Origin of the sequence: Bacillus sp. RC240 (genome assembly GCF_044907945.1) — a bacterium.
Lineage (GTDB): Bacteria > Bacillota > Bacilli > Bacillales > Bacillaceae_G > Bacillus_A > Bacillus_A mycoides.
Window position 1 is genome coordinate 1,094,983 of sequence record NZ_JBIYCT010000001.1, and the last position, 57,671, is coordinate 1,152,653.

Below are 57,671 nucleotides of genomic sequence, written 5' to 3' on the forward strand. Positions count from 1 at the left end.
TTCTTCACGAGTTTCACCATGTGCGATTACTTTCGCAATCATTGGATCATAGAAAGGTGTAATCGTTACTTGATTCTCCAAAAAGTGATCAATACGTATATTTGTCGGTAACGTTAAATTTGTAATTTTCCCAGGTGATGGGAAGAATGTTTTCGGATCTTCTGCATAAATACGAGCCTCAATGGCATGACCACTACGTTTTACATCATCCTGTGTAAATGATAGCTTCTCACCATATGCGATAAGTAATTGTTGTTCAACTAAGTCTAACCCAGTAATTTCTTCTGTAACTGGATGTTCTACTTGTAATCTCGTATTCATTTCTAAGAAATAAAAGTTCTTTTGATCATCTACAAGAAACTCTACTGTACCTGCATTTGTATAACCAAGTGCTTTAGCAGCCTGTACAGCAACTTCTCCCATAGCCTTTCGTGTACCCTCATCTAAAAATGGTGAAGGTGCTTCTTCAATTACTTTTTGATTTCGGCGCTGCACTGAACATTCGCGTTCCCATAAATACACTGTATTACCATGTGTATCTGCTAAAAGCTGAATTTCAATATGATGTGCATCTGCTATATAGCGCTCTAAATACATTTCTCCGTTACCAAAGAAATTTTGCGCTCTTGTTTTATTACTTTCAAATGCTTTGGTGAGCGTTTGCTCAGTTTCCATCAACTGCATACCAATGCCTCCGCCGCCCGCGGATGCCTTAAGCATTAATGGATAACCAATTTGTTTCGCAATTTCAATTGCTTCTTCAGCAGTTTCAATATTTGTAGTAATTCCTGGAACTACTGGCACATCTGCTGCTTGCATCGCTATACGTGACTCAATTTTACTTCCCATCTTAGTAATGATTTCTTCTGAAGGACCGATAAATACGATTCCTTCTTCTTTACAGCGAATCGGAAAAGATGGATTCTCTGATAATAATCCGTACCCCGGATGGATTGCTTCAGCATTTGTCTTCTTAGCTATTTCAATAATTTTTTCAAGGTTTAAATAGCTTTCTTGGACACGTGGACCGCCTACTAAGTAAGCTTCATTTGCCAATTTTACATGAAGGGCATTTTCATCAGCCTCAGAATAAATAGCAACGGTACGAATGCCAAGTTTTTGACAAGTTTTCATAATGCGAACTGCGATTTCCCCGCGATTAGCAATTAATATTTTTTGAAACATAGTGACTCCTCCTTTTTATCTACATCCTAAATGTCTTGCAATTACGAGACGTTGAATTTCAGAAGTTCCTTCACCAATTTCTAAAAGTTTTGCATCACGAATATATCGTTCAACTTCATATTCGCGCATATAGCCATATCCACCATGAATTTGTACTGCATGATTTGCTATACGACTTGCAGCTTCAGATGCAAACAACTTTGCCATAGCCGCTTCTTTACCGAAAGGTTTATCGTTATCTTTTAACCAAGCTGCTTTATGTACTAAATTACGCGCTAATTCTACTTCAGTCGCCATATCAGCCAATTTAAATTGAATCGCTTGGAAATTAGAAATCGGTTTTCCAAATTGTTGACGTTCCTTCGCATATTGCAATGCACGTTCAAATGCAGATTGTGCAATACCTACTGCTAATGCTGCAATTGAAATACGTCCTCCATCAAGTGTATATAAGAATTGTTTAAATCCTTTATTTACATCACCAAGAATATTTTCTTTCGGTACACGTACACCATCAAGTACGATTTCACAAGTATTAGAAGCACGAACACCCATCTTATCGTAAGGGCTTGAAATCGTTAATCCTTCACTAGTAGTCGGTACGATAAATGCAGAAATACGTTTTTTACCATTGTCTTCAAAACCGTTGATAGCGGTTACAATAATTGTATTTGCATACTCTGCGTTTGTAATCCAGCACTTTTCACCACTAATAACATATTCATCGCCATCTAAAATTGCTTTCGTTTGTGTGCCCCCTGCATCAGATCCAGCATTTGGCTCCGTTAATCCGAAAGCACCTAACGTTTTACCTGACGCCATTGGAACTAAAAATTTCTGTTTTTGTTCTTCTGTACCGAAATAATAAATTGGAGAAGCACCTAATGAAATTGTTGCAGCATAGCTTAAACCTGTTCCACCACAAGCACGACCAATTTCTTCAACAGCTAACGCGTACGATAACGTATCTCCACCTGAACCTCCATACTCTTCTGGGAATGGGATACCTAATAATCCTAGTTCGCCCATTTTTTGAAATGTTTCATATGGAAATTCCGCAGTTTTGTCATAATATACAGCTTTCGGTGCGATTTCCTTTTCAGCAAAATCACGTACCATTTCTTTAATCATTTGTTTTTCGCGAGTTAGAGTAAATTCCATTCCGCTACACACCCCTTATCGAATATTGAGTTTCGACAGCGTGCGAGTTTCTACTACAAACATTACTTCTTAAAAGACATGAATATTAGTTAGACAATTGCTATAATTCTGTCATAACTTAATTTTAAAACAGATTCTGTACCAATGCACAAAAAAATTCCTACATTGTTCTACAACAACATAGGAGGTTTTGTGTCGAATTATGTAATTTATTGTTTAATAATCTCTACCTTTTCCCGAATCAGAAATTTCTACTAACCCTTCAGGGTATGGCTCAAAATATGTTTGTCTTAATAAATACTTTTCATCAAATCGAATGGCCCATGATTTTAAAATTGTAAGCAAACTACTAAGTGGTATTTTCTTTTCTGCATATTTTTGTATCAGTTCTAGAAAATGATCTTTTTCTTGTTTTTTTAGCTTTGTTTTAAAATATCCGAAAATGTGCTCACATACATTTACATTCGATGTATAGCGAGGCGCGCGAATAAATAATTCATATAAAATCTTCTCATAGTTATCAAATACGACTTCAATTGTTTCATTTTTTTGATTTGCAATAATACGCCCTAATTCTTTTTGTTTCAGCTGATTATATGCCATAAATAAATACTTATAATCTGATTGAAACGCTATGAGTTCTTTTATGTTTTTAGTATGTTTAATCATTTTGTAATGCGCGATTGTAAACAATCTTGTAAAGAAATGCTCTCTAATAATATAATTCGACAATCTACCTTCTTCTTCAATTGGAAGATGCGAAAATTTTTTTATTACTGCTCCGCCAAATAATCCAGTTCCTTTTCCTTTTACTGGCCCTTTTTCAAAACCAGAATAGATTTTCACATCACGAGTTCCGCAACTTGGCGAACGATTCTTCAAAATAAAACCGTCAACTTCAGGTAATGTTTGTAAAAACGCATTTGAAAATTCATTCATTTTTTCAGTTACATCTTCTCGTATTGACGGTTGTACAAGCATATTCGCACCATTTTTTTCTACAATACGTATCGTTTCACGAGGAGTCCCTAAACCAATTTCTACTTCAGGACATACAGGTATAAATGTAACAAATGGCTGCAAGTTTCGAATTGTTAAATCTGGAACCATCTCTCCATTATAACGACAGGCATCAAATTCTAAACATTTACTTACAACAATTATCGGTTTAGCAAATTGTCGCATCACATTACCTCCGTGGCGTTAGTCCATACAATATAAATTGAATCGTATTTTCAATTTCCACTTCATCGTCCCATTTCTCTTCCGGCAATAATAAAAACCTCGTTAAGAGCAACCCTAATACAGCTGATAAAGTAAGACGTAATACGGAAGATGGCGGAAGTTCAATAATTTCCCCTTCTTCTTGAAACTTTACAATCAGCTTTTTAAAATGTACAAGCAGTTCTGTTTCTATTAATTGTTGTATTTCACTTTTTAGTTCCGGCTGAAATGGTACTTCTTGAATTAATATTTTTATCATTGGAAAGTGCTTTTTAGCAAATTCAAATCTATTTTGAATTATTACTCTTAAAAGCACTTCATACGATTCATACTCTGTTTTAAATATTTCTTTTGCAAAGGCTTGTACGAAAAATGGCGCAGTAAACTTTGTTAAGGTCGGCATCACGACTGCAAACAATAAATCTTTTTTCGTTTTATAGTAGCGGAAGATTGTTCCTTCCGCTACACCAGCTCGCTTTGCAATTTCACTCGTTGAAGTTGAGGCGTACCCTTTTTCTCCAAACATATCAACAGCTGCCTCTAATATACGCATTTGACGTTCATTACGTTTATCAGTATTCGTTGCGGCAACTAATTCTTCCAGCCAATCCTTCTTCATTTATTGTGCTCCTTTTTATCATCATTATATTTTGCGATGTTTCTTTAATGCAAATACATTTCCTACTGCAAATAATAGTGAAAAAAGTAGTAATACAGTAAGATCTAATGCAATCTCTGTAAACCCTTGATTCCGAATCATTACTTGTCTCATAGCGTCAGCACCATATGTGAGTGGAAATAATTTACCTAACATTTGTAACCATGTATTCATGGATTCCATTGGAAACAACCCAGAAAAGAAGACTTGTGGCACGATAACAAGCGGTATAAATTGAATCATTTGAAATTCATTATTTGCGTATGCCGATAAAAATGTGCCTAATGTTAGTGCAGTTAAAGAAAGCATACATGTTATAAGTAGCGTTAGCCATATTGAGCCAGCTACATATAAATCTAAAATATAAACTGAAAAACTTACAATTATAATAGATTGTATAAATGCAAAGATTCCAAAACCAATAATATATCCTAAAACTATTTCCCATCTTCTCACTGGTGTGGACAATAACCTCTCTAATGTACCACTTAAACGTTCTCTTACAAAAGATACTCCGGACAATATAAATACAAAGAAAAATGTAAAGAAACCAATTAATACGGGACCAAGCCCATCGAACATCGTAATGTCTTTAGAGCCATGTAAATAATCCACTTCAGGCTTCATCATTGATACATCATTCTTCTCTGTACTCTTTTGCAATACTTGAAGTACTGCACGGTTTTTTGATGAATCACTGCCTTCTAATAGAAGATTCATTTTTCCATTTTCTAAATGAATTACTGCATCTACCTTTTGCTTTTCTAATTCCGAAATTGCTTTGTCTTTACTATATTCATAAATTGATGCTTCTTGATTTTTCATTGCTTTTACTATAGGAGCAGGTACATCGACTACAGCAATATGCGGTATATAGTCTTTTTGTGTAAATACTAGCGATAATAACCAAAGTAATAACATTGGTGCCCCAAACATCATTGCTAAAGAACGCTTATCTCGAAAAAATTGACGAATGATACGGATGACTACACCATTAACTCTCATGATTCAATCACTCCTTCTAACATAAAGACATCTTCAATTCGTCCAGAAGATGTTTGTTTTTTCAATTCCTCCGGTGTGCCAATCGCAACTAAATTCCCTTCTCTAATTAGCCCTAGACGTTCGCAAAACTCAGCTTCATCCATAATGTGCGTTGTTACAATAATAGTTGTTCCTTTCTTTTTAAGGTCATAAAACTTCTCCCAAATCGATTTTCGAAGTAGAGGATCTATCCCAACTGTTGGCTCATCTAAAATTAATATTTCTGGTTCATGAAGGAGTGCTATCGCCAATGATAAACGTTTTTTCATTCCACCTGAAAAATGCTGTACTTGCTTTTTCATATGCTCTGATAATTGCACAAGTTCAAAAACTTCTACGATTCTCTCTTTCTTACGCTTACCTTTTAACCCATACATCGTTGCAATAAAATCTGCATTTTCATATGCCGATAGTTCTTCGTATAATGCATCAGCCTGAGCCATATAACCAATTCTTTTCATTTCATTTAGATTAGGCATGTTTGTATTAAAAACAATTACATCCCCTGTAGTTGACTCATTAATACCTGCAATCATTTTAATGAGTGTTGTTTTCCCTGATCCGGAAGGTCCAACCAAGCCAAAAATTTCTGCTTTTTCTACTTGCAGCGAAAGGTTATGCAAAACTTCTTTTTTCCCAAAATTTTTTGATACATCTCGTAAAATAATTGAAGGTTGCTGCACTAAAAATCCCCCTTTTCTTTAAAATGAGTGAGTACTCACTTTTATTTTACTCTCGAATTATTATATGTCAAACTTTTCAAACATATATTTTTTCTGTTATTTACTAAATCAATGAAACAGAGTCGACATTAGAATATCTTTTCTTAAAGTCGACTCTGTTTCATTGTAAATTATTCGATTTTTGTTATGTTTTTAAATTTAAATACCTTCTAATTCTAGCAACATCTAAAGAATATTCGATAACTATTTGCTGTATTGGTAATATAACCGTTTCCGGATATAAATGTGCATATTGTAACGTTTCTGCATACTTTTCCAACCGTTTTTCTAAATACTTTACAATTTGCTCAGGATGACTTACTAATAAAGACGTACTATAATAATGAATTTGCTCCTCAATCGCCGTATATTCTTCAATTTCAAATTCTTTATGCATTTGTACACCCCTTTATATTTTTAATATTGCTTAATAATAACTATTTTAACTCGACTAATTTTTAAGTTTTTTGATTATTTACACTATAACAAACTCAATAGGTCAAATTTTGTTACTTTATGTAACGTTGAAAAATTTTAACAAAATTGTAATGGAAACTTGTACTCAAGAAAAACTACCTTTAAATTATTCTCCTGAACAAAAAAGCCATACAGATTAATTTAACTGCACGACTACAATCTCAGGTCTATTAAAAACTCTTTGCGGAATGATACTATTGCCTAATCCTCTACTAACTATCATAGACGTATTTTGTTGTTCATATAAACCCGCTGTATATTTGGGCAGTATTCCTTGATTAGGAGCAACTAATCCCCCGATAAAAGGTAACCGAACTTGTCCCCCATGTGCATGACCCGATAACACTAAATCTACTTTCTCCTCAGCATACTCTTCTAGAAATTCAGGCCTATGGGATAATAATACATTATACCTATCTGGCTGCGTTTCAATTTTTGCTTTTACAATTGCATCTTTTACAATACTTCCTTCATCAATATCTCCAGTATTAAATTCCGGATCATCAATTCCTAACAAGTTTATTTCGTGTCCTCCCTTTTGTATTATTACATGTTCATTTCTTAAAACAGTGACATGCTGTTTCTTTAAATTTTTTTCTAAACTGTTATATTTTCCTGACCATTTTTCATGATTTCCTGTCACAAAATATACCGGATATTCCTTCACAAGTTCTCGTATTACTTGCATACTCATTTCTGCATCGTACGATTTACTGTCTATTAAATCACCCGTAATAGCAATAATATCTGGATTTATGCTTTTTACTTTTTGAATTAAAACGTCTTGATTATCACCAAATTTTTTATTATGTAAATCTGAAATTTGTAGTATTTTATATCCTTTAAAAGAAGAGGGAATTTTACTAGAGGTTATTTTAACCTCAGTTATACTTATTAAATTGTTTTGTAAATATAAAAAGATACTAATGCCTACTAATATACCAATAATTAATATGATTCTTTTAGTCTTCTTGTTCATACTTCCTCCTAAAATCTTAATCAGTACTACAGTTCACAATAAATATTACGTGCCCTTCGCATTCAGAATAACTGAAATTTTTTAATTGATTTGTAGAATTTGTTATAGTTTTATACGCCACTTATAAAATTTTTCAATCGCATGTGTGTATGATGTCATGCTCATTTTTCAGTAATTTTATAGCGGATCACTGGAATCTCTTCATAATATTAACATTTATCTTACTTAGTTTGATAACTATATCATGATAATTCCTATAGTTTTTTATAAAAATATTGTGTACTTTTCTCGAAGTATATACGACATTTGATTACAAATATATTATTACCACTACGATTTTAATTTGTTTAAAACGTACAAAGAGAGAATTGAAACACTAAATTGCCTTATGAAAAGGTATTACTGTATTATTTGTTAGAAAATTGAAAAAACATGTGTAGATAGCTATCATTGTAAGTGCATATATAATTAACTTTAATTTTCTGACATATTTTCACATAATTCTTAAACTAGTTTTTTGCGTGCATTATGAAACAAAATATTGCCCGTGTCAGTCTTTAAAAGATTATATATCATAACTTAAAAGGAGGAAGAAAACTATGAAGAAGAAAAGAAAAGTCATTATGACGACTGCGCTTGCAGCTACATTGGCTACAGGTGCACTACCAAGTACATCGGTGTTTGCTGCTGAAAAAGAGGCTCCTATCCAACAAGAAGAGACACAGATGAGTATTCAACCATTTGCACAAAATAATTTGGAAACAGCAGTTGACGCTGCCTTAAATGGTCCAGAAGTCAAAAAAATAAAAGTATTTGAGCATGAATTTAATGTAAAACCAATTGAAGTAGTAAATTTAGGTGGCGGTAAAACATATGTTAAGGGACAAATTTCTCATCATTTAAGTTTTCGTCCAGATGATCAATTTTATTATGAGTTTACAGTGCAAGATGGAAAGGTAATAGATAAGCCTGTATTTAATATTGATAGAGGTGGTTGGACACCATTTGCTGCTCCACTTTTATCAATTCTTGCTGCGTATAATGGGATTCCAGTTAATCCAAATGATTTAAATGCACTTGGTCAACAGATTGGAAAAGTGATAGATGGAAGCTGGGAACATGCAGCCCAATCTATCGCAACTGTAGTTAGTTTAAGTTTTAATGAGTAGAATTTCTTAATTTTTGTTAGCCTAACAGAGTCCCATTTTTCATAAGTAACCTTGTTATAAAAAATTCTGAAACAGCTATAAATAGATTTTTACCACTCAGTCACATTATCTTGATTTGTTAACCACCTTATCATTCATTATATGTCACAAAATAGAAGTCTTTTTTAAGACTTCTGTTTTGTTTGTATACAGTACAGCGGAAAGTTTGTTTTTTACCTATCTATGCTTCAATTCTTTAAGAATCCGTTTGACTATTAGATACAATTTATTACAACAAACTATTAAAATCTCAAATAACTTCCTACCCTATTTTGATTTTTTCAAACACAAAAATTCATTACTTTAAGAATGAAAACAATAGATGTAGTAAAAAATCATCTTGTTTTATTATATCTATTGTTTAAAAGTCAGGAGAGATAAAATGAACAAAATAAAAATGAGGAATTTTTTTAAAATTAGTATCCTTACTTGTTTCACACTAGCAAGTTTAAGTACACCATCTACTATTTTTGCTGATAGTCATCCAGGTTATTCCTATGAATCCAATATAGGCTATCAAAACCCAGCATGGATGTCGAAAGTAGCAGATTCAACAAAATTGAGTGAAATATCTATTCCAGGGACTCACGGTACAATGGCTTTACATGGAGCAAGTTTTCTTGATGAAAATTTGACAAGAAATCAAACTATGAGTCTACCACAACAATTAAATTCCGGAATTCGATATGTAGATATGCGTGTTAAACGTGTAAAAGATTCTTTTGCAATGTACCATGGGATTGTAAATCAAAAAGCAATGTTTGAAGATGTATTAAAAGAGGCAATTCAATTTTTAAAAGATCATCCTACAGAAACAATTTTAATGCGCTTAAAAGAAGAAACTACTCCTGAAAGTGGCTCACTATCATTCGAGGAAATACTTAATAAATACAAAGACCTTAATTCTTCCTATTTTTGGGATCCAAGTTCTGTACCAGCTTCAAAAAGAAATAACCCTACTCTAGGAGACATCCGAGGGAAAATTGTAATCTTACAAAACTTTACAGCCTCTCAGCAATATGGTATTAATTACGATAGCTTAAATATACAAGATACATTTGAAATTGAAAACGGACCAGACGGAATGTATGAAAAATGGAATGCGGTGAGAACCCACCTTCAAAATGCAAATAATAATTTTAACAATGATAAAATCTATCTTAACCATTTTAGTGGCACAGGTGGTGCTGCTGCATTATTAAATAATGTTTATCCTTGGTTTGTTGCAAGTGGTAAAGAGAGCAGAAATACTGATAGTAACCCCAAGATGATTCAAAAAGCTACAACTAATGCGTGGGAAGATTTCCCTCGTGATATAAATGGTCAAGTATTTTATGGTGGAATGAATACACTTGGGACCGAACTCTTGCAACAAGGTGGAATTAAACATTCTGGTATTATCGCAGCTGATTTTCCTGGTCCAGGTTTAATTGATAGTATCATTAAATTAAATGGTATACATTCGAATGAAAAAGAAATATTAATTTCGCAAATTTCATCCGAATCTAGCCCTTTATCCGGACAACAAAATCGATCCAGTCAAAACTTTAAAATTGATAGTTTACCTGTAGGTACTAAGGAATTAAAATGGATTATTGAGCCTTCAGAAAAAGATCATCCTTCTTCTATCTCTTTCAATGTAATGATTGACGTTTCCCTAGGTACAGATTCTACTCGTTGGAAAAATATTTCACATGGATCTAGGACTGAAGCTTATACGAATGCTAAATATTATATTGCAAGCCCACTTGGTGCCACTAACAAATTTACAGTGAAAATATACGCTATTACAAATTAAAAAATAAAGAATCCCAATGGAATTCCTTTTTGATGGAATACCATTGGGGTTCTTTAATAATTTCATTTCGTATATATTGGGATGAAGAGTAAAAATTGCACCCCTGTTCCGGTATTGCACATAGAATAAGTGATAACTACCCTTTTCCACTTATCATTTATTTAAAACTGGCTTCCAAAGCGATAGTGCAAAAATCCAATTTGGATCGCCGTTCCCTTGATAACTTTGAATCGCTTCATACACTTTTCCCTCATGTACTACTTTATCACCTTTATTGTATGCTTTTCTTGCATCCCATTTTTCATAAGTAGAGTCCTCTAGTTTTGTTGCTACAGTTAAAACATCACTTCTACTAGACTCATTTCCAGCTAAATCAACCGCCGTCACTACATATTTATACGATGTATTAGTTTTTAAATCTTTATCCATAAAGGATGTATTATCCGCTGTCCCAATTTTATTCATAACCCCAGTGCTTTCTCTATATACAACATAATGATCAACACCTACATTATCTTCAGACGCACTCCACATCAAATCAACAGTTGTCGCTGTTGTACCCATACTATGTAATCCTTTTGGTTGAGTCGGAGCCTCTTTATCTGGAGTTTCATTTGTTGTCTTAACCTTTAGTTTTTCACTTTCTTTTGATATGTTTCCAGCAGCGTCTAATGCCTTTATTGTATAGGTATATTCCGTATTTGCTTTTAGTTTTTTATCAGTAAAAGTTGTACCTAGTACCGTACCAATTACTTCTCCATTACGTAACACTTGATATTCTTTTACGCCTATATTATCATTTGAGGCCTTCCATGTTAGTTCAACACTATTGGCAGAAACTTTAGACGCATTTAATCCAGTTGGTTGACTTGGAGCTACTGTATCGGGAGCTTCATTATTTACTAGATTTACATCAATTACATTATAAAACGCATTTGACGTATCTGCTACATCCCATACAGCTAAAATAACATGATAACCATTTCGATCAGTTGGTACATTAATTGTATGCGTTAAATTATTTGATGCTGCCGAACCGTCATGTTTCACAGTTCCAATTGGTTCTAATTCAGCACGTGTTAATGGTTTATTAGGATCCCATCCCTTTTTGGTAATGTAATAATGCCATTTACTTGTAGAATGTGCCGCTGTGTATTTCCATGTAAATGTATTTGCTCCCCCCTTTATTGTGTTTTTGAACCAGCGATTTGATGTTTGTTGGTCAAGAATCCCTCCAAACAGTTCTCCTGCCGAAGCGATTTTCCCATCAATCGGTCCACCATCTGGGAATCCTTTAGGTGCTTCTAGACTTTGAGGTTCGTACATTACATTTCCACAATTTAAATTTAATGCTCCATAATTCTGACTACATAAAGCAGCACGACTACTCGGCTTTTCAACAAACCCATGTGCATATGCACTTTGAGGAATCATTGTAATTGCCGTCAACCCTACAGCTAAAACACAAGCACCAATTCCTTTTTTACTTTTTCTTAATCTTTCTAACTTAGGTGTTAACTTCAAATTCATACTTGTCCCCCCAATATATTGTTTATGCTAATATAATAGCAATATAGGGATAAACGAACAAATCACCTACTAATATATTAATAGTTCAATAACATAAACACATTTAGTTTATTTATTAATCTGATATGGGGCTAAATTAAGCAAATTAATTCTATTTTGTAACATTATGTAGTAAAGAGTTTATAAAAAACCAATAAAGATTCACAAAAAATCCAAATATCGATTACTTAATTTTTTACAACCACCCCCCACACGATAACTACATTATTAAGCAGATTTCATGATTTATTACATTCTCTCGCCACCTGACAAAATCAGATCAAAAACATATCCCTGCATATTATCGATTAGTTCAACCACATCTGGATTTTTATCGTTGCTCAGCGACCAATTGATTGACACCATTGCGTTTGCTGTATACAACTGAGCTACAAAGTCAATCGGCACACTTACTTCAACCTGCTGCTCTTTCAAATAGAAATAGCAGGCATTATATAAAATGGATTCTAATTCTAAACGTAAATCCGCTGAGGGAACACGTACATGGAGTAAAGTTGCAATCTCTTTTTTTCGCGCTGAGATCTTATCGGTTATCATATTAATAGCTTGAGCCACATTTCCATTCTCTATTAATGCGAAACGAAATTCAATTTCTTCCTTGAACCAGCAGACATAATTTTGCACTAATTTTTCCAAAAGATCATATTTATCTGCAAAATGGCTGTAAAATGTGGACTTACTCACCATAGCATGTATGCAAATATCTTTAGTTGTAATTCGCCCAAACTCTTTTTCGTTCAAGAGGGTAATAAGTGTATTAGAAATATTTTTCTTCGTTTTATAAACGCGAACATCCTCTCCCATTAATAATCAATCTCCTTCCCAAAGTTGCTTATCAAACCATTTATATCCTTATGGTTCGATTTCGTACTTCTTACCCTTTCCTGCTTGTTGTTTCTATAATATACTTCTCTTATCCTTACCTTGTAGTCAAATATAAGGAGGGATTTTATGTTTAAACAGTATGTAAACAACGAACAGTTCAATTTGCAAATTAACCGTTTTTTCAACGATTTCTATCAAGACGATGAGCGGGCAAATCAGGATTTGCAAGCCATCATCCCAAGACTTACAGACACGGACAGCTGGTATAACACTTGGATAGAATATGCAGCAATGCGGGAGCATCAGAAAGACTTCGATCTGGCTTCGGTTTATTATCAGGCTGCCGAGTTTTATATGGAATCATCCGATCAAAAAAAAGAAAAAGTGTACCAAAAATACCGTGAAACTTTCTATAAGGGCTTTCATGACTTTGAGTATGAAACCTATCAAATTCCTTATGAAGATTCCTATCTTCCTGCAATCAAATTCATGACACCAGGCGCATGTAGTACACTACTTTTCTTTGGAGGCTACGATTCCTACATGGAGGAAATGATGAAGATGATGAACTACCTCATAGGAATCAATTATAATATTATAGTTTTTGATGGACCTGGACAAGGAACAGCACTGAAAAACGGCTTAAAATTCATCCACAACTGGGAGAAGCCCGTTTCCACAGTCATTGACTATTTCAAACTTGACCGTGTTAGTATTCTCGGAGCTTCTTGGGGCGGCTACTTGGCAATGCGTGCCGCCGCTTTTGAAAAACGAATCGACAAAGTCATCGCCTTTAATATTTTTTATAGTGGCCTTGATGCACTCAAGATGCGCATGCCGGATAATATCTGGAATAAATTGACCACGCTTCTGGCTACTAATGAAGCTGACAAAATTAATACCATGTTTAAACAAATGATGGCCACCAGCATCGACCTGAACTGGAAAGTTAAAAAAGGTATGGAAAATACAGGTGAAAAAACGCCATTTAACTTACTTAAAAACTTTGAAAAACATACGATGGCAGGAATCGGTCAGTTCATAAATCAAGAAGTATTGCTCCTGGCTGGTGAAGACGATCAGTACGTTCCAATTAGCCGATTACCGCAAATCGAATCGGAGCTATGTAATGCAGCCTCCATCACTTCTGTAGTTTTCACTAAGAAAACTGGTGGTGAACAACATTGTCAGGCTGGTCATCGTCACTTAGCTTTTGATGAAATTAAAAGATTTTTGCGACATAACTTCTAGTGAATAATATCAAGCATTTTAGCACTTTCAAAATTTTTCATATACTAATAACACATTAGAACATGGTGACTATCGTGACACTCCTCAAAAAAACTGATATTTTGTCATAAAAGAAATCCCCCACTTATTTGTGGGGGGATTATTCTGTGCTTTACTTATAATGATATGTGTGAAGTTTTGTTTATTTACAAACCTAAAATCCCTACAATCTGACTCGCCTTTAAATTAGTAATATAATTGTACATCTCTAAGCCTTTTCTTTCAGCCTTTAGCACCTTGCCTCTCATTTTCGATAAATGTTGGGAAACAGTAGATTGTGGAATTTTTAAAAGCTCCGTCAATTGTGTAACATTACATTTTTTATACTGAATTAACTCGTTTATAATTTGCAATCGAATTGGATGTGCCATTATTTTTAACATATCTACATCCTCTTCAGTTATTACACTCTTTTTCATTTCACTTTTATACATTGTCATAAGAAATTCTCCTTTATTATCCGTGCATTTCCGCACGTCTTTTAATTAGAAGTATATTCTAAAATTATTACGGTTTAATATTCTTACTTTTTGGTATATTGAAGTTTATATTTTCAAAATAATATAATTCCAGAAACGCCTTACACACATATTGTAAAATTCCAATATACGATTCATATGAACTTAATATACGGTTTAAATGAATCTTAAATAATGAATCTCACTTCACTATGGAGACACTGTTGAAACTTTACTTCAATAACTCTGTAGGAAACTTATAAACAATTAAAAAAGGACACACCTATAGCATATGTATGCGTAGGTGTGTCCTTTTCTAAGATAGATTTTAGAGTATTAACTTCTTTTTATCCCATCGTATAAGATAACTATTTAAATTTCAAAATATATAGTATAGAATAGGAACATTCGCTATATTTATGTATGAAAGGATTTTCGGAAATGGACTTGTTGCAAATCAAGAAAATGGAAAATTTAATTTGGACTATTGAACATAGTAGTGACCTCTCAAAAAGGTTTTACATAATAAAATTTTTTGATATAGAAAATACAATTAAGCCAATTGAAACATTAGAATTTGGAAATAGAAATATCGACAAATTTGAATGGGTGTTTATTAATATATTTCCAAGGGTAGTAACAACTTATGTCCCTTCCACTGGAAGGAAACCTGATGAATCATTAATAGATACAACTAGAGAAAACAGTAAAGAATCACTTATTTTACAAGGAATACGAACCTACACCAAGTTTTGGTCATGTTAACCCCCACCCTTCTATAGCAGCAAATATAATTTTGCATAAAATGTGTTTTTTTGAGTTAAGGTGAATTCTATATGTAAATTCTTCTGAGAGTTTCATTCACATTGTATTGTTCGTTATTTGAAGAACAAGGAGTTTTTTATAATATACGATATATCAATTTTTAAAATGTATGCTTATACTTATTTTTTTAGGCATTTTATTCTCTTAAGAGCATCCACGCAAATACATGCTCTTAAGAAAATAAAAGTAGTACGCATGAGATTGAATGAATATTAAATAAAACACTTTGGATCTGGAACTTACCTTACACTTTGTTTTATATACATAAAAGAAGAGTAGAATATCCTTTTTTATTTTTAGATTTGCCTACTAACACTTCAAACAATCTATCAGGACGTTAAGTAGTGAATAGTTCAATTTAAGGGGATTGTTTTAGTTTCTACTAATTTAGCAGAAAATTCAGTTCCACATTTAACCTTTTTAAATTCTAGATGATTAAATCCTTGATTAGCGCCTCATCGGTTGAATCAAAAAGGGTATGCACTTTAATAACACCTAGTCCAACAAACGTAAATATTACTCCTACCAAATCAAACAAAAAAATTTGAGTAGCCCCCTATTTATTGCACTAATTATAACTAGAGCTAGCCCTTTCCTTTTCTTTAAATTCCTACTTTAACTAGAACATACGGACGTTAAGTGATATGAATTCATTTTATAATGGGGGAATTTTTCACCTTTTCTAAACAACTTATTATATTATTTTTATCTAATAAGGCACAGAAACAAATTAAAAAACTTTAGTGCTCCTGAAAATCTCTTGAGGAAAAACGTTTTTCAGGTTACTTTTATACTGACTCTTTTCCTTAAAATGTTTCTGTACCTAATATTTAAATTAACTTATGTCAAAATATTTCGCAATACAAGCGCTAAATGCTACATGGATATATAGAAAATGACACTTTTTATGAGCATACCCCATCAAATACTTATATTAAATATAGAAAAGTCACCTTAATATTATTAAATTTGTTAAATTAAATAATGAAAATGGAGAATACTAACTTTATAATTGTCACAATTTAATTTATATATCTACTCTTTTATTACTCGTAAAAATCATTTGATAATTCCTTCAATATTAATTTATGAAATGCAGAGACCATCTAAAGCAACAATTTTCTTACATTAGATTGTTTTTCTATTTAATTTATTTTGTCGAAAAAAGTCGATATTTTCATATTTTTTTCATTTAATTATTGTACATTTGCACATTTAATGTTAGGATTATGCCTATTCAAATTAGATCCTATTGATTCCTCTTTAAGATTTCTTTATTTTATTTGTGAAAATTAGTTACTTTCTAGTAAATTCCCAGCAATAATACAGCAAACTACACTAATAATAATTCTAAAATTATATTTTTACCTCGTAAATTCATAAAAAGGAATTTAAGTCAAACTATATTTTTTATCTGTGTATATTCATTCTTTATTCAAACATGATTAATTATAAGTTCTAACTCGTTAATCAAATTTAAATAACAATTTTGATTCTAAAATAAGTTCAAAATCAAAATAAATATATTGTTATTTCAAAATAATGTTGTAAACTATCTTTAGAATGGAAAGATTTATGTAACAGCATGTTAAGGGGTTACAGGGGGAATAAAAATGAGAAATTTTTTCGATGACAGGTATAAAAATATTGAATTAAAAAGGAGACTATTAAATATAATTAGTGAAATTAGTGAATTAAAAGGAAAATTAGCTGCTTATCAGGAACAAAATCCTGATATATTTACTAGCTTAGAAAAAACCATACCACTTCATTACATAAAAAACTTTACTACTACCTATGAAGATATAAAAGTCCCTAATAAAAGATTAAAAGAACTTATTTTAGATGATATAGTACCTCAAAATATTTCGGAAGATGCTATCTTTTGTTTTTATCAAACACTTACTTTTGTACATAAGAATTCCTGTGATTTATTAATCAATCCAGAGACTATACAGGAATTACATTTTCAATTAATACATTACATTACCTCTGACAGTGCCAAATGGCGCGAAAAACCGTTTACTATTCCAGGTATTCCTGAAAACGGAATGCACTTAAATAGTTACCGCATTCTTCCACATGAGCTTATTCCACAAGTAATGGAACAATTATGTGATCAATATAACTCATTAAATTCTAGTAAGGGCCATCATTCACTTTTATTAATAGCTCGTTTTATATTTAATTTTTATTGCATAGTCCCTTTTAATCAGGGTAACGGCAGATTGGCACTTATGTTAATGCAATTGCTATTAATTAAGAGTGGAAATACATTTGTAAAATATGTATGTCTGGATAAATACATTAAGAAAAACGAATCTGAATATTACAATTCAATTTATAAATCTTCGGTAAATTGGTACTGCGAGGAACATAATAGTAGCTTTTGGTTAAAAACGTTTTTAACTATTATATTAGAGGCGTACAAAGATCTTCATAATACAGTTCTAGATTCTATATGTAAGCATACTAAAGTGGAGAGAATTCAGGATTTTATCCTTAAACAAAAACAACCCTTTACTAAGGAGTGTATTCGTAACACATATCCAGACATAGCAGAGAGTACAATCAGTAAGGCTTTAAATTCCTTGCAATTGTTTGGCCATATTAAGCTAGTGACAAAAGGAAGAAATGCTAGTTGGATTAAAGTTTAACTATACTTGTAAAACACTTACAGTTCAAAAAAGAAAATTATAACTTTATCATTTAAATTCATGCCTTTGGACTCTTATTCATTGAATTTCACTTTAATATATTAAGCTATTATTACTAATTTAGTTATTTCTAATTCCTACAAAACACAAAACGGTTTATAGGAATATTTGTCGAAAAAAGTCGCATTTTAATATTTTTTCTTTATTTTCTGGTTGTAAACGTTTCATTTTCGTGTTACCATCTTAATCAAACAATAGATGGTAATAAAAATGAAAATATTTCTTTCCCTTAGAAACATATAAACGTACGGTCATATCAAGAAAATAAGGCCAAAGAAATATTTGATACCTATCCAAATTACCAATAGGAATTTTGCCGCATTAACTTTCTGTTATTTCAGAATAAAACTTCACATTTTGTCCCTAAACAAAATTTGTTAGCGTGCAAAATTCAAATACACTAAAACACCCAAATAAATGAAATGTCCTTTTTTATTGAGCATTGAGGTATGAAAAAATAATTCTTCCTACAAAATTCAGCTGAGTAACATAAAGACATCTAAATTACTACCTTTATCGCCATCTATTGTTGACAACATATTTACCAACTATTAAAAAGAACCTATCAAGGGTTCTTTTTTATTATAATCATTCAAATTTCACTTCTATCTTGATACTTAGATTTCTACACAAATTACATCTACTTTTTTACTCTCAATTATTGAATTTATAATATAGTACTTCAATTTTAGTTATTCTTGATCTCAATCCGTTTAAATTAGTGAATAAAATTCAAACATATAAAAATAATAACTACAACTAATCGTTATATATTAAAGAGGTGTCAATTTTGTCCTTAAATGAAAAGACCCTAGAAACAAAGACAGATAAAACCATTGAAAAAATCCAAACAAGTAACTTAAAAGAACTTAAAAATACATTAGATAACATCTTTGATATTAGTGCAGATTTGATTGAACATCCTTTGCAATTAAAAACAAACACGAATATTTTACTATATTATTTTGAAGGCCTTACAGATGGTGTTGCATTAAAAGGAAATGTTGTTACACCATTATTACAAGAAGTGAATGAAGACAGTCAAATATTTAATTCTAATATTATTGCTACTCATACCAAAATAGTATATACGTGGAATGAAATTAAAGAAGGATTACTTGAGGGACAATGTGTACTGTTTATGGAAGGAGAAAAGAAAGCCCTTCTCATTAATACAAAGGGATGGGCAGAAAGATCAATTCAGGAACCTATTTCAGAAGTTACCATTAAAGGTTCTCATGATGGGTTTATTGAGAATGTCACTAAAAACATAGGTCTGATTCGTCGATATATTCCTTCTACTGAATTGAAAATTAAAAAAATGACAATCGGAGAACGGGCCACTACTTTTGTATATTTACTTTACTTAGGCGATGTAGCTAACGAAGATGTGGTACAGGAAGTGGAGACAAGAATCTGTAAAATTAAAACTGATACAGTATTGAGCGTAGGAGAATTGTCCAACTTTACAAAAGATCAAAATTGGACTCCCTTTCCACAGGCTTATTTAAGTGAACGCCCAGATGCTATTTCTAATCATATTCTTGATGGTAAAGTAGCAGTGTTAATTGATAGATCTCCTGGTGCAATGATCGTTCCAATGAATTTAATTGGATTTTTTCAGACTCCCGATGATTATAATGTACATTGGCTGATTGCATCATCTTTTCGCTTATTACGATTTTTAGGATTTATTATAGCTATATTTTTACCCGCAATATATATTGCAATGGTTTCATTCCACTTTGAAATCATTCCTTTAGATCTATATACTTCTATTGCAACGTCAAGAATTAAAGTCCCTTTCTCGCCTTTACTAGAAGCATTTATTATGGAAATCACATTAGAAATGCTTCGTGAAGCTGGTATTCGTCTACCACAACCAATTGGACAAACCATTGGAATTGTTGGAGGTATTGTAATTGGACAAGCAGCTGTTCAAGCAGGGCTTGTGAGTAATGTTATGGTTATTATCGTGTCTATTACTGCCATTGCATCATTTGTTGTTTCTAATTATGATTTATCAAGTTGTATTCGGCTTATTCGTTTTCCAATGATGTTATTTGCCTACTTTTTTGGAATTGTAGGTATTGTTAGTGGATTAATGCTCTTATTTGCTCATTTTGTTTCACTAACTTCCTATGGTTCACCATATGGATTGCCAATTGCACCATTTCGTCTCCAAGAGTTAAAAGATTCTTTTGTAAGATTTCCAATTTCTATGATCACCACCCGCTCGAGTACAGGACAGCCGAAACAAAGAAAGAAAAAAGAAGGTGGTTCACATGGGGAATCTTAAATTCCAAAACATAACTTCATTCGAATATATTGTTTTCATTCATTCACTGCAACTAGCATCAGGTATGCTAATTATGCCAAGCCCTCTTGCCACTACCGCTGGTACAGACGGCTGGATTTCTATCATTCTGGGATGGATAATTACTTCTATAATTGGCGTAATTATTATATTAATGTTACAAAAAAATCCTAACAAAAATTTCTCTCAGATCTTAAATGCATACTTTGGTAAATGGCTAGGAACAATTTTTCTTCTTTTATATGCCTTTTATCTATTTTTTGCTGGTTTTAATACTTTATTAAAGGCAACTGATATTGTAAAAGTGTGGATATTCCCCTCCACTCCTGCTTATCAAATCTCCATATTATTACTATTGCCTTTTATTATTTTAGCCCTGAGTGGGTTAAGGGCTCTTACTAGTTATTCTATGCTTGTTTTCTTCTTCACTACTTGGATGCCACTATTTCTTCTTTTTTCACTAAAGAGTAACTACAATCCTTTACACCTACTACCTATTTTTAAAGATGGCTTATACCCTATTGTAAAGGCAACAAAAGAAACCATTACTCCTTATGCGGGCTTAGAAATTGCATATTTTATTTATCCGTTCTTACAAAAAAAACAAAAAGCCATAAAAGGAATACTAATAGCGAATACTGGAACCATGTTTTTCTATCTATATGTGACTATTCTTTCTTATATATACTTTAGTCCGGAGGGGATAAAAGACGTAATTTGGCCAGTATTTCATCTGTTAAAAGGAGTTCGTTTTTCTTTCATAGAACGATTAGAAATTTTATATATCGCTTACTATTTGATTGTATTTTCCACTACAATATATCCGTATTTATTTTTCAGTTTCGAATCTGTGACCATTTTATTTCAAAAAACCGTTCGCAATTGGGTGCTGGTTGGTTTTATGCTTTTAATAGTCGGCTTATTCGTTTTTCTAAATCCCGATGTGGATCAATATTTATTTATATATTCTCTTATGGATATCTTAAATATCATTTTCTTTATTCTATTACCAATCTTCTTTTTCGCTTACAGCATTGTTTTTACTTGGTTTACTAGGAGGAAACAGCTTTGATTCGAAAATGGATATGGATTGTAATCTGTTGTGTATGTTTAATTGGTTGTGGTCAGAGAATTCCTCTTGAAAAAGTTTCTTTAATCCTTTTAATCGGCTTAGATAGTACTTCTAATGGAAACATAAAAGTGGGCACAAGCATACCACTCTTTCATCATAAACAGCAAAGCAGTACTGTAGAGCATTGGGTTCAGGCGTCAACCATATATGATGGATTTAGCAAAATGGATACGAAATTAACAGGGTATGTGACATCATCCAAAGCTGAAGTTATTTTAATTGGGGATAAATTAGCACAAGAAGAAAATTGGATACAGGCGCTCGATTCCTCTTACCGTGATCCTTACGCTACCATTAATGCTAAAGTGGTGCTTGTTGATGGACCGGCAGAAGATATGTTTAAAGTTAATAGGCCTGATAAGCCATCACTTCCATCTTATATAAATGGTGTAATCGAGTCTTCAATTCAAAATAATCAATCCGTCTCTTCTACAATTCAACAATTAATGAGAGAAAAAAATGAACAGGGAATGACGCAAACTGTTCCCATTATCAAGAAAACAAATAATGAAATTGATACGGTAGGAATTGCATTTTTAAATCATCAAGGAAAGTACTTAACGAAGATTCCTAAAACCGATGTGAAGTTTTTCAACCTTATTAATAAGTCAAAAAATACAGGTCGGATGATACTACACCTTGTTCTTTCTCCAAAAAAATCTGATAAAAAGCCAAATGCGTCTGTTTTCGTACAAAATGCAAAGAGAAAAATTAGTGTTGATTTCCAAAAAGGCAAATTTATTTTTAATATAGATGTAAGTATGAATGTATCCTTAATTGAAAAAACCAACGGAAACTTAACTAAAACTCGTTTACATGGTAATAAGAATATAGGTAGATTGGAACATGAAATCCAGGAAGAGTTCAATAAAAAATTACAAGGCATGTTACAGGATATGCAGAGAAATAAAATTGATCCAATTGGTTTATCATTACACGCTAGAGCTTTTCAATATAAAGAATGGAAAAAGGTAAAAGAAGATTGGTTGCGCGCTTTTTCAAAAGCTAAAATACGTGTGAATACACACGTTAAAATAACAGATACAGGAACAATTAGAAATTAAACTATCTAGATTATTTTTAGCCAAGAAACCTTCCCCCTCAATTTGTGTGAAGGTGCATAGCACCAATAAGTTAAGTGGAAGATGAATTCACCTTTCCTGTAGGGAAACATGTGTTTCTAGGGTATATATGGTTCTGGTGCAAAGTTTCTCAAGAGATAAACAGAGGCATGAATATATGAGGAAATATTATGAGGCTACTAGTAATTCCTGTAATTCATGATATACCGAAAAGGCAAAGTCTCCAAAGAGACTCCGCCTTTTCAACGTACAATGAACTTCAACAAAATGTTTTAGTTTTAACGAATTCCCCGAAATAATTCTCCTTCCTCAAGCGTGTGAAGGGCGTAGCCCAACGGTAGGTGGGAGAGGAATTTCGGTTTGGCATAGCCAAAAGCTTTTGATAAACTAGCTATATGAAGTTCTTTGATAACTTGATATATGAGGTTGCAGGAAGAAGATCGAGTGCGAAAACCAAGCCATTCGGTTCCTGCGTAAAATATCAACCGTACCAAAAGAGCGTCCAAGCGTTGGATCTAGGGATGGAACACCCCGAAGTAACGCTCAGGGAGACGAAAGGTTGCTTTCATCGTGGAACTGAGAAGCTCCCACTTCAAGCTTTGCTAAGTGGCGAGTAGTTCACAGCCATCGATTAAACTTCCTGATGTATATTTTCTTTATAATTTCAGTAACTAGAGCATATATTGTTAAAATTCCAAATAACCACGGGAAATAATACAACGGAAGTGGAGTTAAGCCAATTTGGGTACTTAACCTGGTAAATGGAAGGGAAATCCCTATAATCATAACTAAACCTGTAAGTATCAAAACAGGTCTAGCAGCCGTACTTTGTAGAAAAGGAATATGTTGAGTACGAATCATATGCACAATTAATAATTGTGTTAGTAACCCTACTACGAACCAACCCGTTTGAAATAAGGATTGCATTTCAGGAATATTTGCACCAAATATATTCCACATTACGATAAAAATGATTATATCAAAAACACTACTTACCGGCCCAATAAAAATAATAAAACGAAATAAATCTTTTGTATCCCAACTTCTTGGTTTTACTAAAAATTCATTGTCTACTTTATCCCACGGAATTGAAAGTTGGGATAGATTATATAGTAAGTTTTGACATAATATTTGAATTGGTAGCATTGGAAGAAAAGGAAGAAATGCACTAGCAATTAATAAACTTAATACATTTCCAAAATTTGAACTTGCTGTCATCTTAATATACTTCAGTATATTTCCAAACGTTGTCCGCCCTTCCACAATAGCATCTTCTAATACATGTAAATTCTTTTCTATAAGTATAATATCTGAACACTCTTTAACGATATCATCTGCTGTATGGATAGATACACCAACGTCAGACTGTTTTAAAGCAAACACATCGTTAATTCCATCCCCCATAAATCCAACTGTATGGCCATTCATTTGAAGTGCCTTAATAATACGAAATTTTTGACTAGGATTTAATTTTGCGAACACACTTGTTTTACTTGCAAGTTTTACTAATGCTTTATCAGGAAGACTATCAATTTCATAACCCAGTACTGGTTCTCCTATATACAAGCCCATTTTCCTACATACATTTCTTGTCACGGACTCATTATCACCAGTTAAAATTTTCACTTGTACCCCTTTCTTTTGTAGAGTATGAAGTGCAGCCATAGCCGATTGTTTGGGTGGATTTGAAAAACCAACATATCCAACAAGTATCATATCTGATTCATCATCAATAGAGTAACTCCCCACTTTATCACTCTTTAACTGCTTATATGCAACTGCAACAACACGCATCCCCCGTTCCTGCCAGAGTTCAATTAAGTGTTTATTTTTACGTTGGATTTCATCTGTAATAGGAATTATCTTATTATTTTCTTTTATATAACTACAAATTGATATAACTTCTCTAACAGCACCTTTACATAGTATTATTCGTTCGTTAGCATTTGTTTCTACAACAACTGAAACTCGTCTTCGATTAAAATCAAATGGGCATTCATCTATTTTTGAGTATTGAGATATATCATATTCACTACTATCTCTTACATAACGCATAACCGATAGATCAATTTCATTTTTATATGCTGTATGAAAGTAGCCATTTAAATACGCTAATTTCAAAACCTCATCCGACTTCTCTCCATTAGTATCTGTATGGCATACCAGGTCCATTTTATCTTCTGTCAATGTGCCTGTTTTATCGGTACAGAGAATATCCATAGCTCCAAGATTATGGATAGAAGATAGTTGTTTTACAAGTACCTTCTTTTTACTCATATTAATAGAACCTTTAGCCAAATTAGCGGTCACAATCATTGGAAGCATCTCTGGAGTAAGTCCAATCGCTACAGCTAAAGCGAATAAAAATGCCTCATACCAATTCCCATTTATAAATCCATGTATTATCATAACAATAGGTGTCATGATAATCATAAATTTAATTAATAGCCAGCTAACTTTGCTTACCCCTTTATCGAATCTAGAATCAGATTTCTTGTTCAGTTTAAACTGATTCTTTGCTATTGAACCAAAGTAAGTATCTGTTCCAGTACCCACAACTATTGCTTTTGCGGTACCACTTATAATATGAGTTCCCATAAAACAGAGATTTTCCAATTCGATCAAATTTTGGATTTTTCTAATTTTACGTTTTTTGTACATATGGAAATACTGATTTGTTTTAACAATGGGTAATGCTTCCCCTGTTAGTGATGACTGATTTACAAGTAAATTTTCCGATGAGATGATTCGTACATCTGCAGGTACAATATTCCCGGCAGATAATTCTATAATATCCCCTGGTACAAGATTCTCAAGAGCAACTTGTACCTTTCCACTTTCTTCTAATACCGCCCTCTTATTTTCCTTATATAAAACATCTCCCCCCCTGAGAGCAGTTACCTTTCCATATACAAGATTTTTTAATTTTTCTATAGACTTCTGAGAACGAATTTCTTGTATGAACCGAATTAACACACTTACAGCCACCATAATCCCTACAATAATAGTACCCTTTATATCATTAGTAAGAAAAGATAACATCCCTAATATGATTAGAAGAGAAATAAACGGACTTCTAAAAGAATTAAATAATGTTATATACCATTTTATTCTTTTTTGATAAATCACTTTATTTTCCCCATATACTTCAAGCCGCTTAGTAGCTTCTTCCTGAGAAAGTCCATGAGACGATGTTTTAAAAAAAGCTAACGTCGACTCAACATCACTTTTTGCAATTTCACTTAGCATTTTATAATTTTTTCCTAGTACTTCCTGATTATAAAAAGATTTTTTTTTATTAGATCGCAACAACTTAACCTCCTACCCATTAAATAAAATCCCCCTGTTTTTTCAAAATATAATTTTAAAGCTATATTTTTATAATCACCCTGAATTTTTAATCAAATTTAGAAGTGCAATCGCACTTAAATAGTATTATTCTCACCGTAAAAAGTAATTTTTATTTATAGGTTTCCTCTTATTAGCAGCAAAAATTTTGAATATAATGTGGTCTGTCGCAAGTATAATAGTGTAGATGCTTTATTTATTATTTTTGAAGTTAGTTTTAACTATATAATGGATTATGAAGGCCCATAAAAATCCTAAAACAGCTCCTATTAATACATCCAGCGGATAATGTACTCCTACCCAGACCCTTGAAAAAGCAATTAAAAAAGCTAACAATAAAAATGCTTTCCCTAAACGTTTTTCATATAAGCATAAAGTTATAGCTATTGCGAAGGCACTTGTAGCATGATCACTAGGAAAAGAGGCATTAGCGCTATGCTCAACAAGTTGTTTTATATTCAACTGAGAAACAAATGGTCGTTCTCTATAAAAAAACAATCCAATAATTCTATTCAACACAAAAGCAAAACAGCATGCTATAATAGCTTGAATTACACAGGTTCTATTTTTATATTTTTTATTTAACCAAAGAATCATAAATAATAGTATGAACATATACTGAGCATATTCAGCAAAAAAGATCATTAAATAATCGATGTATACATTTCCTTTCACATGCTCATTTATATACCGAAATCCATTATAATCTAGATTGTTTATTAAATTTAACATTTCTCCTCCATAAGCAAATATATTATCTTTTTTTATTGAAAATTGAGATATTTATTAAAAGTCCCATTACTATTAAATTAGCCATTAAAGAACTTCCACCATAACCAATAAATGGAAGGTGGGGTGCCTGTAAGAGAGAACATTCCCGTGACACCTCCTAAATTAACAATAGATTGAAGACCTATCATACTCCCGATTCCTATTGATATTAGACCTCCAAATTGACTTTTACACTCTTGAGCAATCTTAAAAGAGCGAAGTACTATAGTTAATAAACCAGTTAATATGATTAGTACCCCTATAATTCCAAGCTCCTCAGATACAATTGACATAATAAAATCAGTATGAGGCTCAGGTAAAAAACCTTCCTGTTGAATACTATTTCCATACCCACGTCCACTAACTACACCAGATCCTATGGCAATAAATGAATTTACAAGTTGGTAACCATCCCCTTTTGCATCAAGAAATGGATTGAACACCGTTGTAATACGTGCCATTTGAACATCAGATAAACCAAACCTAAAAAGAAAGTATAAAGTCGGTACCCAAACAATTGAAGTAACAGTTATCCATTTCATTAAAATAGAAATGTTTATTCCAAAACATATAAACATACTTACCCCTATTCCTGAAATTAATAATGCAGATCCTAGATTGGGTTGTTTGTATATCAAAAAGAACGTAAACATTAAAAACAAAATAACTTTACCACTGCCTTACCAATATGATTTTTGCACCTCTTGACGCTTTGAAAAAAAAACTGCTAGTACAATAATCACACCCAGTTTAATAAATTCTGCAGGCTGTATTCCAAATATCCAAGATTGTACATTATTAACAACTTTCCCTTTCCATAAAACTAAAAATAGTAATACAATACTTACAATTACAATACACACGGAAACGATGCGTTTTTTCCATATATGTAAAGGTAGTCCTATACAAATTATTAACCCTATTACTCCTAAAAAAGTTTATTTAATTGAGAGCGAAAAAAGAAATCACCACTATAACCATAATTTTTTACTGCAACAATTGAGCTAGCACTATACATCATCAAAATTCCAAATATAATTGTAACGATAAGCGAAAACACCAACGGATAATCCAGTAACTTGAATATTTTTTTCATTTCTATTCTCTCTTTCTCCATGCTTCCAAGAATCTTGTCTACAAACTTTACGGGAACGAAACTAGGTATAAAAACTTAGTATAAATTTTTTATAAGCCTAATAACATTTTTGCAATGGTAAAGTACAGAATTAACCCCGTCCCATCGACTAATGTCGTAATGAACGGACCTGAAATAACAGCTGGATCCAACTTTAACTTATTTAGAATCAAGGGTAATACAGATGAAACAATAGACGACCAAATAACAATGAATAATCCAGTTATAGCTACAACTTGTGCGACTTCTGTACCTACGCCTAAAGTGTACGCACGAATTAATGCCGCCACGGCTAATGTAAGCCCAAGTAAAATACCTACTAATGCTTCTTTTTTCATAACACGAAATATATCTTTAAATTTCACCTCATTTAGAGCTACAGCACGAACCAATGTAGTTACGACCTGTGTACCTGTATTTCCACCAGTTCCAATTAACAATGGAATAAAGAAAGCCAGTGCTACTACATGAGTCAAAGTTTCTTCATAATGTCGAAGTACAGAACCAGTATATGCTTCCGCTACAAACAGAAGTAATAACCAACCTATACGTTTACGGTATATTTGCCAAATAGAGGTTTCGAAATATGGCTTATCTAATGGGGTGCTCCCTCCTAATTTTTGAATATCTTCAGTTGCTTCTTCTTCGAAAACATCCATTGCATCATCAAAGGTTATGATACCTATCATCCGATTATCCATCGTTGTTACAGGTATAGCAGATAAATCATAATCCATTAGCTTTTGTACAGCTTCCTGTTGGTCTAGATCCACTGAAACTGAAATGACATCTGATGCCATTATTGATGATAAAGTCTTATCATCTGAAGCTAGCAATAATTCACGAATAGAAACAATTCCATTAAGCTGACCACGCGTATCAAGAACATAAATATACGAAATTGATTCTACCCCTGCCCCAATTTTTCTAATATGCGACAGCGTATCTTTCACTTTCCAATTTTCCCTGGCGGCAATATAGTCAATTGTCATCAGACTGCCCGCTGTTCCAGATTGAAAAACCAGCAGACTTCTAATTCTTTGTTGAGATTCTTCAGACATAAGTTGTATCAGCTTTTTAGCCTGAAGTGCATGAATTGAAAGAATTACATCAACAAGGTCATCGATAGATTGCCTTGCTAATAGCTCTTCACCTTTATCCAAAGGCAAATTGGTACAAATATTATATTGCTCCTCTGGAGTAAGGTAACTAAGAATTTTCGCACCTTTTTCAGTAGGAAAATATTTCATTAAAGATATCTGATCTTTATGATGAAAATCTTTCATTTCCATTGCAATATCATAGGATTGATTTTTTATAAGCTCTCGCACTAAGTGTATGTCTTGTGTCTTTAATAATTGTTGCAAACATTTTTTCATCGTAATTCCTCCTTAAGGACAATGGCACTTGTTATCATTTTCCCACTTCTGGGAAAACAAATTTCTTAATAAATATGGGATCAATATCATCAATCATTAGTTTTCCCCCCTTTTATAAGAGATTTATTACAAATAAAATTTTGCATATAAAAAACCTCCCCTAGTGATTCAACTAAAGGAGGTTGATTTAAAAAAGACATAGCTAAATAAAGCTCATTCCCCCTAGTTGAGTTTTGGCACTATACAACGTAAAGGATGAATCTTTCATCACTTAGCTATCTTAAGAAGAGCCTTAATCCGACAATTCCTGTTCTACCCATTGGCATCTTTCGATATTTTTGGGCAATAGCCTGTGTTTGTATAGGAGCCTCACCTAACAGGTTATAAATATTTTAAATTTTTTATTCGTTTCGTGTTAAAGCATATCCACTATTTTTGAGCTTGTCAAGTAATAATAAAACTTATTTCTTCATTTTTTGATATCATACCATTCCCAACTCATAGATATAAACAGCTGTATACTGATTTATATTTATACAACGAACTTTACAATTTATGCGCTAAATTTTCTAAACTATAAACTATTAAATTAATTTTTTTTATTATTACACGTGTCCTGACGCTTTATAATTGAAGAATGGTGTAAAAATAAAATATTTAACGTATTATCCGAAAGAATGCTCCTTCCTCAAGCGTGTGAAGGGCGCTAGCCCAACGGTAGGTCGGAGATGAATGATTGCTTTCTTCGTGGAACTGAGAAGCTTCCACTTCAAGCATTGCTAAATGGCGAGTGGTTCACTGTATTTTATTTCAAACAAGATTTATACAAATGAAATGATTTATAGATTTCCTTATATAAATCTCTCGAAATATTTGAAATTTAAATATAAAAAAGTAGAAAGCATTCTTGCTAACAAAAATGCTTTCTGTTTTACACGATTTTTCTAGTATTTATTTATTTTTATTAAAAAAGATATAACTAGGGTCATAAAATAACCATTGATTATCACCAATACTTAACCATCCATTTTGTTCCTTATATACAGAATATGATTCATTTTTATTTAGTTTACGAATTACTTCATAAGTCGTCCCAGGTCCCTTGCGCAGATTTACACCAGAACCAGTTATGGTAACAACACCTATTGAATTATTGTTATCATTATTTAATACATGTAGCATTCTATTCAGAAAGGCAGCAGCTTCTCCGCGAGTGGCTGTACCTTTGGGCATAAATTCGTTTTTTTCATTTCCTTTTACAATCCCTAGTCCATAAACACGTTGTACAGCCTGTTTATCATACGCTAAGTTCTGATCAGTAAAAGGCAAGTCTACTAGCTTTCCAATAATATTTTTATACTGTAACGCTCGATCAATCATAATGACCACTTCATCACGCTTAATTGTGTCATTTGGAGCAAAAATATTATCTCCCCTACCACTAATGATTCCAGCTGCTGCTGCACGATTAATCCCATCTATTAATGAGGGGTGTGCCGTATTAAGATCAGTAAATTTTGAAGTGCCCTCAGGCAATTTTAAGGCTCTAGTAATAAATGTTGCAAATTCTGCTCGAGTAACAAGACGATCCGGCCAATATGAACCTTGTCCATCTCCTACCATAATCCCTTGCGATGCTAATTCACGAATATCTTTTTCATACCAACCACCGGTAATATCATCTTTATTGTTAGCGTTATAATAGTTTTTTGTACCAACTAAGAAATCATTCCAAGCATCTCTTTTAATCATTTTTGATGGACAAATTTTCCCGCTCCAATTTTGATGTTTAACCACATGATCTACAGAAATATCTAACTCCCTCATCAAATATGCTGTTAATTTACGAGCGTTATCCACAGCTTTATCATAGTTCCCATCACTATTTACAGCAATCTCAATTGCAATGGATTGTCTATTTCCAGTTCCATTCGTTCCATCACCTGCATGCCACCCATTCTCATCTAAAGGTAGATGTTGATAAATCTCTTTATCATCCACTGTAAAATGCCACGAAGCAGCACGATCTGTATTCCCTGTTGCTTGGTTATATAAATATTGTGCGTGATTTTTTGCACCTGCCCCTGGGCTCTCATTATCTGTTTCATGAATTGTAATATACTTTGCATTCATCGCATATCCAGGACGAATATTATTGTTACCTTTTGGAACAATCCATTCTGTAAATGGTACACCATATATATTACTAGTAGTAGCTCTTTGCTTAATAAGTGAAGGTTTTGACCCTTTAAATTTTACAGAATGCGATTTTATCCATTTGATTTCACCATCAGTTTGTATTTGAAACCAATCTCCTGCCTGTGCTATAGCATCTAGTGTTTGGGGTTCTAAACTACCATTTTCTTTAAATTCATCAAATGGAGATGAATAAACTTCTGTTTTCTCATTAATTACTATTTTTCTTGAATCATTTGGTAAAGTATAGATATTTCTTTCTATAAAGGCTTGATTACTATTATATATCCAACCTTCTCCCGAGCTTGTTTGAACAAAATACCAGTCACCTTTCTTCTTTGTTCCTGTTGCTATTTGTTTAGGTATTTCACTGGTAACAGTAGATTGTATATTAGGAGAATCATATAAAGTAGTTTGTTTTTGGATATTTACAATAAAGTTTCCTTGTATTTCACCATTTTCATCTATTTTATCCCCTTTTCCATCCTCATCTCTCATATCATCTTCAATACTCTTTATCGCTTCTATATCAGAAGACGTTATTTTAGTTCCCGTTACTACATTTTCTACTGAATCTGCAAACGAAGTAGTAGGAATGTTTATGTTTACTATTTGAAGTACCATGACCGTTGCTAAGACGTTATAAAGTCGTTTATTCATATTAATTTTTAACACACAATGCACGGATTGCGCTGTGTTAAATCCCCCTCCTTTTTTAAAATAGTTTTAGCAAATTTACAAACTGAAATAATTTCAATATTCTGTAATTTCATGCTAAAAACCACCATTTCTGTATTATTGTATATAAATAAAAGTGGAAATTATCTTTAATAACAGTTCTCCCTCCTCTTCCCATATTCATATTTCTAATAATTACACGCATTTTAGAGTAGCGTATAAAAAAAGAACTACAATGATAAAGAATAATTTACCTCTTGAATTTCAGAGTTTAACAAAATTTTATGCAGTGAATATGGGGAAATTATGTCCGTTATTTGAATTCAAATATTTATATATAGTAATTATATATTCAAAATAAAATTAACTTATTCAAAACAGGTCTGTTTTCTCACGGACACCAATAAACAGCACGTTCCATCGGTGCCTGTTCCTGTTCATGTCCCTTTTCTTTTTTCTTTGCTTCTACTATCTGTAGAATCATAGGAAAGGATGACTTATTTACGATTGAATTTATACCAGGTCTATTTAATTGATATGGTGAACCTCATTATAAAAACTAAAATAAATTACACTTCGCAGCAAAATCAATTCATAATAATTAATCAAGAGACGCTTATACAAATAGCTGCTGATCCCTTCATCCTCTTTTAAATTTCAATATAATAATTTTTGGTATAAAGATATTTCTATATTTAGAGTAAGACAGCACAATAAATTTGAGTATTTATATCATTTTATTTATTTCAAATAGTATTTCAAGTAAAATAAGGGATTTTTTTCATTTTTATTTTTCTGTATTTTCTAATTTCATATGTTATAATGAAAAAAACTTAAATTTCGACATTTTTCGTCAAAAAAGGAGAGTGCTCTATGAAACAATCGTTAACGTTTAAAGAAACAATCCCTATTGGACTTATGCTGTTTGCAATATTTTTCGGTGCAGGTAATATGATATTCCCTCCATTATTAGGATATTCATCTGGAACGAATATTTGGATATCGATTTCGGGATTTGTTGTGAGTAGTATTGGACTTCCATTACTAGCCATCGCTGCTATTTCCCTTTTTGGTGGAAATGTTAGTACCCTTGCTAGTAGGATTCACCCCGCCTGTGGTGTTATTATCCCTCTTATCATTTATTTAGCAATTGGCCCTTTTTTCGCCATTCCTCGTACAGGCACTGTTTCATATGAAATGGCAGTTGCCCCCTTTTTAAGTAACACCATGCAAAATCAATGGTATATATTACTCCTATACACATTTGCATATTTCGCTATAACGTATTATCTATCTTTAAATCCCTCTAAATTGGTAGATAGAATTGGAAAATATTTAACCCCGCTGTTACTAATCATGATTAGTATTATTATTGTTAAAGCAATTTCTTCACCAGTTGGATCTATTTCAACACCCTCTGATTCATATCAGGAAGCTCCTTTTTTCAAAGGATTTATTGAAGGGTTTTTAACAATGGATGCCCTTGCTGCTCTCGTATTTGGAATTATCGTAATTAACGCTATAAAAGAAAAAGGTGTTACAAATAAAAAATCCATTGCTAAATCTACTATAGTAGCAGGGCTTATAGCCGCACTTGGATTATCTATCATATATATATCACTTGCTTATATTGGAGCTACTTCTCAAACATTTGGCACATTTGAAAACGGAAGTGTGTTATTAACAAATTTAGTACAACATTTATTTGGGCAATATGGTCTTTCCTTATTAGGAATTACAATGTTATTCGCATGTTTAACTACATCTGTAGGACTCGTTTCAGCATGTGGGAGATTTTTCACAACACTATTTCCAAAGATTTCTTATAACAAAATCATTTTAATTATTTGCTTATTTAGCTTTGGAGTATCAAACCTTGGTTTGTCTATGCTAATTAAACTTTCCCTACCTATCCTAATTGTTATCTATCCTGTAGCAATTGTGCTAATTATCCTCGCTTTTTTTGATCGATTTATAAAAGATAAGCAGGCTGTCTATGTTGGATCAGTTTTAGGAGCATTACTGATTAGTATAGTACAAGGATTAGAAACAGCAGAACTTGCTAGTGACTCGTTGCTTACTTTCATGCAATACGTTCCTCTATATAACGAAGGAATGGGATGGATTTTAATAGCCTTACTTGGCAGTTTGATTGGTTTGATGATTTCAGGAAGAACTAAACAGTGTTCTACTACGTAAAATCATTAAGGCAATTGTAATCATTGGAACAATGTAACTCTAAAGGGGCGTCTGATTCGTGTACAAAAAGAAAATATATAAACGAAAATAGTATCGGGATTGGATTTTTCCTGGTAATAACATTATGTTAGCTTCTTTGAACTCCCCCACTTAACACTCTTACGAGATGTTTGAAGTGGGGGATTCCTGCGAACACCGATGTATCCACCAGTTATCTTAGCAGGCTCTGCCCGTAGTTCCTACGGTAAGAACTGAAGTGTCTTGTACGTTGACTCATCACGCTTCCTACTTTAGCTTGGTTTTCGCAACTTCGGCAAGCGTGGGACGATGGAACGTTGAAGATTTTACGATTGCAACGATTTTTCTGCAACCAACCTCATTTCTTCAGTTTTCAAAGAGCAATCTGTACAAGTATATGCTAGCAAACATTTTGACTTACGCCATCCGACATTCATCTGCCACCTATCTGCTAGTGCTATCACACCTTCACACAAATTGAGGAGGAAGTCTTCTGGCGGAAAAAGATAAAAAGGAAAAGGACGTATTAGTTATGCACTGTATTCAAACAAATAACCTAGAACAGTTACTAGACCAAGTACAATCATATACAAAAAAAGGTAAACTGGCTACTTATATCCCAGAACTAAGAAATGCAAATCCAGATGATTTAGGGATTGCAATTTATCATAAAGAAACAGATTATATCCATGCCGGGAACTCCCAAACGCTTTTGACCCTTCAAAGTATTTCAAAAGTAATTACGCTTGCACTTGCACTTTTAGAGCGTGGCGAAGAGTATGTATTTTCTAAAGTTGGAATGGAGCCAACTGGTGACCCATTTAATTCTATTATTAAACTAGAAACAGCTAACCCTTCTAAACCACTCAATCCAATGATTAACGCAGGAGCACTAGCGATTACAAGTATATTAACAGGGGATAGTAATGACGAGAAGATGGAACGGATTCTTTCCTTTGTGCGTGATATTACGGTCAATCCTACAATTAATTACTCTTCAAAAGTAGCCGGCTCTGAATTAGAAACAGCTTACTTAAATCGTTCTCTTTGCTACTATATGAAACAAAATGACATTATCAATGGCGATGTAGAGGCGTTAATGGACTTATACACACGTCAATGTGCAATTGAGGTAAACTGCATTGATTTAGCACGGATTGGTTTGATTTTTGCAATGGATGGATATGATCCATATAGAAAAAAACAAATCGTTCCGGAACATATAACAAAAATTTGTAAAACATTTATGGTCACATGCGGCATGTACAACGAATCTGGTGAATTTGCAATTCGCGTCGGAATACCCGCCAAGAGTGGGGTTGCCGGTGGGATATTCGGATGCGTAAAAGGAGAAATGGGAATTGGTATTTTTGGACCCGCTTTAGATGCTAACGGAAATAGTATAGCTGGTTTTAAAATGCTAGAACTACTTTCCGCACAAGAAGGCTGGAGTATGTTTTAACGAATTCCCCGAAAGAATTCTCCTTCCTCAAGCGTTGGACATCTAGGGGTGGAACACCTCGAAGTAAAGCTCAGGGAGACGAAAGGTTACTTTCGTCGTGGAACTAAGAAGCTCCCTCTTCAAACTTTGCTAAGTGGTGAGTAGTTCACATTCATAAGTTATTATCTAACTGCTGGTGTTCACCATCCAATAAAACCAGTAACTACATCCAAAAAAGTGCTCCTAGATTTATCTAGGAGCACTTTTTTAGGAAATACTCTGCTCTCCATGCTTTGCCTCACACCCAAAAATAAGGGAGCAGATTCTACTCTATAGGTTGACTGTGAATTTGTCGATTCATGGTAACCCAAGTGGTTGTAAACAAAATCATTAATAGTATTACAATGATATATAATCCGGTTTGAGGTATCATGGTACCAATCATTACGCCCATCAATAAGAGGGTTGGAATTTGAATAGTCTTAAGTTTTTCTTTTGGAATCACTTTAGGGATGATTGGCTTCACATTCCATTATTAATACATTTTCGAACAGTTTTTATTTTCATACATCTAAAGAATCCACGATACCTCTATAAAAGTGAATTCATTACTCAAAAACCTCCCTAAACAACTCATGTACTGCTTTACCTTGATGAAAACGAATTTCCTCTACGTTTTCATGTAATACAATATTTCCGTCTTTTAAAAAGATTACCTCATCAAATGTATTTTCAATTTCTTCTATTAAATAATTTTTTACACCATAACACAAAAAAGACATGAGTCTATACTTCTCAATGACTCATGTCTTTTCTTTTTAAAGTTTATTCTACCGTTTTTATTAAAAGCAAATACTTCTACTTTGTGCTACTATATCGAAACACATACTTTATTTTATAAAAAGTATTATTTTAATTTTGTCAATTCCCAACATTGAGCATCTGTACCATTGTCTGGCCATTGTTGAATATTAGCACCATTGTTTTGTATACTACTCTTCAGATCAAGTAATTGGCCGCTATGCTTAGCTATCAATTTAAGCGTTCCATCCGAATTTTTTTCGATTTTCCATTTTTGATGATCTCCACCAATGTCTTCCCATTGTTCTACATTCGCACCATCACTGTTTGAAGCTCCGGACACAGTAAGCAATTTTCCACTATGAACTGCTTTGATTTTATAATACCCATCTGCCATCTTCTCTAGTTCCCATTTTTGATGATCTCCGCCGTTATAATCCCATTGTTGGACGTTTACACCATTATCCTTTGAGGCGCTAGATATATCTAATACTTTTTGACTTCCTTTATTTTTGATGATATAGACACCACTGTAGTCAATCCCTTCAATACCATCGCAACAAAGTATTTTTGCTTTTTGCAATGTATCTTGTTGCAATTTTTCGTCTAAAATTGTTTTTGTTAGTTTGTGGGTCAACTGTTCATTCTCATTGAGTAATTCTTCTGCACTCTGCTTCCCTTCGTTGAAGGCCCGAATTGCATCTTGTATTTTTAATTTTTCTGCTACGATTACTCCTGCAGCCGCTAACTCAGCTTCTCCAATACCTGTCACGATTTTCTTCTGTGCTTCTTTACAATTGCTTTCGTGAATAGCTGTCACTTCATTCGTCATTTCTACTTTACGATAAATTTGTCCATCAGGAATAAGCTTATATTTATAATCAACTTTTGCTTTGTTTGTCACTTTCTTAGGCACTGGGTTATCAATCAACACTTGGAAGGTGACTCTTGTCGTCGTCCCGGGCTCTACCGTACCAATATTCACGCCATTTTCTATATTGCCTGAGAGAGGGCGCCCATCTATCTGTAAACTGCCTGGAACCAACTTCGTTCCATTTGGAATTTGATCCTCAATTACGACATCGGTCAGTTGTGTATCACCTGTATTAGCAACTTCAATGGTATAGGTTATAATGTTACCTGCCTTGACATAAACTGACATGTCTTGCCGTTTCACTACCTCTACCTCTACTTTTCGAATGACCGTAATGGCTTCATTACTATCTGCTGTACCTGAAGAGACCGGTAAGCCTGGGGCACTTTGGAAATCATACACGACAGTAGCTTTATTCACCGCTCTATTGTCTGGTGGCACTTTTAATACTAAGGTTTGAAAGGTAACTTCCGTCGGGCCTTCGATAGATATGGAACCAATGTCTACTCCTTTTGTCGGATCTCCACCAGGTATAGGAACGCCATCGATCTGTAAGCTGTCTTCAACAAACTTTAATTCTGGTGGAAGAGTGTCTTTTAAAATAGTTTTTTGTGCTTCGGTCATTCCACTGTTTTCAATTAATAGAGTGTAAGTAAGGATTTCACCCACGATAGCTGCTTCTTTATCTACTTCTTTATTAATTTTGATTTCTGGACTATTCACATCAATTTGGACACCCAGACCTGTCACTATATAACCATCTGATTTCGAAGTCAGTTGAACTAATGCCTCCGTTTGTGAATTCTCCATAGCTGTAGAAGCGTCCACATTGGTAATATCCCAATTATAACGAACTGCTGGTCCGGCACTTCCTGGTATGACATTTACATTCCCATAGGTACCACTCGTATCTAGATTCCCTGCATCATCATTAATTTGTGAAGCAAAGAAGTTGTCAATCGGATTATTGGGACCTGAAATGGGCTTTAAAGAAGAGGCATCTTTTCCAAAAAGTAACTGATCTCCTGGAATCTTTGAATCTCCTTCCATTGCGGTTAGCAACAATCTTGCTTTGACATCACCAAGTTCAGGCGTAGAGAAGCCAGAAATTTTCTGGCTTACTGATCCCGTTTTCTCAATCGATGCAGTTCCGACATGAATGTTCATATTTCGAAGAGACAGTGTAGGATCTTTATAAACCACAGATAAAGTCCATCCCCCCACGTTGTTCCCTTTATATCTTTGTACTGTCGCTGGTACACCACTGACAGTATAATTACCAGCCCCACCTGCATCTATAAAACTAGTAACATTGGCAGAGCGAACATAAAATATTTGGTTCGCCTGAGCTACTTGCTGACTCGTAGTCGGATCTGGCGTAATGAGGGTGCTCCCTTTTGGTGAGATTAACGTTATGGCCCGATCTATTTCACTCGTCACATCCTCGGTACTCGTTTTTGTTGATCCACCCCAAATTAGCTCTGCATATAATACTATGCTTCCCGTTGGTAAGCGAAGCTGTGCAGCAGAAGCATTTTCTTTCCAATCTAGTGTGGTACCTGCAGGATATCCTGGTACCTGCTTAGACAAATCTAATGTGATAAATGCACCAATATCTGTATAACTGATATTTATATTACTTAGACCCAGTGTGTTGCCAGTAAAAGTAACCGCCCCGTTAGTCGTGGTTGAATATCGCTGAATAAACGCCATGATTCTCACCCTTTCTCTATTTATCTATTCCTATCCCTACTTACAACCACAACATAGGTCTTTAACTTGATCTAACTTTTTCTTCAACTCTTTTTCCAGATTAGCAATTTGCTGAACTGCTTCCTTTGCACTCTTGTTAATTGCTAGCAAATCCGTCACTTTAATCTGGCCACCTCGGAATGAATTAATTGCTGCTTGAATCTTTTCGCCTTCCATGTAAAGAATCGTGGCTAGGCCTTTTTCCTCTTGTGCGATGGAATGAATGATTAAGTCACGTGACCATTCACAGGTTGTTCGTCCTGCTGGCACATTGGTTTGTACTTCGTTACTGACCGCATCTACATAACCACCTGAATACTGAGAGCCCATGTAAGCTTTATTCCTAATCACTCCACTAGAATGGGGTTTAATCACTTCAACTTTAAATGTAATGATGATAGGCCCTTCAATGGATAGTCTATCAAGTACAATCGTTTTCGTTGGATCTTCACCAGGTTTTGATTCACCGTCAATTTCCACACTATTCGGGACAAACTGCACCTCTTCTGATAGAAAATCCTTAAAATGACAATTAGTAACATCAATTAGACTATCATTGGAAATGGTAAACGTATATGTTAGAATATCTCCTACCACCGCATCAATTTTGTCTACTTCCTTTTCTATACTCACTTTCGGAAAATTAGACATGTGCCTCTCCCTTTCTTTTCTGTAATTCATACCTTATTAGTGATGAATCAGATTCCCTATTTTTCAAAAGCATCTGAGGAAAAGTAAGACATCCTCTTCTTCTCTACTTACAACCACTACATAAATCCTGAATCGTATTTCTCTTGTTCTGTAGTTCTTGTTTCAATGTAGATAATGTTTGAGAAACACTATTTTCACTCTGAATAATCAAATTCTGTTCATTTTTTGTAATCCTGCCACTATTAAAGGCTTGATTTGCCGTCTTTATTTTTTCTGCTTCTGCATCCAGTAACTCCTGAATGGCCTTCTCTTCCTGTTTAATTGAAAATTCAATGGTACTTTGATTGTTCTCACAGTTAGTAGGAGGACGCACAATCACTTTTGTCTCTGTTATATTACTGGCTGCTTCTCCTTTTTTGATAGGCGATCCAGAAGCACTTTCAAATTCATAATTTAAGGTGGCTTTATTTTTCACTAGCTCATCTGGAGGAATATTGATTACTTTCGCTTGAAATGTCACTTCAATCAGTTCTCCTGTTCCTACCATTCCTAGCTTAATCCCATTATTTACATTCACACTAGGTTGAGGCACACCATCCACAAAAACACTACCTGGAACAAACTTCAACTCTTTTGGAAGGATATCTTTCAAAAGAGTGTTTTGTGCGTCAACCGGATCCATATTTGTTACAAGAACGGTATAAGTCAAAATATCTTTTACTTTTGCCTCATTTTTGTTTACTTTTTTATTTATTTCCATCTTCAGACTATCCTCCATTAATCTATTCGCCTCAGTTTTCATATTTACATACCCCCGACTTTGAGACATATTTCATCACCCTTTCCATCATCGAATCAAATTATATATGGATGTTATGAGCAAAAATCACAAATTTCTTGGGTAACAGCGAGTTTATCTTTAAGCACTGATTCTAGTACGATTAGGCTGTCTAACATATCCTCCACACTTTCATTGACAGCGATGAGATCTTGGACTCCTATTTTCTTATCTCCAAACGCACGAGCAGCTACTTCAATTTTTTCTGCTTCTGCCCGCATAATCCTAGCAATGCTTTGTTCCGCCTCAGCAATCGTTTGGATAATCTGATTTTTCCCTTCTTCACAGGTAGGTGGCTCAATCACTTCAATCCCAGGTTTGTTACTAATACTCGTCGCTGTCGAAATAGGTAAATCTGGTCTACTCTGAAAATCAAAGATCATCGATGCTTGATTATGCACCACTTTATCATCAGGCTCTTTCATGATTTTCGCTTGATACGTGATGAGGACTGTTTCTCCTACAGCCAAAGTACCAATGTTCACACCCTTAGCAATATCTTGTCCTGGCCATGCCGCACCTCTGATTCGTAAACTATCTGGTAAATATTCAAGTTCTGGATCTAAGTAGTCCTGAAAAATCACATTAGTCGCATCTACATAGCCATCATTTTTTACTTCCAAAGTGTAAGTTACTATTTCACCTACTACAGCTTGTTTTTTATCCCCCGACTTATTCATTTTTACGATTGGGCTATTGGCGTCAATCTGTACTCCATATCCACTCACCAAATAGGTATCTTGCGCCGTCGCAATACGGGCGATTGCCTCGGTTTGACTATGATGCAACGTGTGAGAAATATCTACATTCGTGATATCCCAACCCGATCGTACGCCAAATCCGTCTGATCCAAGAGGCTTATTGAGCGTTCCAGCAGTTCCACTAGTATCTAAATTTCCTAGATCATCGTTAATCTGCGACGCAAAAAAATTATTTCCAGGATTATTCGGCCCAGATATCACCGAAAGCGACGAACGATTGGGACCAAATTCAAAGCGATCGCCAGGAAGATTAGAGTTTCCTTCCAGTGCCGTAAGCATGACACGTCCCTGGATATCCCCACCTTCTGGGGTTTTAAAATTATAAATCAGCTCATCCACTGGAGGATTAGACATAGAAATCACTTGAGACCCAACATAAATATTCATATTTCGAATTTTAAGTAATGGATGTTTATAAGCGACAGCCAACGTCCATCCCACTGTATTGGTAGAAGCTAGAAAAAAAGTACAATCTCTTACCGTTCCGGGAATACCACCTACTATATAAGTTCCAGCTCCACCTTTTTGTACAAATTCAGTTACATTCGCAGAGCGAACATAGAAAACTTGACCGCCAAAGACGGACTCTTCTCGTGCAGTGAAGGCATCTGGTGCGATGGATACAGTAGCAGCTGGGGTGGTAAAAGTAATCGAAGTATTGATAGCTGAACGAACATCAGTATATTGATCTTTAGTCGATCCACCCCAGATCAACTCGGCATACAATATTTCACTGTCTGCAGGGATTCTCAGCATAGCCAAAGAGGAATTTTCTTGCCAGTTCATTGTACTTCCAGCTGGATAGCCTGACACTTGTTTAGAACTATCTGTTGTCAAAAAAGCCCCGATATCTGTACTTCCATCTGCATAACCTAATGTATTTCCTGTAAATGTAATCGCACCATTGGTTGTTTGGGTGAAACGATGAATAAATGGCATATTCTTCCCCCTTTTCAATCTAAATAAAGCTATAAATTCTTGTGCTTCTTTCTCATTAATCTACTAACAACAAATCTGCTTAGCAATTTCTAATTTATCTTTTAATAATTTCTCCAACTGTGTAGCTTTTTGGACTACTTTTTCGACACTCTGATTAATCCTAGCAAGTTCTTGGGCAGAGATTCTTTCTTCTTCAAATGCCTTTACCGCTTCTTGTACCTTTACACTTTCTGCTTGAAGGATTTTCATCAAACCGAGCTCTTGTTGTGCTACTGATTCAAAAATCTGATTTTGTGCTTTTTGACAATCGGTCTCCAACCACGCCGTAATTAGGTTACTTGTTACTACTTCCTCACGCACATTGCTACCTGGTTTCAGCTGAAATTGATAAATTGCCTCTGCTTGGTTATCTACTTTCACTGGCAACGGACTTTGTAACGCTACTTGAAATGTAATCACAGCTGTTTGGTCAGGAATTAATGTACCAAGAGGAATTCCTGTTGTTAAATCATCAAGCACCGGTGCACCATTTACTTTTAAACTCCCTGGAACGAGTACCGTTCCTGTAGGTATGACATCTTTAATAAAAAGTGCATTTACTGAAGTATCTCCATTATTGGTAATATCGAGCGTGTAGGTGATAATACCTCCCCTTTTATCGTAAACCGAACGATCTTCACTTTTCACGAGATCGACTTGTACATGCTTAATGATAGTATTTACTTCATTTGAGCTACTAGATCCTGATGTGAGAGGTAAACCCGCTGCACTTTGGAACTCGTAATCCAGCTCACCCGTATTAGTCACCTTTCCATCTGTAGGGACTGCAATCACTTTCACTTTAAATATGATCTCGACTGGTCCTTCTATGCTTACAGATCCGATATTGACTCCTTTAGCTGGATTTTCTCCGGGTTTGGCTTGCCCATCGATAGTTAAGCTGTTCTGCACAAATTCTAACTCATCTGGAAGAATATCTTTAAAAATGGAATTCTGTGCTTCTACTAGTCCACTATTTTCTACTAAAATTGTGTAAGTTAACTCGTCTCCGACTATTGCTATATCTTTATCCACTTGTTTGTCTATCTTAAGTTCCGGACTATTCACATCAATTTGAATCCCTAATCCAGAAAGGATGAATCCATCCATATCTGTTTTGAACCGAGCAATCGCTTCAGTTTGTGAGATTTCCATGGCGTTTGAAATATCCACATTCGTAATATCCCAGCCATAGCGCTGTGTAGACTGTTTTTGCCCTGGGGTTACATTACTATTTCCCGCTGTCCCACTAGTATCTAAATTTCCACCATCATCATTAATCTGTGAAGCGAAAAAGTTATCCACTAAGTTATTCGGTCCAGAAATGGCTTGTAATTGGCCTGGGGATGGACCAAATAAAAATTGGTCCTTAGAAATGAAACTATCGCCTTCGATAGCATTCAATAAAGCTCTTGCCTGAAACGGTTTGGATTCAGGTGTCCCAAAACCTTTAATTTTTTGATCCACTACATTCCCTCTTTCAACAGATGCCACACCAACATATAAGTTCATATTTCGTGAAGGTAAAGAAGGATTTTTATATATAACAGCAAGCGTCCATCCTGCTGCATTACTTTTACTTGGCCGTTGGATTGTGGCTGGTACCCCACTTACAGTATAAGAACCTGCCCCACTCGCCTTTATTAGTTTAGTAACATCAGCTGTACGAATATAAAATGTGTGATTTTCATGCACTACTACTTGGGCCGTTGTAGCATCAGGAGATATTGTTTGTATTGAACCTTGTGGGTTAGTTAAGGAAATGGGAACGTTAATATCTCCTGTAACATCCACTGCATTAAATTTTGAGGTACCTCCCCAAATCAACTCTGCATACAGCACTTCACTAGCTACAGGAAATTTCAGAAATGCTTGAGAAGCATTCAATTTCCAATTCAATGTACTACCTATTGGATAACTTGGGACTTGTTGGGTAAGATCCAACGTAATGAATGCTCCAATGTCATTATAGCTAGGATTATTCGAACCAAATCCTAGCGTATTACCTGTAAACGTCATCGCACCATTTGTAGTCGTTGTATAACGCTGAACTATTGACATTCTCTTCGTCCTTTCTATAACAACTAGAATAATAACTATTATTTTATTTTTTAATAAAACTTAAGGGGGGATTTTAATTCATATAATTGCCTCCTATGTAAATATTTGATAACACGAATTATATTTCACTCACTGAAAAACTATATCTATAATTAAATGTTCTTTCTATTTATCATTATTTATCTGATTTTTCAGGTAAATATATTTCAAATCCAGTTCTGCTGTGAAAATCATTTAATAGGAATACCACCACATCTCTATTAGGCTAATAATAAAAAAATGATATCATTCAAATTTTTCAGTTAACAATTATAAAGATTTTGATATTTGGACAGATTGTAACTCCTAGCATTTATCGTTTGAAGGTTGAAACAAAACATACTGATGATAAAATAGGAATATTTTACACTGATCCAATCGAATTGAAGAATAGGGATTGGTGGAACAATACAGACAAAAAAGCAACTAATTGAAATTGGTCGCTTTTTTGTCTTCTATTTACTTGGCCTCTTATAGGGAACAGCCGAGATACGTGTAAAAATAGGTCATAGACTTACTTTTATGGTTCTGGTGCAAAAACTATATGACTTATGTAACTAATCTCTGAAACTTGGACATACTGATACTAGTACTCTAAAAAAGGACGTGATTAGTATGGAAAAGCAAAACCTATTCAAGTGGAAACAGATTATTCAGTATTTTCTTTAGGGGATTGAACAGGCATGCACGATTGCCCAAACTGTTCAATTGGACAAAACATTGGAGGAATGGCCTGGTGAAACCCCGGGCGGTGTGCTACGCAATATTGCATCTCACAACTCCTACCATTTAGGAGAAATTGTGCTGATTCGCAGATTATTTAGCGCTTGGCTACCGCCAGCATTTCGGAAAAAAACCATGCTAAGAGCATGCAAGGTTTTATACAGTTTTTCGGCTAATCCAGTAACAAACAAGAACCCTAAAACCGCGCCAGGATAGGAATGTATAAAAAAATGCATAGATCCGTAGAACAAAAAAAGGAGGTTCCCTTGTGAAAGTAGGGATCCACCTTTTTCTTTCTACCCATAATAGGACTTTATGTTAACTTCTATGAATACAATATACATCCATCTCATAAGAAAAACCGCTAGGAAAACATCTTGACGGTCCTTTTGTGTATAAATCCCATGAGGAGTGATAGATATGATCCGGCACCCGTAACCATGTATAGATCGGTATGTTTTCGTTTTCCAAGCAGGTCAAACATATATAATTCACTGTCTGTTTAGACTTGCGTAATGGCTAAATTCCTTATTGATTATTTTATCGTGAGCTGGCGCTACTTGTGGACCTACCGAGTTGATACACGTTACCAGAATATGCTTCCCGTCTAGAGATCCGACGGCTCTCGATTCATATCCGAAAGTACCTCCGGCATGCCCCCAGTAAGATTGCCCATCCGCTGTTTTAAATTCATGATTCTACAGAAAGAATAGCGTATTTGTTCTTTTTATGGATACATTTTTTTAGCTCGATGGCGATGTGGTGTTACCTCAAATATAATTATTTTATTTGAAGGTCTCTTTTAAATTTTTTTCAAATCTTTTCATAGGTTGATATACAAGGACGTGTAGTGATAAACCTATCACCGCAGTAATGTTTAAAATAATACTTATAAACATTAAAGACCATTCTATAACTGGAGAAAAGTATCCGTTCGTACTTAATGTAGAAGAACTTACACCTAATATTAAAATCACTATTAGTAAAGGTAAGTTTTTAACCAATTTGAATCCCCCTTTAAACACAATATCTTTATATTATTATATCACACACTAGGTTATGTAATTAATATAAGATAGTTATCTATGGGAATTTAACATATTTTTTCATTTTGGGGGTAACCTATTTATTAGCTTGATAGCGATGTGGCGGTACCCCTTACTGTAAAGAGATAATAAAGTTATTGAATTTTGTTATGAAATATATAAAAGCCTTGCACATTTTATTGTACTAAGGCTCTTTAAAGTTGTTTAATTTCTATCCATTTAATTGCATTTGCACTCAAAAATTAATAATAAAGTTATTTAATCCTTATTGAACTAAAGCACCTGTTAGTTGAATAATAACAAAATGAACTGACAGGCAACAGATATGGAAATTGGGTTGAAAAAGATATTGATTGTATTTACTTGCTTGATTCGCAAACCGAATTGCTCCTAATTAGCCAGTCTTTGATTAGTTCTTGTACTATTTTACGTTTTTCTATTTGAAGCATATGACCCGCACCATCTAAAATGGAAAACGTAGCATTCGGAAATTTTTCTAGAAGAAAAAAGTGATCTTTATAACCACAGATTGAATCTTGTTTCCCTAGAATGATGAGTACAGGTTGTGTAAGTGTACTTACATCATTAAGCGGTTCTTCAGAAAGAAAATACCCTTTCTCTCTCCAATTTGACATTAAAAAATTTTTATTAGCTAATAATCGTCCAGGTTGGATTTCGTTTAAAAAGTAATTAAGGTTCTCTTTATTTTGATAATTCATTAATGTTTCAAAAGCCATTCTTATATCAGAATCCAATTCTGTTAATAAATCTTCATCTTTTGTAATAACTATTTTTTTAGGAAGATTCCTATCTTTCAAATGAAGTGAAGTGGCCAGCAAACAAATACTCTTTACATTTTTATGTCTATGGTGCAAAATACCTTGTGCCAAATATCCTCCATATGAAAAACCAATAAGAGAAAATGCTTGGTTAGGAATTGTCATATCAATAAAGTTCAAAATATTTAAAAACATATCATCTGAAGAGTTGAAATTTTCGTCAATTAAACTTCGACCGTGAGCAGGTAAATCTATATATATCCTCTGAAAACCCTGAATCTTATCAAAAATTGGCTCTATCCAAGCTTTCATAGATTTATGGTCTGTACCCATTGAATGCATTATTAATATCGGAAAGCCATTCCCTATGATTTCATAATAAATACTACCCTTTGCAACTAAGCAATTCATTGAAATTTTTCTCCCTATTCATATCAATTTTATCCAACCTATTTTATGTCAACCTACTATGATATAGTTCTGTACTAAGTTGAAAATACCTTTTGACCACTTGATAGAAAGATTTTTAAATAACTTTATTATTCTTTAAATGACTATGTTGTGAATTAAACAACTTTATTGTCATTGTACAATTACCAAATAATTGTGGTTCACCTTGAATAGAAAGAATAACGTTTTTTTACACTTGGGGGTAGTCGGATTTCTTAAGTTGATGGGCATGGGGTAGTACCACATCACCATCAAGCTAAGAAAAGCAAATACCCCCCAAACGAAAAAATAAGCTTTTTATTACAAGTTAGCACAAAATCTCATTGTGGGTAGTTATATTTTTTACCAGATAGCAATGTAACGGTACCCCTGTAAGAAGTTCCATTACGGCCTTTTCAAACTCCTCAACGGTAATAGAATAGGCTAAAGATCATCCGTTTTTTCACGGACTTCCCTTATCATAGGAAATACAAAACTATCAAGGACTTTAAAATAACGATGCTCTAAATGATGTTAGATTTTAGCCAATTCTATAATAGATCTCCAAGTTTATAAGTTTAGTGTTTACAAAAATATGGTTTAATACAATTTTGAATTAAACCATATTTTTGTAAATGCCCCGTTGAAAGTTTACCTATACCGATATAAGGGTTTACATATCTGAAAATTAAATCTATTATTGAGAGTGGAAAATTAAGTAAGAAGGATGTGGTTCTGTGTCGAAGAAAATCATTGTATCAGGCTGGGAGCTAATTATTCATCTATTGTTGTCGTTTGTCGGTATACTAGCGGTTGGCTCTCTACCAATTCTATTCAAAGGGCTTTCAATAGATATTCCAGAGTATTTTAGTAGTATTTATAAAATTTGCGAGAAGATAATACTACATGCTTCATCTATGCAATATGGTATGAAGATTAAAAAGGATTTGTTCCCACAAATATTTTTTCACTATAAAGAGACGATGGTTATACTCTCAATTTCACTGATTGTTTCATTAATAGTGTCATTTATACTAGTACACGTAATCTTAAGGGTTAACGAAAAATGGCAGAATAGGATTAAAGAATTCATGTTATTTCTTCAATCTTTACCTGACATATTGTTTATTGTTGGTTCCCAATTGTTGGTGGTATGGATATTCCAGAAAACTGGTGTTATGGCAGCACAAGTAGCAGGAATTGGAGACCAGAAGGTGCGACTCTTACCGATTATCTGTTTTTGTATACCTACCGTTATCATGTTTGTTAAGTTCTTACTTCTAAGATTTGAGGATGAGTTGAGAAAGGATTATGTGTTGTTCGCTGCTTCAAAGGGTATGGATCGTCTTCATATTTTAAACCACCATGTACTAAGAAACGTTCTATTAAGTACTTTGTTCTTTGTAAAAGCTAATATATGGTTTATGCTCTCTAACTTATACATAATAGAATCGATTTTCAATACTCTCGGATTCTTTGTTTTTATTAAAGAATACCAAAGTGTTGAGGTATTCACGGTTGGATTAATATTAATTTACTTACCTATATTCTTATTTTTTAAATGTTTCCATTGGTTGGTACCTACTGCGATGAAGGAGAAAATATAATATGTGGAATTATTTAAAACGTGATAAACGGTTCTGGTTAGGTGGTTTATTTTTAACAATATTAATGGTCCTAAGTATAGGAAATACTATTTTTAATGACGGAAATATACATAAGGTAATCCTTCAATATGATAAAACTGGTTATCCTGAAGTGCCTCCATTTCCACCTTCAATGCAATTTTTATTTGGTACCGACAGAGCGGGATACGACTTACTCAATCTGATAATTGAAGGGGCAAAATGGACTATTGGGTTTGCAATCGTAGTAGCCATATTACGCATGGTGTTAGGCGTTATAATCGGTTTTTTACTTGGTGCATATGTTAAAAGAGGGTTTAAAAAAATTGAAGCATTTTTTGATAGTTTTACAATCGTACCAATGGTTATGATTTGTTATTTCATATTATCAGAAGTACTTATTTATGAAAATGGGACGATACCGGCTCCATTTTATCAAAGACTTCTATTCCAATTGGCTGTGATTGTTCTTTTAAGTGTTCCGACTCTATCATTATATGTTGCAAATGAAGTAAGGAAATTGCAAACTGAAGAGTTTGTTGAAGCTGCAAAGATCCTCGGTGGCGGAAAATTATACATTGTTGTTAAGCACATTCTTCCTCACCTGGTTCCAACGTTTATAATAATGCTTATGCAACAATTCGTACAAACACTAACATTGTTGCTTCATTTAGGTTTAATAAATTTGTTTTTTGGTGGAACAGTTCTTTATGGTGATGAGGCTGATTCTGTAACACATGAGTGGACTGGTTTAATTGGGATGTACTATCCTTCTCTATCTGCTGATACTTGGATTCCAATGGTTCCGATAATCTTTTTTAGTTTGACTGTTCTAGCTGCGAATAAAATAACTGATAGTATTCAAGATTCTTTAGAAAGAAACAGAACTGCCAGTATCTCTGTTAAAAATACTAATAAGAGTGTTTTGCAGGTACCTGAAAATGAATTGTTTACATTCAAACATCAAGCATAAACACAGCTTTAATTCTCACTTACAGGGGGTATCATCATATCGCTACCAAGTTAATAAAAAGAAATGCCCCCTAAAATGAAAAAATACGCTATTCTTTCTGTAGAATCATAGGAAAGGATGGCGTTTTTTATGTCTGTTTCTGTGTCTGACGAATTACAACTATTTGCTCAAGAGATTCAAAGTGTCCTATCTCCAAATGCCTTACAGGATCTTGCTAGAGATGTTGGTTTTGTTCAGCGACTGAGTAAATACCAAGCAAAGGATTTAATCGCTTTATGTGTGTGGATGAGCCAAAAGGTTGCTACGACTTCTTTAACTCAGCTATCTAGCTGTTTAGAAGCATCAACTAAAGTGCTTATCAGTCCTGAGGGACTGAATCAACGATTTAATCAGGAAGCTGTTCACTTTTTACAACATATATTAGCCAAACTACTAAACAAAAAATTAGCTTCATCTGTATCGTTTTCCTCTCCCTATACTTCTGCTTTCAAACGTATTCGTATTCTAGATTCAACTGCATTTCAACTACCTAATTCTTTTTCAAGCGTTTATCCAGGTGCTGGAGGATGCAGCCATACAGCGGGATTAAAAATTCAATTGGAGTATGATCTATTAAGTGGACAGTCTTTACATATTCATACAGGTCCAGGAAAACAACATGATCGAACCTATGGTTCTCTGTGTGTTCCAACCGTGAAAGAAAATGATTTGTGTATTCGGGATTTAGGCTATTTTCATCTGAAAGATCTTCAACATATACAAGATAAAAAGGCTTACTATATCTCTCGTATTAAATCAAATACACATATTTATCAAAAAAATCCTAATCCTGATTATTATCAAAATGGAAAACTAAAGAAGAAAACAGAATATAAACAGATAGATATAGAGGCATTAATGATTTCTCTTCAACCAGGGCAAACATACGAAATATCTGATGCTTATGTAGGAATGATTGATAAAGTGCCAGCTCGTGTAATTGTTCATCGACTTACAGAAGAACAGCAACAAAAACGATTACAAGATCAGGCTGTAAGAGAAAAAAAGAAGGGAACAAAGTATTCTGCTCGTAGTAAACGACTAAGCGGTATCAATGTATATATGACAAATACCTCTACAAATATTGTCCCGATGGGACAAGTACATGATTGGTACTCTTTACGTTGGCAAATCGAGATTTTATTTAAAACATGGAAATCATTCTTTCATATTCACCATTGTAAAAAGATAAAACGAGAAAGATTAGAATGCCATTTGTATGGGCAACTGATCGCCATTCTCCTCTGTTCTTCTACTATGTTTCAAATGCGTCAATTACTTCTTATGAAAAAGAAACGAGAGCTGAGTGAATATAAGGCCATATATATGATTAGAGATTATTTTTTTCTTATTTATCAAGCCATACAGAAAGACACCCAAGAATTATCAAAGATTCTCATTCGCCTGTTCAATCTCCTACAGCAAAACGGGCGAAAATCCCATAGGTATGAGAAGAAAACAGTCTTTGATATATTAGGTGTTGTTTATAATTGTACCATGTCTGATAACCAAGCAGCTTAATTCAAAAAAGGAAAACCGTTAGGGTTTATTTCGTATGCAAATCTTTAAAGCATCTACGTATAGACTTTCGAAAAAAAGAAACAATCTTGCTTATCATTGACGTTACACGGGCTTAGCTTGATAGCGATGTGGCGGTACCCCACATCCATCAACTTAAGGATTTAGACTATTTTTGAAGCTAAAAGCACGTTACTGTTTTGTATCCCACTTTTCTAAACGGAAGTAGAACAATACCCCATCCTCCGTATTGGTTACACCGTATTCTGCAGCATGTAATTCGAATATGTTCTTTACAATCGAAAGACCTAGGCCAGTACCACCGCATACTCGTTTTCTTGATTTATCCACTCTATAAAATTGATCCCATATTTTCTCTATATTTTCTTCTGCAATATGCGATCCTTTATTTTCAAACCCTATATATACGCCATGTTCTTCTTCTATTACCTCTATCACAATCATTCGTCTCGAATCTGTATAACGAATTGCATTCGTAAACAGATTCGTTATCACTTGTTCCAATAAATTAGCCTTTCCCTTCACACGCACATCATCAATATTCATTTTGATTTGCAGTGACTTTTCATCAATTTGAGTGTGTAGATCTTTTTCAGCCTGTTGAATCAAATCCCCTATACTAACTTGCTCCATCTGTATTTGATACGTTCCTGATTCATATTTAGCCAAATTGAGCATCTCATCAATCAGTATATTCATTTTCTCTATTTCTTTTTCTAACGCTTCCCAATAATATTGGTTCATTTCAGGCGCAAACCCGTCTTGCAACATAGATGCCGATACTTGCATGACACTGAGTGGTGTCTTCAATTCGTGTGAAACACCTGCAATAAAATCTTTTCTTGTTTGTTCTAATTGCTTTTCTTTTTCTAAATCTTCTTTCAACTGATTGATATACCCTTCCATTCTTTCTGAAAGCTGATTAATATTGGAGGATAGCTCCCCAATTTCATTTTTAGACTTTATAGAAAGCTGGTCTTCAAACTCAAATTCCATGATTTTTTTGGTTGCTTCATTAATTTTCAATAATGGTTTTGTAATGATTCTTGAGTAATAGAAAGACACAATAAGCGATAGAACCAGCACAAATGCAATAATATATACATAGTAATCACTCATTATATCTGTTGCTTTTGTAATTGGCTGTAGAGAAGACAATGAATAAATAAATTCTTTCACTTGTCCATCTTTTAATATTGGTTTAATGGTTTCTAAATACTTGATTCCATTTATACTAATCTCGTTTTGTACCCATTCTTCTCCGTTTAATTTCACTTTATCGGTAATCCACTCCGATTGAAATTGTAAAATACGATTTGCAAACACTTCGTTACTATATAATGTGTTATCAATTTTTGAATTGAAGTAAACTGGGAAACTTATTTCTTTTACAATTCCTTCTAAAAAATAATATTTTTCGCTTTCTTCTTTTGAAAAAATCTTCATCCCATTTTTAACACCTGACATCATGATTTTGTCTATTTGATAATAGGTAGGCGAGACAAACCCTCCATCATAACCTTTTATTTTTAATGTTGTAGGAATAACTATGTCTTTATTTGACCCTTTACTTGCAGTATCCATAATAGCTATTTGGGTCGTCTTATTAATTAAACTTGTAATTAAAATACTGAAATTAGGATCCATATCTTTCTTTGCATTAATTAAATTATTAAATACAACTTTAGATGTTCGACTTGGATCATTTTTATTTATCGCTTTTATATAATAATCTCCTGACGGTAATTTCTTAATATTTGCTGCTTCATCAAGCCTTGCAATCATAATGCCTTTCTGATTTTCATATGAGAGTTCTTTACTCTGCAGTTTATTTTCATCCTGTTTATAAGCTTCATAAAATGTATTATACTGTTGTAATTGCTTCTGAACATGTTCTTTTTCTTTATCTATATACAAGTAATTCATCACATACATTTGTCCAAAAAATATAACAGCAATAATCATACAGCATAATAAAAACGTTAGAAAAAACAATTGAAAAACTATTTTCTTTCTCATCTTCTGTCTACCTCGAATTTATAGCCCGTTCGAACAACAGTTGTAATATGTTTTGCCCTGTCGCCTAGCTTCACACGTACATTACGCATATGTGCAGTTAATGTTTTATCATCTCCAACATAATCATATCCCCAAATGTTCGTAATTAACGTGTCCCTTGTCAATACTTGCTCCTTATGCTGCATTAACGATAGTAAAATTTCAAACTCTGTATGTGTAAAATCTACTTTTTTTCCATCTATAGAAACAGAACGTGCCGATTTATCTAAATAAATACCACATAAATCAATGCAGTCCTGGAATTGTACAATTTGAGTTGTCTCTTTGAATAAACGCTTTGCTCTCGCTAGTAAAATAGCTGGTTTAAATGGTTTTGTTACATAATCATCGGCTCCTAGTTCAAACCCAAGTAATGTATCATCCTCATCACTTCGAGCTGTTAATAGGATAATAGGAACAGTAGAGTTCTTACGAATACGTCTACACACTGACCATCCATCCATGACTGGGAGCATAATATCTAATATAATTAAATTGATATCATCATGTGCAGTAAATAATTCTAATCCTATTCGGCTATCCTCCGCTGTTATTACTTCATATCCATCATGAGAGAAATATTGTGCTACCGCCTCTCTTATGATTTTTTCATCTTCAATAATCAACACTTTTTTCATATAATTCTCATCCGATCTATGCTTATCTATATGGAAATGGTCATGGCTTGCCTTCCCATTTGAACCCATGATTGTTCAAAATCATCTCGATTAATCACTATATGTTTCTCTGTCTTTAGCGGATCATTAATATATACATATTGGTCATCATAATTTGTCACTACGACACTATGCTGATGATATGTCACTTTCATTTCCCCTTCGTATGTTCTCCATGTATAAAATTGATCATCGGGTAACAGTTTAAAACGAGCATTTGTTAATACCCATACAGGGAACCCTTGATCTATCGCCTCATAGATTTGCTGAGGTTCTTTGTGGCTTAAATCCTTCACTTTTTCTTCTGGGACATATAACTTTGCCAATTTTAAAATCGGTTCCACATATACACCTAATCCAGGTTTATCAAAAGTAGCCATATTCCCGATAAACCCTTTATGCATATTTCCCTTCAAACCATTTCTCTGAAATGGTACATGTTTTATTTTTGAAGCAAGCTCCATCTTGTCGACTTGCGCACCTGAAAACTGTAGTACCATTGCAAGGCTCGTTACTTCACAACCACGCATCAATTCTGGCTTTTGTAAAATCAGTGGAACATCCAATGGCCTTGCAATTTCTTTCTCTTGTCCTATAGGCACATTTTCATTTTCAACTACCACTTCATTGGCGGATTCTACAGATACATTACGCTTTTCTTCTACTTCTAATCTTTGCTTCACTTCATTTGCTAAGGCACGTTGTTTATTAGTAATTGTAGGGCTATCATTATTTGACATCTCAATACTTGTACCTAACACCACTAGAGTGAATAAACAGAATATTGTCGTTCTAATTTTATTCATGAGTATCTCTCCTTATTACTTTCTAAGGAGAGTTTAATTTGTTCATATCTATATAAAATCATATTTATAGAAAGACAAAGTAAAATTTATATCAAGATTATATAAAAACGACTCTTACACGTATTAATCGTATGTGTAAAAAATCGTGCTATCGATATGCAATATTTACTATTATGCATTGAACCATTTCATCACACATCATGAATTCAAAAACAGGGAAAAAATGCAAGGGAAACTCCTACAATTTTTAAGAAAAAATTCACCTACTTACAATAATGTAGTTTGCTTAATATGTTTAAAATTCACACGGTATACTTTTCATATCTGGATTGAATACAAAAGTACCGATTCAAAAGTCATACATAAACGAAACGTTTACTCGTCTAATTTAGACCAAATCCATACATCAGCATTATTTTCGTGTTGATTATTTGCTTGTTCAACTTTTTCTATATGATTCGTAGTATTCCAGCTAATTAAAGTTCCATCCCATCCTCCATATTGATTTCACTGATTCTTTTATAAATTTAATTTCTTAATACATACATCGCCTCACACGAGATTGATATTTACTAGTACACGATAACCGGTTCATAAGTGCTTAAATTATCATACACATTTTTTGCAATACTAGGAGAAAGGTTAACACATCCTCCCGATCCTCCAGTTAAATAGGCATTATTTGCCCAGTTTGTTCGCCAGCCAGCATCGTGGAATCCTTGACCGCTATTTGTGAATGGAACCCAGTAATTTACTTTAACTGCATAATCACCTTTACCTACTGCGCTACCTTTAAGTGTATACGGTGATCGTTTATAAAGAACGTACCACACACCTGGTGAAGTATCTTCACCCGTGCTATGTTTCCCAGTTACTACATTTGTTGTAACTGCTAATTTTCCATCCTTGTAAATCCAAATTTGTTGCTCTGCAATTGAAATTTCCACATACGTGTCTCCGATGCCATTATTCGATGTTGTTTCATAGCCGATCCCTTCCTTCTTCCAACCATTTCCGTGAATATTAGAAGTAGAAAGTGATTTTTCGCCTTTCTCAAAGCCTTGTTGAATTTGTTTTGTTTCTTTTTCAACATCCAGTGCCCAGCCATAGCCTTGTCCTTTTACTGATATGACCGCCCCAGAATGAGTTTTAAATGTAAAATCTTTATTTAATGTTGATTTAGCATTGTTAATTTCAGTAACCTTGTTCTTAATATTGCTCACATCGATAGTAACTTTCATATCCTTTGACATAAAGGCATTTTGAATTAAACCTTTCGCTTTTAAAGGATAAACTTCATTCTGCACTTTATAATCAACGGACTGCTGAAGAAGATTTTGTAGTGCTTTCTCCTCTTTTTTGATAATCGGATCGTCTTCTTTAATAGGCTGTAAGTATGCAGACTTCAAATGAATTTCGCTTTTATGCTTCTGCTTGTCGTAATCTTTCAGTAAACTCATAATGTCATACTGTTTTCCTTCAACGCTTTTGGAGATAACAACTTTGCTTTGTTCAAGCTTCGCCATGGCATCTTGAGGCGCTTTTAATTTTTTATTCATAGAGATGAGCTTTTCTTCTACAAGTTTTTTCATCGTTTTACTACGATATTGTTCTGCCTTTTCTGGTAACAATGAATAATTCTTTTCCTTTGAGGAAGGGACAAGTGTCCACTGGCTTTTTAATAGTTTCTTAATTTGAGGCAAATCTTTTTCTGCAAGTTCCATTTTTGTCTCTTTTTCATCTAAAATTTGTTGTTGGTCTACATAGACTTTGTTTGCTAGTCCAGATGTTTTTAATTTCTGTATTGCCTGATCAGCGCTCAGACCACTGACTTTTTTGTCGTTAATCGTAACATTCGAATTGAAGTGAGTTGCCTGATAACAAATCATTCCCCCAATGAGAAGTGTGATTATACCACCAACCACTGCAATAAACTTCCAATTTGTAAAACATTTGCTTGATCTTACTCTTTTTTTATCAGCTTCTTCAACTGACTCATTTATTCTATTGTTGTTCATCAATCTTCCTCCGTTTACACCAAAGTCAATAGATTTTAAACTAAAATCATTGACTAATGTACCTTATTGTTCTTAAAATTCCATTATTTTTGACCGGATTTTATCGCAATTAATTGATCTAATTTAGACTTTTAATAAACGACACATAAAAAATGATAGATAAATTTTTCATTCACACTAAATAGTCTTATATAAGTAATAAATCATTATAAATAGTGGCCCTACTCTATGCCTGAAAATCTAGCAGAACAAGTTTCCCAAAACGATAAATATGAAATTCGGTGCCATAAAAAACTCAACTTTTCCATTTAGGGAGAATTAAAGTTTTAACTTGATAGCTACGGTCT

39 protein-coding genes, 4 pseudogenes and 1 riboswitch (1 of these 44 running past the window's edge) are annotated in these 57,671 nt (G+C 33.8%); of the genes and pseudogenes, 14 read left to right on the forward strand and 29 right to left on the reverse strand.

The annotated features are described in order from the left end of the window. The 8 genes from ABH955_RS05755 to ABH955_RS05790 form a co-directional block, all read right to left on the reverse strand. On the reverse strand, positions 1-1,185 hold the 5' portion of the coding sequence (locus tag ABH955_RS05755; protein ID WP_404448922.1) for an acetyl-CoA carboxylase biotin carboxylase subunit. 153 nt of this gene lie to the left of the window's left edge; 1,185 of the gene's 1,338 nt are visible here — the first part of the coding sequence; it begins with the start codon at positions 1,183-1,185; its stop codon lies off the left edge, out of view. A gap of 15 nt (positions 1,186-1,200) precedes the next feature. After that, positions 1,201-2,346: an acyl-CoA dehydrogenase gene (locus ABH955_RS05760; RefSeq protein WP_002032227.1), complete on the reverse strand. Its 1,146-nt coding sequence runs from the start codon at positions 2,344-2,346 to the stop codon at positions 1,201-1,203. Positions 2,347-2,562: 216 nt separating this feature from the next. Beyond that, the gene (locus ABH955_RS05765) at positions 2,563-3,531 is read right to left on the reverse strand and encodes a YbgA family protein (RefSeq protein ID WP_404490949.1); all 969 of its coding nucleotides are present in this window, start codon (positions 3,529-3,531) and stop codon (positions 2,563-2,565) included. Between the two features lie 4 nt (positions 3,532-3,535). After that, the gene (locus tag ABH955_RS05770; RefSeq protein ID WP_404490950.1) at positions 3,536-4,189 is read right to left on the reverse strand and encodes a TetR/AcrR family transcriptional regulator; all 654 of its coding nucleotides are present in this window, start codon (positions 4,187-4,189) and stop codon (positions 3,536-3,538) included. Positions 4,190-4,213: 24 nt separating this feature from the next. Further along, positions 4,214-5,233 carry an ABC transporter permease gene (locus ABH955_RS05775; RefSeq protein WP_113936472.1) on the reverse strand — a complete coding sequence of 340 codons (1,020 nt, stop codon included), beginning with the start codon at positions 5,231-5,233 and terminating at the stop codon, positions 4,214-4,216. Next, entirely contained in the window at positions 5,230-5,955 is a 726-nt protein-coding gene (locus ABH955_RS05780; RefSeq protein WP_404448914.1) for an ABC transporter ATP-binding protein, read from the reverse strand. Before ABH955_RS05780 ends, ABH955_RS05775 begins: the two co-directional genes overlap by 4 nt. A 184-nt stretch (positions 5,956-6,139) precedes the next feature. Further along, positions 6,140-6,391: a hypothetical protein gene (locus ABH955_RS05785; protein WP_002017002.1), complete on the reverse strand. Its 252-nt coding sequence runs from the start codon at positions 6,389-6,391 to the stop codon at positions 6,140-6,142. Between the two features lie 216 nt (positions 6,392-6,607). After that, on the reverse strand, positions 6,608-7,450 hold the full coding sequence (locus ABH955_RS05790; protein ID WP_404448912.1) for a metallophosphoesterase: 843 nt from the start codon (positions 7,448-7,450) through the stop codon (positions 6,608-6,610). Between the two features lie 599 nt (positions 7,451-8,049). Here ABH955_RS05790 and ABH955_RS05795 point away from each other — a divergent pair. After that, complete coding sequence (locus tag ABH955_RS05795) at positions 8,050-8,619, forward strand: methyltransferase (protein WP_404448910.1); 570 nt, start codon at positions 8,050-8,052, stop codon at positions 8,617-8,619. A 421-nt stretch (positions 8,620-9,040) separates the two neighbouring features. After that, positions 9,041-10,456, forward strand: a complete 1,416-nt coding sequence (locus tag ABH955_RS05800) for a phosphatidylinositol-specific phospholipase C (protein ID WP_404448908.1) — start codon at positions 9,041-9,043, stop codon at positions 10,454-10,456. Positions 10,457-10,609: 153 nt separating this feature from the next. Here the strand turns inward: ABH955_RS05800 and ABH955_RS05805 are convergent, their stop codons facing one another. Together ABH955_RS05805 and ABH955_RS05810 are read right to left on the reverse strand one after the other, a co-directional pair. Next, positions 10,610-11,986 carry a lytic polysaccharide monooxygenase gene (locus ABH955_RS05805; RefSeq protein ID WP_404448906.1) on the reverse strand — a complete coding sequence of 459 codons (1,377 nt, stop codon included), beginning with the start codon at positions 11,984-11,986 and terminating at the stop codon, positions 10,610-10,612. A 288-nt stretch (positions 11,987-12,274) separates the two neighbouring features. Further along, entirely contained in the window at positions 12,275-12,850 is a 576-nt protein-coding gene (locus ABH955_RS05810; RefSeq protein WP_404490951.1) for a TetR/AcrR family transcriptional regulator, read from the reverse strand. A gap of 147 nt (positions 12,851-12,997) precedes the next feature. Between ABH955_RS05810 and ABH955_RS05815 the strand changes: the two genes are divergently transcribed. Continuing rightward, positions 12,998-14,122 carry an alpha/beta fold hydrolase gene (locus ABH955_RS05815; RefSeq protein WP_404490952.1) on the forward strand — a complete coding sequence of 375 codons (1,125 nt, stop codon included), beginning with the start codon at positions 12,998-13,000 and terminating at the stop codon, positions 14,120-14,122. A gap of 185 nt (positions 14,123-14,307) precedes the next feature. Here the strand turns inward: ABH955_RS05815 and ABH955_RS05820 are convergent, their stop codons facing one another. After that, complete coding sequence (locus ABH955_RS05820; protein ID WP_002141834.1) at positions 14,308-14,601, reverse strand: ArsR/SmtB family transcription factor; 294 nt, start codon at positions 14,599-14,601, stop codon at positions 14,308-14,310. A 459-nt stretch (positions 14,602-15,060) separates the two neighbouring features. Here ABH955_RS05820 and ABH955_RS05825 point away from each other — a divergent pair, with 459 nt between their 5' ends. The 5 genes from ABH955_RS05825 (at position 15,061) to ABH955_RS05845 (ending at position 22,674) form a co-directional block, all read left to right on the forward strand. Continuing rightward, positions 15,061-15,384 carry a hypothetical protein gene (locus ABH955_RS05825; RefSeq protein ID WP_404490953.1) on the forward strand — a complete coding sequence of 108 codons (324 nt, stop codon included), beginning with the start codon at positions 15,061-15,063 and terminating at the stop codon, positions 15,382-15,384. A gap of 1,673 nt (positions 15,385-17,057) precedes the next feature. After that, positions 17,058-18,101, forward strand: a complete 1,044-nt coding sequence (locus tag ABH955_RS05830) for a Fic family protein (RefSeq protein WP_016091364.1) — start codon at positions 17,058-17,060, stop codon at positions 18,099-18,101. Between the two features lie 850 nt (positions 18,102-18,951). Beyond that, positions 18,952-20,460: a spore germination protein gene (locus ABH955_RS05835; RefSeq protein WP_002185801.1), complete on the forward strand. Its 1,509-nt coding sequence runs from the start codon at positions 18,952-18,954 to the stop codon at positions 20,458-20,460. Beyond that, positions 20,447-21,550 carry a GerAB/ArcD/ProY family transporter gene (locus ABH955_RS05840; protein ID WP_002185802.1) on the forward strand — a complete coding sequence of 368 codons (1,104 nt, stop codon included), beginning with the start codon at positions 20,447-20,449 and terminating at the stop codon, positions 21,548-21,550. Before ABH955_RS05835 ends, ABH955_RS05840 begins: the two co-directional genes overlap by 14 nt. Next, positions 21,547-22,674, forward strand: coding sequence for a Ger(x)C family spore germination protein (locus tag ABH955_RS05845; protein ID WP_404490954.1), 1,128 nt, complete (start codon positions 21,547-21,549; stop codon positions 22,672-22,674). Before ABH955_RS05840 ends, ABH955_RS05845 begins: the two co-directional genes overlap by 4 nt. A gap of 636 nt (positions 22,675-23,310) precedes the next feature. Here ABH955_RS05845 and mgtA read toward each other — a convergent pair. From mgtA to ABH955_RS05870, 5 genes and pseudogenes are all read right to left on the reverse strand, one after another. Then, on the reverse strand, positions 23,311-26,004 hold the full coding sequence (gene mgtA, locus ABH955_RS05850) for a magnesium-translocating P-type ATPase (RefSeq protein WP_328016987.1): 2,694 nt from the start codon (positions 26,002-26,004) through the stop codon (positions 23,311-23,313). A 228-nt stretch (positions 26,005-26,232) separates the two neighbouring features. Then, complete coding sequence (locus tag ABH955_RS05855) at positions 26,233-26,772, reverse strand: undecaprenyl-diphosphatase (protein WP_033729449.1); 540 nt, start codon at positions 26,770-26,772, stop codon at positions 26,233-26,235. 22 nt (positions 26,773-26,794) lie between these two features. Next, positions 26,795-27,907 (reverse strand): annotated as a pseudogene (locus tag ABH955_RS05860) (FtsW/RodA/SpoVE family cell cycle protein). Positions 27,908-27,996: 89 nt separating this feature from the next. Continuing rightward, entirely contained in the window at positions 27,997-29,325 is a 1,329-nt protein-coding gene (mgtE, locus tag ABH955_RS05865; RefSeq protein WP_002185814.1) for a magnesium transporter, read from the reverse strand. 211 nt (positions 29,326-29,536) lie between these two features. Continuing rightward, positions 29,537-29,713, reverse strand: a riboswitch (M-box (ykoK) riboswitch). 563 nt (positions 29,714-30,276) lie between these two features. Further along, positions 30,277-32,181 carry an S-layer homology domain-containing protein gene (locus ABH955_RS05870; RefSeq protein ID WP_404453885.1) on the reverse strand — a complete coding sequence of 635 codons (1,905 nt, stop codon included), beginning with the start codon at positions 32,179-32,181 and terminating at the stop codon, positions 30,277-30,279. An 891-nt stretch (positions 32,182-33,072) separates the two neighbouring features. On the opposite strand from ABH955_RS05870, the gene brnQ reads away from it, so the two are divergent. Both brnQ and glsA read left to right on the forward strand, forming a co-directional pair. Next, a complete protein-coding gene (gene brnQ, locus ABH955_RS05875) occupies positions 33,073-34,398 on the forward strand; it encodes a branched-chain amino acid transport system II carrier protein (protein WP_003189324.1) in 1,326 nt (441 codons plus the stop codon). A gap of 550 nt (positions 34,399-34,948) precedes the next feature. After that, positions 34,949-35,878, forward strand: coding sequence for a glutaminase A (gene glsA, locus ABH955_RS05880; protein ID WP_078214540.1), 930 nt, complete (start codon positions 34,949-34,951; stop codon positions 35,876-35,878). 587 nt (positions 35,879-36,465) lie between these two features. Here glsA and ABH955_RS05885 read toward each other — a convergent pair. From ABH955_RS05885 to ABH955_RS05910, 6 genes and pseudogenes are all read right to left on the reverse strand, one after another. After that, positions 36,466-36,606, reverse strand: a pseudogene (locus ABH955_RS05885) (ABC transporter ATP-binding protein); the annotation flags it as partial. Between the two features lie 158 nt (positions 36,607-36,764). Continuing rightward, entirely contained in the window at positions 36,765-39,245 is a 2,481-nt protein-coding gene (locus ABH955_RS05890; protein ID WP_404490955.1) for an RICIN domain-containing protein, read from the reverse strand. 36 nt (positions 39,246-39,281) lie between these two features. Beyond that, positions 39,282-39,935: a DUF11 domain-containing protein gene (locus ABH955_RS05895; RefSeq protein WP_404490956.1), complete on the reverse strand. Its 654-nt coding sequence runs from the start codon at positions 39,933-39,935 to the stop codon at positions 39,282-39,284. 103 nt (positions 39,936-40,038) lie between these two features. Further along, a complete protein-coding gene (locus ABH955_RS05900) occupies positions 40,039-40,764 on the reverse strand; it encodes a DUF11 domain-containing protein (protein ID WP_016126991.1) in 726 nt (241 codons plus the stop codon). A gap of 44 nt (positions 40,765-40,808) precedes the next feature. Next, positions 40,809-42,473: an alpha-helical endospore appendage domain-containing protein gene (locus ABH955_RS05905; RefSeq protein WP_002068932.1), complete on the reverse strand. Its 1,665-nt coding sequence runs from the start codon at positions 42,471-42,473 to the stop codon at positions 40,809-40,811. Between the two features lie 63 nt (positions 42,474-42,536). Next, positions 42,537-44,573, reverse strand: coding sequence for an alpha-helical endospore appendage domain-containing protein (locus tag ABH955_RS05910; RefSeq protein WP_404453893.1), 2,037 nt, complete (start codon positions 44,571-44,573; stop codon positions 42,537-42,539). A gap of 675 nt (positions 44,574-45,248) precedes the next feature. Between ABH955_RS05910 and ABH955_RS05915 the strand changes: the two are divergent. Next, a pseudogene (locus tag ABH955_RS05915) lies at positions 45,249-45,551 on the forward strand (hypothetical protein); the annotation flags it as partial. Between the two features lie 275 nt (positions 45,552-45,826). Here ABH955_RS05915 and ABH955_RS05920 read toward each other — a convergent pair. The 3 genes and pseudogenes from ABH955_RS05920 to ABH955_RS05930 form a co-directional block, all read right to left on the reverse strand. Continuing rightward, a pseudogene (locus ABH955_RS05920) lies at positions 45,827-46,030 on the reverse strand (serine hydrolase domain-containing protein); the annotation flags it as partial. Positions 46,031-46,120: 90 nt separating this feature from the next. Further along, a complete protein-coding gene (locus ABH955_RS05925; protein WP_404449072.1) occupies positions 46,121-46,339 on the reverse strand; it encodes a hypothetical protein in 219 nt (72 codons plus the stop codon). 401 nt (positions 46,340-46,740) lie between these two features. Then, complete coding sequence (locus ABH955_RS05930) at positions 46,741-47,571, reverse strand: alpha/beta fold hydrolase (protein WP_404490957.1); 831 nt, start codon at positions 47,569-47,571, stop codon at positions 46,741-46,743. A 755-nt stretch (positions 47,572-48,326) separates the two neighbouring features. Here ABH955_RS05930 and ABH955_RS05935 point away from each other — a divergent pair. The 3 genes from ABH955_RS05935 to ABH955_RS05945 all read left to right on the forward strand — a co-directional run bounded on the left by ABH955_RS05935 (position 48,327) and on the right by ABH955_RS05945 (position 51,747). Next, positions 48,327-49,196: an ABC transporter permease subunit gene (locus ABH955_RS05935; protein WP_002205056.1), complete on the forward strand. Its 870-nt coding sequence runs from the start codon at positions 48,327-48,329 to the stop codon at positions 49,194-49,196. 1 nt (position 49,197) lies between these two features. Continuing rightward, entirely contained in the window at positions 49,198-50,187 is a 990-nt protein-coding gene (locus ABH955_RS05940) for an ABC transporter permease (protein WP_002205055.1), read from the forward strand. Between the two features lie 129 nt (positions 50,188-50,316). Continuing rightward, entirely contained in the window at positions 50,317-51,747 is a 1,431-nt protein-coding gene (locus ABH955_RS05945) for an IS4 family transposase (protein WP_404490958.1), read from the forward strand. 189 nt (positions 51,748-51,936) lie between these two features. On the opposite strand, the gene ABH955_RS05950 is transcribed toward ABH955_RS05945, so the two are convergent. The 4 genes from ABH955_RS05950 to ABH955_RS05965 form a co-directional block, all read right to left on the reverse strand. Further along, complete coding sequence (locus tag ABH955_RS05950; RefSeq protein ID WP_404490959.1) at positions 51,937-53,784, reverse strand: sensor histidine kinase; 1,848 nt, start codon at positions 53,782-53,784, stop codon at positions 51,937-51,939. Further along, the gene (locus ABH955_RS05955) at positions 53,781-54,461 is read right to left on the reverse strand and encodes a response regulator transcription factor (RefSeq protein ID WP_002069011.1); all 681 of its coding nucleotides are present in this window, start codon (positions 54,459-54,461) and stop codon (positions 53,781-53,783) included. Before ABH955_RS05955 ends, ABH955_RS05950 begins: the two co-directional genes overlap by 4 nt. A gap of 26 nt (positions 54,462-54,487) precedes the next feature. After that, on the reverse strand, positions 54,488-55,306 hold the full coding sequence (locus ABH955_RS05960) for a C39 family peptidase (protein ID WP_404490960.1): 819 nt from the start codon (positions 55,304-55,306) through the stop codon (positions 54,488-54,490). A gap of 572 nt (positions 55,307-55,878) precedes the next feature. Then, complete coding sequence (locus ABH955_RS05965; protein ID WP_404490961.1) at positions 55,879-57,324, reverse strand: L,D-transpeptidase family protein; 1,446 nt, start codon at positions 57,322-57,324, stop codon at positions 55,879-55,881. Positions 57,325-57,671: the final 347 nt, after the last annotated feature.

Excerpts from the sequence above, each read along its gene's own strand:
- ABH955_RS05760 (WP_002032227.1), bottom strand. The coding sequence starts at position 2,346 with ATGGAATTTACTCTAACTCGCGAAAAACAAATGATTAAAGAAATGGTA.
- ABH955_RS05765 (WP_404490949.1), bottom strand. The coding sequence starts at position 3,531 with ATGCGACAATTTGCTAAACCGATAATTGTTGTAAGTAAATGTTTAGAA.
- ABH955_RS05770 (WP_404490950.1), bottom strand. The coding sequence starts at position 4,189 with ATGAAGAAGGATTGGCTGGAAGAATTAGTTGCCGCAACGAATACTGAT.
- ABH955_RS05775 (WP_113936472.1), bottom strand. The coding sequence starts at position 5,233 with ATGAGAGTTAATGGTGTAGTCATCCGTATCATTCGTCAATTTTTTCGA.
- ABH955_RS05785 (WP_002017002.1), bottom strand. The coding sequence starts at position 6,391 with ATGCATAAAGAATTTGAAATTGAAGAATATACGGCGATTGAGGAGCAA.
- ABH955_RS05790 (WP_404448912.1), bottom strand. The coding sequence starts at position 7,450 with ATGAACAAGAAGACTAAAAGAATCATATTAATTATTGGTATATTAGTA.
- ABH955_RS05795 (WP_404448910.1), top strand. The coding sequence starts at position 8,050 with ATGAAGAAGAAAAGAAAAGTCATTATGACGACTGCGCTTGCAGCTACA.
- ABH955_RS05800 (WP_404448908.1), top strand. The coding sequence starts at position 9,041 with ATGAACAAAATAAAAATGAGGAATTTTTTTAAAATTAGTATCCTTACT.
- ABH955_RS05805 (WP_404448906.1), bottom strand. The coding sequence starts at position 11,986 with ATGAATTTGAAGTTAACACCTAAGTTAGAAAGATTAAGAAAAAGTAAA.
- ABH955_RS05810 (WP_404490951.1), bottom strand. The coding sequence starts at position 12,850 with ATGGGAGAGGATGTTCGCGTTTATAAAACGAAGAAAAATATTTCTAAT.
- ABH955_RS05815 (WP_404490952.1), top strand. The coding sequence starts at position 12,998 with ATGTTTAAACAGTATGTAAACAACGAACAGTTCAATTTGCAAATTAAC.
- ABH955_RS05820 (WP_002141834.1), bottom strand. The coding sequence starts at position 14,601 with ATGACAATGTATAAAAGTGAAATGAAAAAGAGTGTAATAACTGAAGAG.
- ABH955_RS05825 (WP_404490953.1), top strand. The coding sequence starts at position 15,061 with ATGGACTTGTTGCAAATCAAGAAAATGGAAAATTTAATTTGGACTATT.
- ABH955_RS05830 (WP_016091364.1), top strand. The coding sequence starts at position 17,058 with ATGAGAAATTTTTTCGATGACAGGTATAAAAATATTGAATTAAAAAGG.
- ABH955_RS05840 (WP_002185802.1), top strand. The coding sequence starts at position 20,447 with ATGGGGAATCTTAAATTCCAAAACATAACTTCATTCGAATATATTGTT.
- ABH955_RS05855 (WP_033729449.1), bottom strand. The coding sequence starts at position 26,772 with ATGTTAAATTTAATAAACAATCTAGATTATAATGGATTTCGGTATATA.
- mgtE (WP_002185814.1), bottom strand. The coding sequence starts at position 29,325 with ATGAAAAAATGTTTGCAACAATTATTAAAGACACAAGACATACACTTA.
- ABH955_RS05870 (WP_404453885.1), bottom strand. The coding sequence starts at position 32,181 with ATGAATAAACGACTTTATAACGTCTTAGCAACGGTCATGGTACTTCAA.
- brnQ (WP_003189324.1), top strand. The coding sequence starts at position 33,073 with ATGAAACAATCGTTAACGTTTAAAGAAACAATCCCTATTGGACTTATG.
- glsA (WP_078214540.1), top strand. The coding sequence starts at position 34,949 with ATGCACTGTATTCAAACAAATAACCTAGAACAGTTACTAGACCAAGTA.
- ABH955_RS05890 (WP_404490955.1), bottom strand. The coding sequence starts at position 39,245 with ATGGCGTTTATTCAGCGATATTCAACCACGACTAACGGGGCGGTTACT.
- ABH955_RS05895 (WP_404490956.1), bottom strand. The coding sequence starts at position 39,935 with ATGTCTAATTTTCCGAAAGTGAGTATAGAAAAGGAAGTAGACAAAATT.
- ABH955_RS05900 (WP_016126991.1), bottom strand. The coding sequence starts at position 40,764 with ATGTCTCAAAGTCGGGGGTATGTAAATATGAAAACTGAGGCGAATAGA.
- ABH955_RS05905 (WP_002068932.1), bottom strand. The coding sequence starts at position 42,473 with ATGCCATTTATTCATCGTTTCACCCAAACAACCAATGGTGCGATTACA.
- ABH955_RS05910 (WP_404453893.1), bottom strand. The coding sequence starts at position 44,573 with ATGTCAATAGTTCAGCGTTATACAACGACTACAAATGGTGCGATGACG.
- ABH955_RS05930 (WP_404490957.1), bottom strand. The coding sequence starts at position 47,571 with ATGAATTGCTTAGTTGCAAAGGGTAGTATTTATTATGAAATCATAGGG.
- ABH955_RS05940 (WP_002205055.1), top strand. The coding sequence starts at position 49,198 with ATGTGGAATTATTTAAAACGTGATAAACGGTTCTGGTTAGGTGGTTTA.
- ABH955_RS05945 (WP_404490958.1), top strand. The coding sequence starts at position 50,317 with ATGTCTGTTTCTGTGTCTGACGAATTACAACTATTTGCTCAAGAGATT.
- ABH955_RS05950 (WP_404490959.1), bottom strand. The coding sequence starts at position 53,784 with ATGAGAAAGAAAATAGTTTTTCAATTGTTTTTTCTAACGTTTTTATTA.
- ABH955_RS05955 (WP_002069011.1), bottom strand. The coding sequence starts at position 54,461 with ATGAAAAAAGTGTTGATTATTGAAGATGAAAAAATCATAAGAGAGGCG.
- ABH955_RS05960 (WP_404490960.1), bottom strand. The coding sequence starts at position 55,306 with ATGAATAAAATTAGAACGACAATATTCTGTTTATTCACTCTAGTGGTG.
- ABH955_RS05965 (WP_404490961.1), bottom strand. The coding sequence starts at position 57,324 with ATGAACAACAATAGAATAAATGAGTCAGTTGAAGAAGCTGATAAAAAA.